The 57,671-nt window shown below is 65.5% G+C and carries 52 protein-coding genes (2 of these 52 cut by a window edge); 24 read left to right on the top strand and 28 right to left on the bottom strand.

The window, feature by feature from the left end; genetic code table 11:
* The 3 genes in view from IFU00_15395 to IFU00_15385 are tightly spaced (at most 56 nt apart) and all read left to right on the top strand, a layout consistent with a single transcriptional unit that may run on beyond the window.
* On the top strand, positions 1-490 hold the end of the coding sequence (locus IFU00_15395; protein ID MBD8543668.1) for a sugar nucleotide-binding protein. The gene continues 1,829 nt to the left of window position 1, outside the view; 490 of the gene's 2,319 nt are visible here — the last part of the coding sequence; its start codon lies off the left edge, out of view; its stop codon occupies positions 488-490.
* 56 nt (positions 491-546) lie between these two features.
* Entirely contained in the window at positions 547-2,316 is a 1,770-nt protein-coding gene (locus IFU00_15390) for a cation:proton antiporter (protein MBD8543667.1), read from the top strand.
* Positions 2,317-2,350: 34 nt separating this feature from the next.
* Positions 2,351-3,613, top strand: a complete 1,263-nt coding sequence (locus IFU00_15385; protein ID MBD8543666.1) for a CoA transferase — start codon at positions 2,351-2,353, stop codon at positions 3,611-3,613.
* A gap of 46 nt (positions 3,614-3,659) precedes the next feature.
* Here IFU00_15385 and IFU00_15380 read toward each other — a convergent pair whose 3' ends face one another.
* A complete protein-coding gene (locus IFU00_15380) occupies positions 3,660-3,863 on the bottom strand; it encodes a hypothetical protein (GenBank protein MBD8543665.1) in 204 nt (67 codons plus the stop codon).
* Positions 3,864-4,132: 269 nt separating this feature from the next.
* Between IFU00_15380 and IFU00_15375 the strand changes: the two genes are divergently transcribed.
* Positions 4,133-5,782 (top strand): DUF4394 domain-containing protein, encoded by a 1,650-nt coding sequence (locus IFU00_15375; GenBank protein ID MBD8543664.1) that lies wholly within the window; start codon positions 4,133-4,135, stop codon positions 5,780-5,782.
* Positions 5,783-5,868: 86 nt separating this feature from the next.
* Here the strand turns inward: IFU00_15375 and IFU00_15370 are convergent, their stop codons facing one another.
* The 4 genes from IFU00_15370 to IFU00_15355 all read right to left on the bottom strand — a co-directional run bounded on the left by IFU00_15370 (position 5,869) and on the right by IFU00_15355 (position 10,418).
* Positions 5,869-6,564 carry an anti-sigma factor gene (locus tag IFU00_15370; protein ID MBD8543663.1) on the bottom strand — a complete coding sequence of 232 codons (696 nt, stop codon included), beginning with the start codon at positions 6,562-6,564 and terminating at the stop codon, positions 5,869-5,871.
* Positions 6,561-7,118 (bottom strand): sigma-70 family RNA polymerase sigma factor, encoded by a 558-nt coding sequence (locus tag IFU00_15365; protein MBD8543662.1) that lies wholly within the window; start codon positions 7,116-7,118, stop codon positions 6,561-6,563. The genes IFU00_15370 and IFU00_15365 overlap by 4 nt, the downstream gene beginning before the upstream one ends.
* Before the next feature lie 74 nt (positions 7,119-7,192).
* Entirely contained in the window at positions 7,193-8,929 is a 1,737-nt protein-coding gene (locus tag IFU00_15360) for a response regulator (protein ID MBD8543661.1), read from the bottom strand.
* Complete coding sequence (locus IFU00_15355) at positions 8,916-10,418, bottom strand: circadian clock protein KaiC (protein MBD8543660.1); 1,503 nt, start codon at positions 10,416-10,418, stop codon at positions 8,916-8,918. Before IFU00_15355 ends, IFU00_15360 begins: the two co-directional genes overlap by 14 nt.
* Before the next feature lie 452 nt (positions 10,419-10,870).
* Between IFU00_15355 and infA the strand changes: the two genes are divergently transcribed.
* Complete coding sequence (gene infA, locus IFU00_15350) at positions 10,871-11,137, top strand: translation initiation factor IF-1 (protein MBD8543659.1); 267 nt, start codon at positions 10,871-10,873, stop codon at positions 11,135-11,137.
* 112 nt (positions 11,138-11,249) lie between these two features.
* Here the strand turns inward: infA and IFU00_15345 are convergent, their stop codons facing one another.
* From IFU00_15345 to IFU00_15325, 5 genes are read right to left on the bottom strand one after another with little or no spacing between them, the layout of a single operon-like run.
* Positions 11,250-12,458 carry an MFS transporter gene (locus IFU00_15345; protein ID MBD8543658.1) on the bottom strand — a complete coding sequence of 403 codons (1,209 nt, stop codon included), beginning with the start codon at positions 12,456-12,458 and terminating at the stop codon, positions 11,250-11,252.
* A 10-nt stretch (positions 12,459-12,468) separates the two neighbouring features.
* Positions 12,469-13,347: a hypothetical protein gene (locus tag IFU00_15340; protein MBD8543657.1), complete on the bottom strand. Its 879-nt coding sequence runs from the start codon at positions 13,345-13,347 to the stop codon at positions 12,469-12,471.
* A gap of 14 nt (positions 13,348-13,361) precedes the next feature.
* Complete coding sequence (locus IFU00_15335; protein MBD8543656.1) at positions 13,362-14,153, bottom strand: hypothetical protein; 792 nt, start codon at positions 14,151-14,153, stop codon at positions 13,362-13,364.
* The gene (locus IFU00_15330; GenBank protein ID MBD8543655.1) at positions 14,143-14,652 is read right to left on the bottom strand and encodes a hypothetical protein; all 510 of its coding nucleotides are present in this window, start codon (positions 14,650-14,652) and stop codon (positions 14,143-14,145) included. Before IFU00_15330 ends, IFU00_15335 begins: the two co-directional genes overlap by 11 nt.
* A gap of 48 nt (positions 14,653-14,700) precedes the next feature.
* Positions 14,701-14,994, bottom strand: coding sequence for a DnaJ domain-containing protein (locus IFU00_15325; GenBank protein ID MBD8543654.1), 294 nt, complete (start codon positions 14,992-14,994; stop codon positions 14,701-14,703).
* A 199-nt stretch (positions 14,995-15,193) separates the two neighbouring features.
* Between IFU00_15325 and IFU00_15320 the strand changes: the two genes are divergently transcribed.
* The 4 genes from IFU00_15320 to IFU00_15305 all read left to right on the top strand — a co-directional run bounded on the left by IFU00_15320 (position 15,194) and on the right by IFU00_15305 (position 22,108).
* Positions 15,194-16,948, top strand: coding sequence for a glutamine--tRNA ligase/YqeY domain fusion protein (locus IFU00_15320; GenBank protein MBD8543653.1), 1,755 nt, complete (start codon positions 15,194-15,196; stop codon positions 16,946-16,948).
* Positions 16,949-17,045: 97 nt separating this feature from the next.
* On the top strand, positions 17,046-19,214 hold the full coding sequence (locus IFU00_15315) for a metallophosphoesterase (protein MBD8543652.1): 2,169 nt from the start codon (positions 17,046-17,048) through the stop codon (positions 19,212-19,214).
* Between the two features lie 187 nt (positions 19,215-19,401).
* The gene (locus tag IFU00_15310; GenBank protein ID MBD8543651.1) at positions 19,402-21,270 is read left to right on the top strand and encodes a CHASE domain-containing protein; all 1,869 of its coding nucleotides are present in this window, start codon (positions 19,402-19,404) and stop codon (positions 21,268-21,270) included.
* Between the two features lie 235 nt (positions 21,271-21,505).
* Positions 21,506-22,108 carry a glycine-rich domain-containing protein-like gene (locus IFU00_15305; GenBank protein MBD8543650.1) on the top strand — a complete coding sequence of 201 codons (603 nt, stop codon included), beginning with the start codon at positions 21,506-21,508 and terminating at the stop codon, positions 22,106-22,108.
* 13 nt (positions 22,109-22,121) lie between these two features.
* Here IFU00_15305 and IFU00_15300 read toward each other — a convergent pair whose 3' ends face one another.
* Positions 22,122-23,003: an NAD(P)H-binding protein gene (locus IFU00_15300; GenBank protein MBD8543649.1), complete on the bottom strand. Its 882-nt coding sequence runs from the start codon at positions 23,001-23,003 to the stop codon at positions 22,122-22,124.
* Positions 23,004-23,154: 151 nt separating this feature from the next.
* On the opposite strand from IFU00_15300, the gene IFU00_15295 reads away from it, so the two are divergent.
* From IFU00_15295 to IFU00_15285, 3 genes are all read left to right on the top strand, one after another.
* Complete coding sequence (locus tag IFU00_15295; GenBank protein MBD8543648.1) at positions 23,155-24,183, top strand: CDP-6-deoxy-delta-3,4-glucoseen reductase; 1,029 nt, start codon at positions 23,155-23,157, stop codon at positions 24,181-24,183.
* A gap of 6 nt (positions 24,184-24,189) precedes the next feature.
* The gene (locus IFU00_15290) at positions 24,190-25,446 is read left to right on the top strand and encodes an MFS transporter (protein ID MBD8543647.1); all 1,257 of its coding nucleotides are present in this window, start codon (positions 24,190-24,192) and stop codon (positions 25,444-25,446) included.
* A gap of 95 nt (positions 25,447-25,541) precedes the next feature.
* Positions 25,542-25,943, top strand: a complete 402-nt coding sequence (locus IFU00_15285) for an HPF/RaiA family ribosome-associated protein (GenBank protein MBD8543646.1) — start codon at positions 25,542-25,544, stop codon at positions 25,941-25,943.
* A gap of 64 nt (positions 25,944-26,007) precedes the next feature.
* On the opposite strand, the gene IFU00_15280 is transcribed toward IFU00_15285, so the two are convergent.
* Positions 26,008-26,838 (bottom strand): ABC transporter substrate-binding protein, encoded by an 831-nt coding sequence (locus tag IFU00_15280; protein MBD8543645.1) that lies wholly within the window; start codon positions 26,836-26,838, stop codon positions 26,008-26,010.
* 129 nt (positions 26,839-26,967) lie between these two features.
* Here IFU00_15280 and IFU00_15275 point away from each other — a divergent pair, with 129 nt between their 5' ends.
* A complete protein-coding gene (locus IFU00_15275; protein ID MBD8543644.1) occupies positions 26,968-27,930 on the top strand; it encodes a GGDEF domain-containing protein in 963 nt (320 codons plus the stop codon).
* A 107-nt stretch (positions 27,931-28,037) separates the two neighbouring features.
* Positions 28,038-29,486, top strand: coding sequence for an exodeoxyribonuclease I (gene sbcB, locus IFU00_15270; GenBank protein MBD8543643.1), 1,449 nt, complete (start codon positions 28,038-28,040; stop codon positions 29,484-29,486).
* A 99-nt stretch (positions 29,487-29,585) separates the two neighbouring features.
* Here the strand turns inward: sbcB and pyrF are convergent, their stop codons facing one another.
* A complete protein-coding gene (gene pyrF / locus IFU00_15265; protein ID MBD8543642.1) occupies positions 29,586-30,413 on the bottom strand; it encodes an orotidine-5'-phosphate decarboxylase in 828 nt (275 codons plus the stop codon).
* Between the two features lie 149 nt (positions 30,414-30,562).
* On the opposite strand from pyrF, the gene IFU00_15260 reads away from it, so the two are divergent.
* From IFU00_15260 to IFU00_15230, 7 genes are all read left to right on the top strand, one after another.
* Positions 30,563-31,174 (top strand): LemA family protein, encoded by a 612-nt coding sequence (locus IFU00_15260; protein MBD8543641.1) that lies wholly within the window; start codon positions 30,563-30,565, stop codon positions 31,172-31,174.
* A 50-nt stretch (positions 31,175-31,224) separates the two neighbouring features.
* Complete coding sequence (locus IFU00_15255) at positions 31,225-32,031, top strand: TPM domain-containing protein (protein MBD8543640.1); 807 nt, start codon at positions 31,225-31,227, stop codon at positions 32,029-32,031.
* Complete coding sequence (locus IFU00_15250) at positions 32,031-32,543, top strand: TPM domain-containing protein (GenBank protein MBD8543639.1); 513 nt, start codon at positions 32,031-32,033, stop codon at positions 32,541-32,543. The genes IFU00_15255 and IFU00_15250 overlap by 1 nt, the downstream gene beginning before the upstream one ends.
* 44 nt (positions 32,544-32,587) lie before the next feature.
* A complete protein-coding gene (locus tag IFU00_15245) occupies positions 32,588-33,355 on the top strand; it encodes a 3-oxoacyl-ACP reductase FabG (GenBank protein MBD8543638.1) in 768 nt (255 codons plus the stop codon).
* A gap of 570 nt (positions 33,356-33,925) precedes the next feature.
* Positions 33,926-34,231: a hypothetical protein gene (locus IFU00_15240; protein ID MBD8543637.1), complete on the top strand. Its 306-nt coding sequence runs from the start codon at positions 33,926-33,928 to the stop codon at positions 34,229-34,231.
* Between the two features lie 118 nt (positions 34,232-34,349).
* Positions 34,350-34,775 (top strand): VanZ family protein, encoded by a 426-nt coding sequence (vanZ, locus tag IFU00_15235; protein MBD8543636.1) that lies wholly within the window; start codon positions 34,350-34,352, stop codon positions 34,773-34,775.
* Between the two features lie 219 nt (positions 34,776-34,994).
* Positions 34,995-35,564 (top strand): hypothetical protein, encoded by a 570-nt coding sequence (locus IFU00_15230; protein ID MBD8543635.1) that lies wholly within the window; start codon positions 34,995-34,997, stop codon positions 35,562-35,564.
* 195 nt (positions 35,565-35,759) lie between these two features.
* Here IFU00_15230 and IFU00_15225 read toward each other — a convergent pair whose 3' ends face one another.
* The 5 genes from IFU00_15225 to IFU00_15205 all read right to left on the bottom strand — a co-directional run bounded on the left by IFU00_15225 (position 35,760) and on the right by IFU00_15205 (position 42,793).
* Complete coding sequence (locus IFU00_15225; protein ID MBD8543634.1) at positions 35,760-37,571, bottom strand: glycoside hydrolase family 2; 1,812 nt, start codon at positions 37,569-37,571, stop codon at positions 35,760-35,762.
* Positions 37,558-38,673 (bottom strand): galactokinase, encoded by a 1,116-nt coding sequence (gene galK / locus IFU00_15220; GenBank protein MBD8543633.1) that lies wholly within the window; start codon positions 38,671-38,673, stop codon positions 37,558-37,560. Before galK ends, IFU00_15225 begins: the two co-directional genes overlap by 14 nt.
* Positions 38,670-39,773, bottom strand: coding sequence for a M24 family metallopeptidase (locus IFU00_15215; GenBank protein MBD8543632.1), 1,104 nt, complete (start codon positions 39,771-39,773; stop codon positions 38,670-38,672). The genes galK and IFU00_15215 overlap by 4 nt, the downstream gene beginning before the upstream one ends.
* Positions 39,770-40,864: a galactose-1-phosphate uridylyltransferase gene (gene galT / locus IFU00_15210; GenBank protein MBD8543631.1), complete on the bottom strand. Its 1,095-nt coding sequence runs from the start codon at positions 40,862-40,864 to the stop codon at positions 39,770-39,772. The genes IFU00_15215 and galT overlap by 4 nt, the downstream gene beginning before the upstream one ends.
* Before the next feature lie 366 nt (positions 40,865-41,230).
* On the bottom strand, positions 41,231-42,793 hold the full coding sequence (locus IFU00_15205) for a dipeptidase (GenBank protein ID MBD8543630.1): 1,563 nt from the start codon (positions 42,791-42,793) through the stop codon (positions 41,231-41,233).
* A 125-nt stretch (positions 42,794-42,918) separates the two neighbouring features.
* Here IFU00_15205 and IFU00_15200 point away from each other — a divergent pair, with 125 nt between their 5' ends.
* Positions 42,919-43,785, top strand: coding sequence for a pirin family protein (locus IFU00_15200; GenBank protein ID MBD8543629.1), 867 nt, complete (start codon positions 42,919-42,921; stop codon positions 43,783-43,785).
* On the opposite strand, the gene IFU00_15195 is transcribed toward IFU00_15200, so the two are convergent.
* Positions 43,771-44,154, bottom strand: coding sequence for a hypothetical protein (locus IFU00_15195; protein MBD8543628.1), 384 nt, complete (start codon positions 44,152-44,154; stop codon positions 43,771-43,773). The genes IFU00_15200 and IFU00_15195 overlap by 15 nt on opposite strands.
* A gap of 261 nt (positions 44,155-44,415) precedes the next feature.
* On the opposite strand from IFU00_15195, the gene IFU00_15190 reads away from it, so the two are divergent.
* Positions 44,416-45,441: an asparaginase gene (locus tag IFU00_15190; protein ID MBD8543627.1), complete on the top strand. Its 1,026-nt coding sequence runs from the start codon at positions 44,416-44,418 to the stop codon at positions 45,439-45,441.
* Between the two features lie 137 nt (positions 45,442-45,578).
* Positions 45,579-47,183 (top strand): MCP four helix bundle domain-containing protein, encoded by a 1,605-nt coding sequence (locus IFU00_15185; GenBank protein ID MBD8543626.1) that lies wholly within the window; start codon positions 45,579-45,581, stop codon positions 47,181-47,183.
* Positions 47,184-47,198: 15 nt separating this feature from the next.
* On the opposite strand, the gene IFU00_15180 is transcribed toward IFU00_15185, so the two are convergent.
* The 9 genes from IFU00_15180 to IFU00_15140 all read right to left on the bottom strand — a co-directional run.
* A complete protein-coding gene (locus IFU00_15180; GenBank protein ID MBD8543625.1) occupies positions 47,199-48,056 on the bottom strand; it encodes a hypothetical protein in 858 nt (285 codons plus the stop codon).
* 87 nt (positions 48,057-48,143) lie between these two features.
* Complete coding sequence (locus IFU00_15175; GenBank protein MBD8543624.1) at positions 48,144-48,839, bottom strand: fumarylacetoacetate hydrolase family protein; 696 nt, start codon at positions 48,837-48,839, stop codon at positions 48,144-48,146.
* A gap of 70 nt (positions 48,840-48,909) precedes the next feature.
* A complete protein-coding gene (locus tag IFU00_15170) occupies positions 48,910-51,753 on the bottom strand; it encodes a GAF domain-containing protein (GenBank protein MBD8543623.1) in 2,844 nt (947 codons plus the stop codon).
* Between the two features lie 206 nt (positions 51,754-51,959).
* The gene (locus IFU00_15165; GenBank protein MBD8543622.1) at positions 51,960-52,901 is read right to left on the bottom strand and encodes a LysR family transcriptional regulator; all 942 of its coding nucleotides are present in this window, start codon (positions 52,899-52,901) and stop codon (positions 51,960-51,962) included.
* A 4-nt stretch (positions 52,902-52,905) separates the two neighbouring features.
* Positions 52,906-53,853 carry a family 43 glycosylhydrolase gene (locus IFU00_15160; GenBank protein ID MBD8543621.1) on the bottom strand — a complete coding sequence of 316 codons (948 nt, stop codon included), beginning with the start codon at positions 53,851-53,853 and terminating at the stop codon, positions 52,906-52,908.
* A gap of 14 nt (positions 53,854-53,867) precedes the next feature.
* The gene (yjfF, locus tag IFU00_15155; GenBank protein ID MBD8543620.1) at positions 53,868-54,833 is read right to left on the bottom strand and encodes a sugar ABC transporter permease YjfF; all 966 of its coding nucleotides are present in this window, start codon (positions 54,831-54,833) and stop codon (positions 53,868-53,870) included.
* A complete protein-coding gene (locus IFU00_15150) occupies positions 54,830-55,897 on the bottom strand; it encodes an ABC transporter permease (GenBank protein MBD8543619.1) in 1,068 nt (355 codons plus the stop codon). Before IFU00_15150 ends, yjfF begins: the two co-directional genes overlap by 4 nt.
* A complete protein-coding gene (locus IFU00_15145; protein ID MBD8543618.1) occupies positions 55,897-57,429 on the bottom strand; it encodes a sugar ABC transporter ATP-binding protein in 1,533 nt (510 codons plus the stop codon). Before IFU00_15145 ends, IFU00_15150 begins: the two co-directional genes overlap by 1 nt.
* A gap of 7 nt (positions 57,430-57,436) precedes the next feature.
* A protein-coding gene (locus IFU00_15140; protein MBD8543617.1) for an ABC transporter substrate-binding protein crosses the window boundary here: on the bottom strand, positions 57,437-57,671 show its 3' portion. 728 nt of this gene lie beyond the right edge of the window; the window shows 235 of its 963 coding nt (coding positions 729-963); its start codon lies beyond the right edge, outside the window; the stop codon is at positions 57,437-57,439.

Below are 57,671 nucleotides of genomic sequence, written 5' to 3'. Positions count from 1 at the left end.
CTTCGGGCCGTGGGACGAGCACAACTTCGTCACCCAGGCCCTCGCTGCGCTGGAGCGGGGCGACCCGTTCGTCGCAGCCGGTGACCTGACCGTGTCGCCGACCTTCGTGCCCGACCTGGTGCATGCGTGCCTCGACCTCGCGGTCGATGGCGAAGCGGGCATCTGGCACCTGGCCAACCAGGGCGAGCTGACCTGGGCCGGGCTGGCGCGCCGCGCGGCCGAACTGGCCGGCATCGATGCCAGCAGTCTGGAATCAAAAGCGGCCGAGGAATTCGGCTTCACGGCGCCGCGGCCACGCTACTGCGCGCTCGCCAGCGAACGGGGCGCGCTGCTGCCGACACTCGACGATGCGCTGCGCCGCTACATCGACCTGCGCAATGCCGATCGTGACGAAAGGCGCGAGCTCGAGGCGCAGGCCGAACGACGCCAGGACGTCGCAGGCGGCGAGCGCCAGGCCGAACTGGATGAGGCCATCCACTCGGGGACCTGACCCGTCGGTGTGGTAGGGTTGGCAATTGCGCCAACCCTCCATGAACAGGTACTTCCGTGAACGACCACCACGCTTTTCCCTTTCTGCGTGAAATCCTGCTGTTCCTGATCCTGGCCGGCATCCTCATCCCCACCCTGCAGCGCCTGCGCATCAACCAGGTGCTCGGCTTTCTCGCCGTCGGCGCCCTGCTCGGCCCCTTCGGCCTGGGCGCGCTGGCCCTGCACACGCCGTGGCTGTCGTTCCTCACATTCCCCGCCGGCCCCGGCATCTCGATGCTCGCTGAAATCGGCGTGCTGTTCCTGATGTTCATGATTGGACTGGAACTGTCAGCCGCGCGCCTGTGGTCGATGCGGCGCTGGGTGTTCGGTGCCGGCACCGCGCAGGTCGCGGCCAGCGCCACGCTGATCGGCGCCGCGTTGTACCTGTATGGCTTGCCGGGCCAGACCGCGGTGATCCTCGGCCTCGTGCTCTCGCTCTCGTCCACCGCCGTCGTCATGCAGCTGATGAACCAGCAGCACAGCACCGGCACGCGCCTGGGCCAGGCCGCGTTTGCCGTATTGATGCTGCAGGATCTGGCCGTGGTGCCGATCCTGATCCTGATCGGCGCATTGGCCAAGGGCGCCGGCGACGGCAACGGCGCGCTGCTGCTGGCCGCGATCACGCTGGCCAAGGCCGCCGGCGCGATTGCCCTCATCTACCTCGTGGGCGGGCGCGTCGTGCATCCGCTGTTTCGCGCCTTTGCCCGCCAGCGCCAGCCCGACGTGTTCATGGCGCTGGTCCTGCTCGCGACCTTCGGCATCGCGGCGCTGTCGGCCGCCGCCGGCCTGTCGATGGCGCTGGGCGCCTTGATTGCCGGCCTGCTGCTGGCCGAGACCGAATTCAAGCACGAGGTCGAGCTGATGGTCGAGCCGTTCAAGGGGCTGCTCATGGGGCTGTTCTTCATGACGGTCGGGATGACCATCGACACCGGCCAGATCCTCGACGCACCGCTGTGGCTGGCAAGCTTCGTCCTTGGGCTGGTGCTGATCAAGGGCGTTGTCGTGGCCCTGCTGTTCCGGATTGGCGGCCTGCCGTGGGGCCGCGCCGTCGAAGGTGGCCTGCTGCTGGGCCAGGGCGGCGAGTTCGCCTTTATCGTCATCGGCTATGCGGCCACCAGCGGCGTGCTCGACCCGGCGCTGGGCGCGCGCGTGATGCTGGCGGTCGGCCTGTCGCTGTTCATCACACCGCTGCTGGCGCGCCTGGGCCGGGCCATCGGCGACCAGCTGGAAACGCGCGGGGACCAGCTGGCCGCGCAGCACGATCACGAAGCGTTGAGCGTTGCGCGCGGCCAGGTCATCATTGCCGGCTTCGGCCGCGTCGGCCAGCAACTGGGCAAGCTGCTCACTGCGCAAAAGATTCCATTCGTGGCATTCGAAACCGATGCGCGGCTGGTGGCGCAACTGCGCGCCGATGGCTGGCCGGTCTGGTTCGGCAACGCGGCGCGCCCCGAGCTGCTGCGCCGCGTGCATGCCGACGAGGCGCCCGCGATCGTGCTGACGATGGACCAGCCGCTCGCGGCGCTGCAGGCCGTGCACGGCATCCGGCGCGAATTCCCGCACGTGGCCTTGTTTGCCCGCTCGCGCGACGAGAAGCACGCGCGCGACCTGCGCCTGGCCGGCGCCTCGGTCGTGGTGCCGGAAACGCTGGAAGCGAGCCTGCAATTGTCCAGCTTCGTGCTCGGGGCAATGGGGCTCGAAGAACGCACGATCGACGCCATCGTCGACCGTGAACGCGCACTGTCCGCGGCTGCCCAGCTGGCGCCGCAGCCCACGGCCGGCCCGTTATAATCGGCGCTTCATGATTGCCTACCCTGCCTCCACCATGACGCCATCTTCCGCTTCCACTTCCGCTTCCACATCGCTGCCCAAGGCGCTCGGCCACATCCGCGTGCTCGACCTGTCGCGCGTGCTGGCTGGCCCGTGGTGCGCGCAGAACCTGGCCGACCTGGGCGCCGATGTGATCAAGATCGAGCGCCCCGGCAGCGGCGACGACACGCGCGCCTGGGGCCCGCCGTATGCGAAGGACGCCGCTGGCCGCGATACGCAGGAAGCGGCCTACTATCTGACGGCCAACCGTGGCAAGCGCTCGATGACGGTCGACATCGCCAGCAGCGAAGGCCAGGCGTTACTGCGCGAACTGGTGCTGTCATGCGACGTGGTGCTCGAGAACTTCAAGGTCGGGCACCTGGCGCGCTATGGCCTCGACTACGCGAGCCTGAAGGCGCTCAAACCCGACCTGGTCTACTGCTCGATCACCGGTTTTGGCCAGGATGGGCCGTACGCGCACCGCGCCGGCTACGATTTTCTGATCCAGGGCATGGGCGGCCTGATGTCGGTGACGGGCGAGCGCGACGATGTGCCCGGCGGCGGGCCGCAAAAGGCCGGCGTCGCACTGACCGACCTGATGACGGGCATGTATGCGACAGTGGCCGTGCTGGCTGCGCTGACGCATCGCGACCGCACCGGTGAAGGCCAGCAGATCGACATGGCGCTGCTCGACACGCAGGTGGCGATGCTGGCCAATGTCGGCAGCAACTACCTCAACAGCGGCAAGGCCCCGAAGCGCTGGGGCAATGCGCACGCCAATATCGTGCCTTACCAGACCTTTGCCTGCCTGGATGGCCACATCATCGTCGCCGCCGGCAACGATGGCCAGTACCAGAAGTTCGTCGAAGCGGGCGGCCGGCCCGAGCTGGCGCTCGATGCGCGCTTTGCCACCAACCCGCTGCGGGTGCAGCATCGCGATGTGCTCGTGCCGCTGCTGGCCCAGATGGTTGGTGAAAAGACGCGCGCCGACTGGATCGCGCTGCTGGAAGAGCACGGCGTGCCGTGCGGGCCGATCAACGACGTCGGGGAGGTGTTCGCCAACGAGCAGGTGCAGGCGCGCGCGATGGCGATCGCGCTGCCGCATCCGAGCGCCGGCGAAGTGACGCTGGTGCGCAATCCGATCCGCATGTCGGCCACGCCGGCCACCAGCACCGTGGCGCCGCCCACGCTGGGCCAGCATACGCTGGACGTGCTGCGCGATGTGCTGGGCAAGAGTGACGCCGAGATCGCGGCCCTGCAGAACCGCGGCGTCGTCTAGCGCCATCTCCCTCCATTCTGGCGGCCGCCCGGCCGTCAGGGCTGCCTCAGCGCACGCGGGTCCAGGCCCGCACCGACGCGAACGCCAGCAAAAAAAACGAACAGATCAGCAGACTGAAGATCGCGCCGGCAATGTAGAAGCCCGGCGTGAATGGGGTACCCGACAAGACCGACCAGGCCTTGATGCACGAGACCGACCCGGCCAGCGAAAAGGCGGCCACGGACACGACCTCACCCAGGGAAACACGCATGACGACACCGTTGAAACAGGGGTTGCTGGTGCAGGACGGCTGCACCAGAATTTCCCTACAGTAACATGCGACATTGTCATCAAAATGCGTGCATTCTCACATGCACGCAGGCTGCATGCATCCGCCGGGCTACGCAGAAAAATTTATTTTCATCCGGCTGCATCCAATCCTGCATCTGGTGCGTAGTACCCGTGTCGACATGGCAGCCTGCCCGCGGGCCATGCGCCCTGATCCACTTTGACGACCCATTCTACTAATAAGGACACATCATGAAAAAACCACAATTCGCCAAGCTCGTCCTCGTTTCTTCGATCGCCCTTGCGCTGACCGCCTGCGGCAGCGACGACGACGACAACAACGCCGCGCCGGCGCCGATCACCCCGCCGCCGGCGTCCGCGACTGTTGGCGATGTGGTTGCCCTGACTGTCAGCAACCGTCTGATCTCGTTCGACCGCGCCGCCCCTGCGACCATCCGCACCAATGTGCTGGTCACCGGCCTGCAGAGCGGCGAAAACCTGGTCGGCATCGACATGCGCCCGGCCGACGGCATGCTGTACGGCGTCGGCTCGACCGGCCGTCTGTACACGCTCGACCCGACGACTGGCGCTGCCACCAACAAGTCGCGCCTGGCCGCTGATGCCGCCGACACCACCGACGCGTTCACCGCGCTGGCCGGCACCAACTTCGGCGTCGACTTCAACCCGATGGCCGACCGCCTGCGCATCGTCAGCAACACGGGCCAGAGCCTGCGCATCAACGTCGACACCGGCGCGACGACCACCGACGGCAGCATCAACGGCGGCGCAGCGAACACGGCGATTTCCGCCTCGGCCTACACCAACTCGTTCGCCGGCACCGGTTCGACGACGCTGTTCGGCATCGATGCCGTCAACAACACGCTGTACACCCAGAATCCGCCAAATAACGGCACGCTGGCCAATCCGGTCCCGCTGGGCATCGTCGCCGGCGCCGTCAACGGCTTCGACATCGATGCACGCACGAACATGGGCTATATGGTGGCCACCGTCGGCGGCGCACGCAATCTGTATGGCGTGAACCTGGCCGCCACCACCGCACCGACCACACTTGTGGGCGCGCTGGGCGTGACCGAAGACATCCGCGGCATCGCGCTCCGCGCGGCGCAGACGCCGGTCGTGCTGGGCCTGACCGACGATAACCGCCTGGTCGGCTTCAAGGTCGGTACGCCGAACACGCTCGACACCAACGTCGCCATCAGTGGCCTGGCCGCGGGCGAAGTCGTGCTGGGCATCGACGTGCGTCCGCGTGACAATATGCTGTACGGCCTGACCTCGACCGCGCGCCTGATCACGATCGATCCGGCCACCGGCGTCGCCACCGTGAAAGCCACGCTGGCAGCTGACAGCACCGACACCACGCTGCCGTATACCGCGATTGCCGGCACCGCGTTTGCCGTCGACTTCAATCCGGTGGCCGACCGCCTGCGCGTGATCAGCAACAACGGCCAGAACCTGCGCATCAACGTCGACACCGGCGCGACCACCACCGATGGCGTCATCAACCGCGCCGGCGTGGCCCCAGTTGTGGCAGCTGGCGCCTACACCAACAGCATCCTGAACGCGACCACGACGCAGCTGTTCGACGTCGACAGCGCCAGCTCGGTGCTGGCCCTGCAGAACCCGCCGAATGACGGCACGCTGGTCAATGTCGGCCCGCTGGGCGTGACGATCGCCGGCGACGGCGGCATGGACATCGCCGGCGGCGCGAACGGCCTGGTGCTGGCAGCGCTGCGCACCACCGACGGTGGCCCGACGTCGCTGTACCGCGTCGACATCACCACCGGCGCCGGCGCGCTGATCGGCGGCGCCGCCAACCCGGCCGCATCGCGCATCGGCAGCGGCATGCCGGGCGTGAAGGACATCGCGATCTGGCTGCGTTGATCTGGCTGCGTTAATCAGCCCGTAGATTGAACAAAGGGCGTTCCCGCTTGCGCGGGAACGCCCTTTTCCATTGGTGTGCGCGATACCTAGATGACGACGGCGCGGCCGATGAACAGGATCGGGCCAGTCGGCTTGCCGATCGGGGAGCCGGCTTCGGGCTCCAGCGTGATCTCGAACAGCTGGTTCGGCACGATCTTCGGCAGCTTGTCGAGCTTGACCTCGACGGTCTCGCCCGGCTTGACGAGGCCCAGCGACACGGGACCGGACCAGTCGTCGGCCTTGGTCCACAACTGCAGCGCGCGCTGCGCCGGCACGGCGGTCGCCACCAGCGGTTCGAGGCGCAGCGTCGTCGCCCCCGTCATCTTGAGCACCCAACCAGGCGCCGCGTTCTGCGGCGCGGCCAGCACGACCATATAGTGCGGCTGCTGCAGGTCGTTGACGCGCAGGCCGACCACCACCGCCATGACGGCAGCGGCGGCAAACCCACCCGCGGCCAGGCCGCGCCACAGGCCCAGGCGCTCCCACCAGCCGGCGCGCGCAGTCGGCGCTGGTTTGGTGACAGGCCCCAGACTGCGCTCGATGCGGGCCCACAGCGACGCCGGTGGCGTGCTCGGTTCGACCAGCGTCGTCAGGGGCAGCAGCCGCGTTTCCCAGAAGGCGACGGCGGCGCGCAGCGACGCATTGTCGACCAGTGCAGCGTCAACCTCGAGCCGCTGGGCGCGCGGCAGCGTGCCGAGCACGTATTGGCCGGCGAGTTCGTCGTAATCGTGTGTTGCGTTCATACCATGCACTCCCGCAGCGCGCTCATGCCGCGCTTGATCCAGGCCTTGACCGTGCCCAGCGGCGACTTGAGCCGCTCGGCGATTTCACTGTGCGAGAAGCCATCCACATAGGCATGCAGGATGCTGTTGCGCTTGGCCGGATCGAGCTGGGTCAGGCACTCGTGCAGCCGGCCCATGTCCTGGCGCAGCTCGAAAGCGTCCTGCATATTGGGATCGAAGGCGTCGGCGTCGAGCGCATCGAGCGTGTCTTCGTCGACGCCGACTTCGTGGGCGCCATCGCGCACGGCGTCGAGCGCTGCGTGGCGCACGATCGTGTACATCCAGCCGCGGCCCGAACCACGCGTGGCATCAAACGTGCCGGCGCGGGTCCAGATGCTCACGAAAGCGTCGTGCACGACGTCTTCGGCGCTCTGGCGGTCGCGCACGATGCGCAGTGCCACGCCCAGGAGGCGCGGGCTTTCCTGGTCATACAGCCGGCGCAGGGCATGCCGGTCGCCGCGGGCGCAGGCGCCGATGGCGGCTTCGTAGTCGAATGGGTCGGGTGCGGTTGTCACGGTGGTCCGTTGGCAAGTGGCGTCTGTCGGATTATATAGGCGCAATCAGACTTGAATCGCGCACTGCGTGCGCGTTACGCCAGGACCGCGCTCTCGCGCTGGCGCTGGCGATCCAGGGCCTGGCCGACGCTCACGGCCAGTTCGGCCAGCTGGAACGGCTTGCGCAGCACGATATCGTCGCCGATCACCTGCTCGATCGCCTTCATGTCGGCGTAGCCGGTGGCGATGATCATCGGCAGGCCCGGGAACATCGCGCGCGTGCGCACCATCAGGTCGGCGCCCGTCATGCCGGGCATCAGGTAATCGGTGATCAACAGCTCCGGGCGCGCCCGTTGCAGCGCCGCCAGGCCCGCTTCGCCGTCGGCTGCCTGCGTCACCTGGTGGCCCAGCGCTTCGAGCGACGACACCATCGAGGCGCGCACGAAGTCGTCGTCCTCGACGATCAGGATGCGCGCCGGGTGGCTTGCGACCGGCATCTGCGCCAATGGCGCCGGCTCGGCCTCGTCGATATTGGTGGCGGCGCGCAGCCAGATTTCCACTGTGGTGCCCACGCCCTGTTCGCTGAGGATGCGCGCCGCGCCGCCCGATTGCTGCGCCATGCCGTACACCTGGCTCAGGCCCAGTCCCGTGCCCTTGACACCCTTGGTCGTGAAGAACGGCTCGAACACCTTGGCCACCAGATCCGGCGCCATGCCTTCGCCGCTGTCGGTCACCGCAATGCGCACATAGTCGCCCTCGGCCAGCAAGCCGGCCGGCGGCGCCGACAGGCCCGCTGCAAACACCAGCTCGCCGCCGGCCGGCATCGCGTCGCGCGCATTGATGGCCAGGTTCAGCAAGGCCATCTCCATCTGGTTGCCATCGGCCAGCACCGCGGCGCAGTCGTCGTCGACGGCAAAGCGCAGCCGGATGGCCGAGCCCACCGAGCTGGCCACCAGTTCGCGCACGCCGTCGAACAGCAGGCCGATATGGGTTTCGCGCAGGTCGAGGCTCTGGTTGCGCGCGAACGCCAGCAACTGGCTCGTGAGCTTGCCGCCGCGCTGGCAGGCGCGGCGCGCGATCTCGGCGCGGCCCTTGGCCACATCGTCCTTCGACATCAACAGGATCAGATCCATGCTGCCCTGGATCACATTGAGCAGGTTGTTGAAGTCGTGCGCGATGCCGCCGGTCAGACGCCCGACCGCTTCCATCTTCTGGTACTGCGCCATCGCCTGCTGCACGCGCTCGCGCTCGATGATTTCGTTCATCAGGCGGTCGTTGGCCTGGGCCAGCGCTCGGGTGCGCTCGTCGATGCGCGATTCGAGCGTTTCGTTCAGGGCAACGAGTTCCTGCCGGCTGTCGTGCAGGCTCTGCGCCGTGCGCTCGCGGTCGGCCAGCACGTCGCGTGCCTGGTACTGGCGGCGGCGCGCGCGCAGGGCCGAGATGCTGGCGCTGCGCAGCGTCTGCGCATTGAGCGGGCGTTCGAGCAGGATCACATTGCCGTAGTCGCCCAGGCGCTCGCGCGCCGCGCCCTGCTGCAGGCCGACGGTCTTGGCCAGCAACACGATGAACGGAAAGTCGGACCACGGCGCCTGCGCCTCGAGCCAGGCATGCAAGGCCCTGGCATCGACGTTCTGCAGCGCTTCTTCGGCCAGGATGGCCGCGCCGGCGCCCTCTTCGATCGCCGCGGCGAGCTGGGCGAAGTCGGTGAAGGCCTTGCACTCGAGGCCATCGCGCTGCAGCACCGACGCCATGACGTCGGCGTCGCGCCCGCGCGGCGCGAAGATCAGGATGCGCTCTTCGTGCGCGCTGCGCGGCTGGCTATTGCCCGGCATCTGGAACCGGAACCATCATGGGCGTGGCGCCGCGGTAATTGGGGATGCCGGTCAGCACGCCCTCGAAACCCACGAGCGGCGCGCCGATACGCACGCCGCCGTGGCCAAGCTGCAGCTCGTGGATCGTCTGCGCGTGCTGCGTGGTGCGGCTCTTGATCACGCTGATGGCGCGCCGCACATTGCCGCTCGTCTCAAAGAAACGCATCAGCACCGTGCTGTCGCTCAGGTAGCTCAGGTCGACGTCGGTGCGGCCTTCGGCCATCAGGCCATGCTGGCCCAGGATCATCATGGTCGTCACGCCCTGCTGGTTCAGGTACGACAGCAGTTCGTGCATCTGCAATGTCAGGAACTGTTCGCCCGGCATTGCCTGCAGGTAGGCGTTCAGGCTGTCGATCACCATGAAGCGTGTACTCTGCTGTTCGACGGCGTCGCGCAGCAGCTGCGCGAATTCGCCAGGCGAGAGTTCGGCCGGATCGAAGTGGCACATCGCGAGCTGGCCGGTGGCCAGGTAGGGCCGCAGGTCCAGTCCCAGCTGCGTGCTGCGGGCAAAGAAGGTGCCCAGGCCTTCGTCGAACAGGTAATAGGCCGCCTTTTCGCCACGCTCGAGCGCGGCCAGCAGGCAGCGCGTGGACAGCGTGGTCTTGCCGATGCCGGACGGGCCGACGATCAGCGTGTTGGTGCCGCGAATCAGGCCGCCGCCCAGCAGCGCGTCGAAGCCGTCGGAGCCGCTCGAACCGACCAGCGGCACGAAGTCGCGCACGTGTTCGGCGGCGACCAGGCGCGGGTACATCGTGATGCCGCCTGTGTCGAGCGCATAGTCATGGTAGCCGCCACGGAAGCGAATCCCGCGCATCTTGAGGATATTGACGCGGCGCCGTTCCTTGCCGTAGTCGCGCGCAATCTGCTCCAGGCTGATGACGCCGTGGGCAATGCTGTGCAGCTGCTGGTCGGACTGGTTGGTCTTGTCATCGAGCAGCAGGACGGTACAGCCGCGCGCGGAGAAGAATTGCTTGAGCGCAAGAATCTGGCGCCGGTAGCGCAGCGGATTCTGAGCCAGCAACCGCATTTCGGACAGGCTGTCGAACACCACCCGCACCGGTTGCAGTTGGTCGACCCGGTCCATGACCTTGCGCGTCGTTTCGCCCAGCTCGATTTCGGATGGATGGAACACGGACTGCTGCGAGTCAAGATCAAGGTCGTCTTCACCTGCCAGCTCGTAAATCGACAGCGGGGTCAGGTCCCAACCATGGCTTTGACCCACCGCAATCAGTTCGTCGGTGGTTTCGGACAGGGTGACATACAGGCCGGCTTCGCCCCGCGCCATTCCGTCGAGCAGGAATTGCAGGCCGAGCGTGGTCTTGCCGGCGCCGGGCGAGCCTTCGACGAGATACACGCGCTGGGGCGTCAAGCCACCACCCAGGATGTCGTCGAGGCCGGCGATACCGGTGGAAATGCGGCCCGTTATATTGGCGGAAGTGCGGTCGTTCATGAGAGCAGCCCAGGAAAGTCGGCCGATCGACACGTGGGGCAATTGCTGCACGCGAAAGACCTGGTGAAAAGCGTTGCTTTTTGCAACGGAAGTTAAGCAGATTATATCGTCATTATGCGTGCGCATGAGCCGCAGAGCGGCAACCGTGCTACACTATCGCTTGTATGGCATCGATTACTCCTCCACGATTACAAAGTTTCAGGAATGACAACACGAGATTGCCACTGGAAAATTCTACTACCGTCCCCATATCGTGTTCCTGTGGACAAATGATTCGCGCAAAGCGCGACGCCACGGCACGAGATGGCACACGGGCCGCAACACCCAGCGAAGTCAATATTATTCCCATCCTGACACCGCCTGCTTCACGCAGGCCGCATCATCCGCCAGCCCGTGCGCCGCGCGCCAGGCTGGTGTGATTACCCAATATTAAAATTTACAGGAGCTCCATCATGGCAAAAGAAGAACTCATCGAAATGAATGGCGTCGTGGCTGAAGTGCTGCCGGACTCGCGTTATCGTATCGACTGCGAAAACGGCCACAAGCTGATCGCTTACACCTCGGGCAAAATGCGCAAGAACCACATCCGCATCATTGCCGGCGACCAGGTCAGCCTCGAACTGTCGCCGTACGACCTGAGCAAGGGCCGGATCACTTTCCGTCACCTTGGCAAAACCGGCGGCGCACCGCGCCCGCAAAACCGCGCAGCTCGCCGCTGATCGGACAACGCCACGCTTCGCAGCGTGGCGTTTTTACTTGTGCGACCGGTTTTCAGCCGGCGCACGGTAACGGTATTGCCCGCGACCCGGTATTGCCCCCTGCTTACTCCAGCTAGTAGTTCACCGGCAACGGCGCCAGGCGCCGCAGATGCAACGCAATCCCCAGGCCCACCCCCAGCAATCCCGCCAGCAAGGTCACGACACCGGTCCAGTCCCAGTGCTCGTAGACATACCCGCCCGACCAGCCCACCACGCTCGATCCCAGGTAATAGAAGAACAGGTAGATGCCTGAGGCCAGCGCCTGCGGCGCCCGTGCGCGGCGCCCTACCCAGCTGCTGGCCACCGAGTGCGACGCGAAGAAGCCAAAGGTCGCCAGGCCCACGCCCAGCACGGTGGCCACCAGCGAATCGGCCAGCGTAATCAGCAACCCGGCGATCATCAGCCCCATCAGGAGCCACAACACGTTGCGCCGCCCGAGCCGGTCGGCCAGCTTGCCAGCCCACATCGAACTGACGATGCCCAAGAGGTACAGCAGCGACAGCAACCCGACGGCGCTTGGCCGCAGGTTGAACGGCGCGCCCAGCAGGCGGTAGCCGATGTAGTTGTACAGCGTGATGAACGCGCCCATCAGCAGGAACGACAGCGCGAACAGCCACGGCAGCCCCGGATCGCGCAAGTGAATGCGCACACCGGCGAGAAAGCCGGGGCCGCGGGCCGGCAGCGTGGCGCCATGGCGCGAGGCTGGCAGGCTGCGTGAGAATTCCCACGCAGCGTACAGCCCGGCCGCACCCAGCACGCCGAGCGCGATGCGCCAGGAGGCGAAATCGCTGATGAAGGCCGACAGCACCCGCCCAGTCATGCCGCCAAAGGCGCTGCCGCTGATGTACATGCCCATCGACAGGCCAAGGGATGTGGGTTCGATCTCGTCGCCCAGGTAGGCCATCGCCACGGCCGGCAAGCCGCCCAGCATCAGACCCATGCAGGCGCGCAGCGCCACCAGGTGGATGTAGTCGGAGGCAAAGGCGCAGCCCAGCGTGAGGACGGCGCCGCTGAGCATCGAGCCGACCATGACCTTCTTGCGCCCGAAGCGCTCGGCGACGTTGCTGGAGCCCAGTAGCGCGAGAGCCAGCGTGGCGGTCGCCACCGACAGCACCAGACTGCTCTGCGCGGGTGACAACCCGAAGTCGCGGCCCAGCAGCGGCATCAAGGGCTGCACGCAATACAGCAGTGCAAAAGTGGAAAAACCGCCAAACGCCATGGCGCGGTTGATGCGCCGGAACGCCGCGCTGCCGGCGGCAATGCGGGCGCCCGGCGCGCTCACCTGGCAGCCTTCACGGATACTCGGGATCGAGCTCCGACCCGGCGTAGTTTTCCATTTCGGCGAACAGCTGCTTCATCGTCGCCGTCGTGCCAATCAGTTGCAGCACCGTGCAACTGGCGCGGTAGGTGGCGATGCGCGCGGCGATCACGGGCTGGTGCGCCGGCGGCACGCGCGCCATCAGCTCGGCCCAGCCGGCTTCGAAGTCGGGATTGTGCTTGCGCACCGCCTTGACGAAGCGTTCGAACTCGCGCTGGCCAGTGCGCGCCGTGATGCGCGCGCCGCCCTCGGCCGCGAAGATGACCGCCATCGCGATCACGCCTTCGGCATTCAGGTCCGGATCGACGACCGCGCCCTCGTAGTGGTGCTTGCGCAGCCACTCGGCCGCCTTGACGACTGCCTGGACTTCCTGGCGCTGGCGCACCTGGCCCAGGTAGCGCTCGTAGCCCGACCACGTTTCGCCCGGATCGGCCGTGCAGATGTCGACGAACAGTTCTTTCAGGCGCCGCTGCGCATAGATCGGGTCGAGATCGTACTCGCTCACCAGGCTGTCCTCGGGCAGCGCGGCCAGCTCGCGGATCAGGCGAAAGCCCGCCTGGAATGCGTGCTCGGCGCCCTCCCCGATCAGGATGTCGAGCGCATCGAGGTCGCCCTCTTCCTCGGTCTGGATCAGATGTTCGAGGCCCAGCGAGATGCCGCCGACCGTCAACAGCAGCGCGCGCCCGATGCCTTCGGCGGTGCGGTCGTTGGTGAACTTTTCGGCCACCATGGCGGTGATTCCGGACAGTTCGTCGGCCAGGATCGCCGCTTCATCGGGCGTGGCGTCGACCGGCAGCAGCCGGATCGCGCGGATCAGCCGGGGCGGCTTTTCAATGACAATGGCAGGCAACATGCTGGGGCCTGCCGTCACGAAAAGATGTCCGAGCCCAGGCTGCGGCGCGGGCTGCGGCGCGGCATGCTGCGCACCGACGGCACCTGCTTGCGCAGGCGGAGCAGCAGGTCGCGGGTCGAGCGCTGCATGAATTCGGACTCTTCATCCGGATCGTCCGGCAGTTCGATTTCGGCCATCTCGGCGCTGTGCCTGAATTCCGGGAACAGCTCCAGCAGCGAACGCTCCCAGCCATCTTCGCTGGCCTTGGCCAGGTCGACCGCCAGCGGCACGATGTCGCTGTCGGCACTCGTCTGGCCGCTCACGTAACGCCCCTTGGACAGGATTTCGCCTGCCACTTCGAGGATTTCGCGCGGGGCCAGCGACCACATGATCGCGAAGATCGTCGCGCCATGGTCGGTGGCCGATGCCGCTTCGAGCAGCTCGTTGCGGCGCTCTTCGTCGTCCTGCGCATACACCACGCCATGGACGTGGTTGAACAGGTTTTCGGCGATGCGCTCGGGATCGTCCTCGATCAGGTTGTCGGGCCAGGTCGCGGCGATGTAGGCCAGACTGTCGGCCCAGGCCTTGGGCGGGACCAGCATCGTGGCCAGCGACGTCTTGCCGCCGTCAAAGCCGGCCAGGTGCAGCGCCGTCACTTGCGGTGGCAGGTCGCTGAGCACCTGCGCCACGGCGTAGTCGCCATGCTCGTCGGCCGCTTTCGAGAACACCTCTTCGGCGTGGTCGAGCGAGCCGGCCAGCACCAGGTCGCCCACCTGCTGCGTCAGGGCCGGCAGGTGTTCGTTCTTGCTGCCGGTGTCATCGCTCATCGCGGTCTCCTTCGTCGAACAGGCCGCTGAAGTCGTCGGTTGCTTCGCCGTCTTCATCGACATCGTCGCCATCGTCATTGCGGCCCAGCTGCTCGAGCGACTGGTCTTCATCGTCCCAGCGATTCTGGTTCTTGAACAGGAATGCGGTGATGATCGCCTGGCGCGCCAGCTCGGGGAAGTTGGTCGTCATCGCTTCGTACATCTTCGCGCCATCGTCGCCCGTGCATTCGGCCATCGCAAACACCTTGGAAGGGTCGCCGTCGGCGTAGTCCAGTGCTTCGCCCATCAGGCCCTTGGCGTCCAGGAAGCGGATCTTGTCGACCAGTGCGAAGGCCATCATGTTGACGTCGTCGATGCCGCCGCCGTCGGCGTATTCCGACACCAGGGCGTTCACCATCATGTCGTAGTTCTTGCGGTTCGGCGGGTCGCCCAGGGTGCCTTCGATCTGGCCTTCCAGTTCACGCGACTGGAAAGAGAATTCGGGATGTACGTTTTTCATAGTGTGTCCTGTAGATGGGTATGGCGGGCCGCATGCGCGGCCGAGGCGTCAGTGCGCGGGCAGGTTGACGCCGTTCAGGGCGAACAGCGAACGCCACAGCTCGAAGGCTTCGGCTTCGGCGTCGAGCACGATGCGGTGATTCAGGCTCTGGTTGTATTCGTCGCGCCTGGCGCGGTCGGAGAGGATCTCGTAGGCCTTGCTCACGGCCTTGAAGCGCGCCTCGGCGCCCGGCGCCTGATTGCGGTCCGGGTGATAGCGCATGGCCAGCGAGCGGTAGACCTTCTTGATCTCGTCGTCGGTGGCATTCGGGGCCACGCCGAGGATCGCATATAAATTTTCCAACAGAAACTCTCCCGGCGTCAGCCGTCTGGCAATGAATCACGGTTTAAAGAGAGATTATCCTATAGAAAAGGTTCGACGGGGCGCGGGTGCCTGCTTTTGCGGGATGGCGGTGGCAGCAGGCAGGGTAACGACGAGGGCATGCTACAGGGTCGCTGTCTACGGTAAAATGCCCGACACCTTACCCTCCCAGAACTATCTCATGAGCAACGACAAGAATTCCCCGGCGCCGGGCAACGCACCGTCGTCGAACTTTGTGCGTGCCATCGTCGAATCCGACCTGGCCGCCGGCACGCATGCCCGTGAGGGCCTGCCGCCCGTGATCACGCGCTTCCCGCCCGAGCCGAATGGCTACCTGCACATCGGCCACGCCAAATCGATCTGCCTGAACTTCGGCCTGGCGCGCGACTACGGCGGCCTGTGCCACCTGCGTTTCGACGACACCAATCCCGAGAAGGAAGACCAGGAATACGTCGACACGATCATCGACAGCGTCAAGTGGCTTGGTTTCTCGTGGCAGCAAGACGGCCAGGAACACCTGTACTACGCCAGCGACTACTTCGACCAGCTATACGCGATGGCCGAGTACCTGATCCAGAACGGGAAAGCCTACGTCGACAGCCAGAGCGCCGAAGAGATGGCGAAGAACCGCGGCAATTTCGGCACGCTGGGCACCAATTCGCGCTTCCGCGACCGCCCGACCGAAGAATCGCTGCAGCTGTTCCGCGACATGAAAGCCGGCAAGTACAAGGATGGCGAACACATCCTGCGCGCCAAGATGAGCGAAGACGCGATGTCGTCGCCGATCATGACGAACCGCGATCCGGCCCTGTACCGCATCCGCCATGCGCACCACCACCGCACGGGCGACGCCTGGTGCATCTACCCGATGTACGACTACACGCACCCGATCTCGGATGCGATCGAAAACATCACACACTCGCTGTGCACGCTGGAATTCCAGGATCACCGCCCGTTCTACGACTGGCTGGTCGAGACGCTGGCCGAGGGCGGCTTCTTCAACAAGCCGGTGCCGCGCCAGTACGAATTCGCGCGCCTGAACCTGACCTATGTCGTGACCTCCAAGCGCAAGCTGCGCGCGCTGGTCGACGATGGCACCGTCACCGGCTGGGACGACCCGCGCATGCCGACCATCGTTGGCCTGCGCCGCCGCGGCTACACGCCCGAATCGCTGCAGCTGTTCTGCGAGCGCATCGGCGTGTCGAAAGCTGACGGCTGGATCGACATGAGCACGCTCGAAGGCGCGCTGCGTGATGATCTCGACCCGAAAGCGCCGCGCGCGATTGCCGTGCTGCGTCCTTTGAAACTCATCGTCGACAACTTCCCTGAAGGCGAGTCGCACGAGTGCAGCTCGCCCGTGCACCCGCACCATCCCGAGATGGGCAAGCGCACCTTCCCGTTCACGCGCGAACTGTGGATCGAGCAGGAAGACTTCATGGAAACGCCGGTCAAGGGCTACTTCCGCTTCACGCCGCCGCAGGGCGACCTGCCGGGCAGCCGCGTGCGCCTGAAGTATGGCTACGTGGTCGAGTGCACGGGCTTTGACAAGGATGCCGACGGCAACGTCACCGCCGTGCACGTGAAGTACTTCGAGGATTCGAAGTCGGGCACGCCGGGCGCGGACAACTACAAGGTGAAGGGCAACATCACGTGGGTCAGCGCCGCCAGCGCGCTGGAAGCCGAAGTGCGCCTGTACGATCGCCTGTTCCTGGACCCGCAGCCGGACGCCGGCGGCAAGGACTTCAAGACGGTGCTCAATCCGAATGCGCTCGAGACCATCACCGCGTATCTGGAACCGGGCCTGAAGGACGCCGTGGGCGACCAGCGCTTCCAGTTCGAGCGTCATGGCTACTTCGTGGCCGACCGCGTCGATTCGACGCCGGGCAAGCCGGTCTTCAACCGGGTGACGACGCTCAAGGACAGCTGGGGCAAGTAAGCAGCGGGTTCTACAGCCGGTCATGTAACCATCCGGTCATGTAACGATGTCATCCTCCGGGCATCTTGATGACCGGAGTAATTGCATGACCCGTCCAATGCATCACCGCGCCGCCACCTGCGCGGCGCTTTCCCTGCTGGCCCTGCTGGCAGGCTGCAGTCCCGGCGACAGCGACGCCCCTGTCGTCACGCAGCCGGTGCAAACACCGGCACCGGCACCAGTGCCGGTGAGCACCGCCGTCGCCTTCATGAGCGACGTCCACTTCCAGAATGTCTACGGCGACTTCAAGAGCAGCCAGTTCGCCGGGATCCCGACGAAAGACGGCAGGAACGCGACCATCCGCACGATGTATGCGCAGCTGACGTCCACGCGCCTGTTCAACGAAAACTACTTCGCCTTCTACGCCGCACTCGACGACGCCTATGCCAAGGGCATCCGCGTCGTTGCGCTCCCGGGCGACTATACCGACGACGCCCAGCCGATGAACGTCGACGGCATCGCCGAGATCATGAAGCAGTACCAGGCCAAGGGCATGCGTTTTTTCATCGCACCCGGCAACCACGACCCGGTCGAGCCGTTTGACGACAACGAAGCGGGCAAGAACGACTTTCTGACCAAGGACGGCAAGGAACAGAAGATCTACGCCACCGGCAATCCAGCGTGCCTGGCCAAGGACCCGACGGTAATCTGCACCGACCAGGTCATGGAACAAGGCACCGAACGCCTGATGGTCAAGATGGGCGAATTTGGCTTCATGCCGAACAAGGCCGACCTGCTGTGGGAAACCCCGTTCAGCAAGTACGACGCCGGCAAATACACGTATGACGCAGCCCTGGCGCAGTCTGGCGGCAAGAGCCGCGAATTCGAGATCTGCGCCGAAGGCTCGGGCGGCTCTTATAAAGCTGCTGGCGAGGCCAAGCTCGGCAAAGCCTTCACCAAGTGCACGAAGCTGATCGACACGACGTACCTGGTCGAGCCGGTCAAGGGCCTGTGGCTGCTGTCGATCGACGCCAATGTGTTCGTGCCGAACGCGAAGTTCGATCCGGCCAACCCGACCAGCTTCAAGGGCTTCGACGGCGCTGGCAACGCCGGCTGGAACAAGGTGATCACCCACAAGATGTTCCTGATGGACTACATCAAGTCGGTGGCCGCGCGCGCCAAGGCCGAGGGCAAGCAGCTGATGGCCTTCTCGCACTATCCGACGATGGACTTCTACGCCAACCAGACGCAGGCCATGAAGGACGTGTTCAAGTCGGGCGCGTTCCAGACGGCGCGCGTGCCGGACGCGAGCGTCGCCAATGCCGTGGCGGCCACGGGCCTGCGCCTGCACGTGGGCGGCCACATGCACTTCAACGGCACCAACGACCACACCGACGGCAGTGGCAACTACCTCGTCAACGTGCAGTCGCCGTCGCTGGCCGTGTATGGCGCCGCCTACAAGGTCGTGACCTACAAGGACGCCGAGACGATCGACGTCCAGACCATGCCGCTGTCGACAGTGCCGCGCTTTGCCGAACTGTTCCCGCACTACGTGGTCGAAAACGATTACCTCAAGGGCAGCTCGGTTAACGCCGATGTCGCCAAGCGCTGGGACCGCAGCATCCTCGACACCCGCTCGTACGGCGAATTCACGCACCAGTACTTCGGCGAACTGTCGCGCCTGCGCTTCATGGACGAATACTGGCCATGCGAGATGAAAGAAGCCGCGATGGCCCTGAACGGCAAGCAGATGCTGATCCTGTCGCAACTGCAGACCAAGGTCACGCTGGCGCAACTGAAGGACGCGCCCGGCATCCTGCCCTTGAGCGCCGCATGCGCCGCCGCCGGCACGCCCCCGACCACCACGGTTGCCGCCTCGACGCTGGCCACCGACTGGCAGGACGCCACGGTGCGCGCCGAACGCCTGGCCACGGCCGCCGGTCTGCGCCTGGACGACTTTGCGAACCTCACCCCGTACGCGTTCTACGGCGACTTCCACCGCACCGTGTATGCGGGCGAACTGGCCCTGCGCGACATGGGCCAGGCACGCGTGAACCAGTACAAGGTGCTGATGGCGGCGTTCCCTGCCTCGCCAGCGCCGATCGTGCGCATCGGCGACAAGCCGTCCGACCAGAACCCGGTGCACGTGCCGTTCCAGCAGCAGTTCAAGGGCGTCTTCGCGATCCTCAAGGGTCTTGGCTCGGCCAAGCCGAGCGACCATTTCACGGTCGACCTGAAGGGCAAGAAAGTCAGTAACGCCAGCAACAACGGGCTGAGCTTCAACTAGGCCGGCCCACGCCAACTGTGTCACGGCGCCCCGCTCGCAACGAGCCGGGCGCCGTGTTCTCATCAAAGAGCCGGCAGATTGCAGAACCTAGTAAACCTGCTAGCTACGGTAGAGGCCGACAATGCTTAGCGTGGAAACATGCGACACGCGCACGTCCACAACCAGCCTCACGTTCGTGAGATCCGCCATGCATCCAGACCGCCAAGCCGGGACGTTCGTACCCGCCGCCATGATCGTCGGCGTGGTGCTGTCGCTGGCGTTCGGGGCCGGCGCCTACTGTGCGACGTCCGGTGCGATCGAAAGCGATGCGCAGACACGCTTTCGCGCCATGGCGCGCGCCGCCCAGAACAATATCGATGCCCGGATCAAGAGCTACAGCGACGTGCTGCGCGGGGTCGCCGGGCTGTTTCGCGCCGAACCAGATACCAGCGCCGCCCAGTTCCACCAGTATGTCGGTGAACTCGACATCAAGCGCCACTTCCCCGGCATCGTCAACATCAACTACGCGCGCGCGGTGCGCGCCGACGGCCTGCCGGCACTGAACGACGAGTTGCAAAAGCGCCTGGCGCGGCGCGGCGTCGTGCATACCCCGTTGCTGACGGCGCCCGATCGCGATACCTACACGGTGCTGGTGTACATGGAACCATTGCCACTGAATCTGCTCGACCGGCTGGGGCTGGACCTGGAAGCGCGCGGCACGACCCGGCGCTCGCTGGCCGTGGCGCGCGATACCGGCAGCTCGAGCGCCTCGGGCACCCGCATCGCCTTGCGGCCCGGCCCCAACCAGAGCGCGCTGGCGCTGCGCCTGCCGGTCTACCGCAGTGACCTGCCCAACGACAGCGTACAGGCACGGCGCCTGGCGTATATCGGTTCGGCCGGTCTCGGCTTCGGCCTTGCGCCGCTGGTCGCCGGTGTGCTCGATGAATTTCCCGTCAAGGGCGTGCGCCTGGTGCTGACCGAGCTGACCGCACTGGCGCCCGAACCGGGCGAAGCGCCGCCGCGCGCCGTGCTGTACGACAGCCTGGCCACGAGCGCCCGACCCAATCCGGCCACCCCGCAGACCGACGACGGGATCTTTGCGGCCAGCCTGCCCATTGAATTCAACCAGCGCGTCTGGCGCGCCGACTTCAGCATTCTCAGGTCCGACATGTACACCCGCTTCGACATGTATTACCCATGGCTGGCAGCGCTTGCGGCCGGCATGAGTACCGCCCTGCTCTACGCGCTGTTCCAGACGCTGGCTTCGTCGCGCCGCAACGCGCTGCGCATGGCCGAGGAAATGACGCGCGAACTGCGCGCCTCGCAGACCAAGCTTCAGGCCAGCCATGAAAAACTGCGCCTGCTTGCCGCCCACGCGGAGCAGATCAAGGAAGGCGAGCGCAAGCGCATTGCGCGCGAAATCCACGACGACCTGGCGCAGAACCTGCTGGCACTGAAAATCGAGGCCGAACTGCTGGCCAACCGTACCCGCGGGGCGCAGCAGCGCCTGCACGCGCGCGCCGCCGCCACGGTGCGCCAGATCGACGTCACCATCCGCAGCGTGCGCCAGATCATCAACGACCTGCGGCCGAACGTACTCGATCTGGGCCTGTCGGCCGCCGTCGACTGGCAGGTGGCCGACTTCGCGCGCCGCACCGGCATCACCTGCGAGCTGGTGGATGACAATGGCGAGCACCGCATCGATGACAACAGTGCGACCGCGTTCTTCCGCATCCTGCAGGAGTCGCTCAACAACGTGGCGCGCCACGCGCGTGCCAGCGAGGTCGGCATCACGCTGCACCAGCATGCCGGCATGCTCACCATGACGATCTGCGACAACGGCGTCGGCCTGCAGCCGGGCAGCCGCAACCGCCACGGCTCCTTCGGCCTGGTGGGCATCGAGGAACGCATCGCCATCCTGGGCGGCTCGTTCTCGATCAACAGCAGCGGCATGGGCAGCGGCACCACGATCGTGGTCAGTATTCCGGTGGATGGTGCTCCAGGGGCCGGTACCCCGGCGGCAGCTGGCCCTGGCCTGCGCACTGACAGCACCCCAATCTCGCCCGTCGCCGCCTGAGGCGTCCCCTTTCCCAGCAACGGTGACGACGTCGCCCGTCACCGCGCTCGTCCATGCTCCCAAGTTTGATCTAGCGCAACTGCTGAGCTGAGCCAGCGCATGACAATGGCTGTGTCTGTCACAGGTCAATACCACCGGAATTTCCCGATAATGCGCTACGGAAATACCGCCTCAGACACCGTGACAGCCGCCAGCATTGTCCGATTCATCCACAAACATACACGAGGTGATCATGATGTCGACCCATACCGAATACGCCGCTTTCGAGGCGCTTGACCTGAATCCGATCAAGATGAAGCTGATGCACGAAGCGTCCGGCGAAGGCTGGTCCGAAATGCGCACCAACGCCGTGGAAACCGAATACCGGCGCTTCCTGTTCCTCATGAAAAAGTACCCGGATGCCGGCGCCTCGCCAACGGTCGATGTCGACACCTTCTGGCACTACCACATCCTCGACACCATGAAGTACGCACGCGACTGCGAGGCCGCCTTCGGCTTCTTCCTGCACCACTATCCGTACGTCGGCATCGCCGCCGGCACCGAAGGCGAGCATGTCCAGGCGGGCGAGCGCATGCGCGCGCTGTACGAGGCCGAGTTCGGTGTCGTGGTCAGGGGCGACGCTGCGTTCTGCGCGTCGCCAGGCAAGCCGGCCGGCGCCACCGCGTTCTGTGCGTCCCCGGGCAAACCGGCAGCCGCAGCGAATGCCACCGCCTTCTGCGCCTCGCCTGGCAAGCAGGTCGCCAGGGGCACAGACAGCACCTTCTGCGCCTCACCGGGCATGCCGGCCCTCATGACGAGCAAGATCGCATTCTGCGCGTCGCCCGGCAAGCGGGCATAGGCGACGGCGTGGATTAGCGCCGCAGGCGCGCCAGCGCCGTGGCGACGTCCGGGTACTGCAGACGCACGCGCAGCTCGCGCCGCAGGCGCGTGTTGTCGAGCTGGCGCGACTCGGACATGTACGACAGCAGCACCGGCGAGACCAGCTGCGCCAGTTCGGCGCGCGGCAGGCGCGGTGAGCGCGGCATGCCGAAGGTGTCGGCCACGGCGTCGAAGTAGTCGGCCATCTTCATGCGCGTGTCGTCGACCGCGTGATAGACCCGCCCGGACCGGCCGCGCATCAAGGCCAGCAGCACGATGCGGGCCAGGTCGTCGGCGTGGATATGGTTGGTGTACACATCGTCCTCAAACCGCAGCGCGGGCGTGCCCTGCTCCAGCCGGCGCAGCGGCAGCCGGTCGGCGGCGTAGATGCCCGGCACGCGCAGGATCGACAGCGTCGCACCGGCCACCAGGGCCCACGCGCGCAGGATGCGCTCGGCGTCGACACGGCGCCGGGCACGCCCGTTCTTCGGTGCCACCGGCCGGTACTCCTTCACCAGCGCCCCGCCGCAATCGCCATACACCCCGCTGGTGCTCACATACACGATGCGGCGCACGTCGCCCAGCGCCGCCACCAGATGGCGCGTGCGGCGGTCGGTATCGCCGTCGGGCTGGGGCGGGGCCAGGTGCAGCACCCACGGCGCCAGATTGCGCAGGCGCGCCAGCGTTGCAGGCTGGTCGAGGTCGGCGACAACCGGCACCGCACCGGCCGCGCGGAGTTCGGCGCAGCGCTCCGGCTGGCTGGTCAGTGCAAACACGCGGAAGCGCCCGGCCAGCAGTGGCAGCAGGCGCATGCCGACGTCGCCGCAGCCGATGATCAACAGGCGCGGACGGGCAAAAGCGGGGCGGGATGGCATGGTCATGGAAGAATCGCGGGGTCGTGGAGGCGGCAACTGTAGCACAGGGCGCGCCCGGCAAAACAAGGGCGGGTGTAGAATGGCGGCCTCTCGCCGCACGCCGGCGCACCCCACCAACCACCCGCGTTCGCGCCCCAACTTCTTCATTCGCATGACCTTCCAGATCACCGTCCAGCCCAGCGGCAGCCAGTTCGGCTGCGAAGCCGATGAAACCGTCCTGGCCGCCGCCATCCGCGCCGGCGTCGGCCTGCCGTATGGCTGCAAGAATGGCGCCTGCGGCTCGTGCAAGGGCAAGGTGCTCGATGGCGCCATCGAGCACAAGCCCTACCAGCAGCGCGCCCTCTCCGACATCGAAAAGACTGCCGGCATGGCGCTGTTCTGCTGCGCGATGCCGTCGGCCGACCTGGTGATCGAAGCGCGCGAAGTGGGCGGCAGCTCGGATTACCCGCTGCGCAAGATGCCTACCCGCGTTGCCGGCATCCGCAAGGCCGCGCCGGACGTCGCCATCGTCAACCTGCAATTGCCGGCCAATGAATTGCTGGCCTACCGCGCCGGCCAGTACATCGAATTCCTGCTCAAGGACGGCAAGCGCCGCGCCTACTCGATCGCGAATGCGCCGTCGTTCGAAGGCCCGCTCGAACTGCATATCCGCCACCTGCCCGGCGGCCTGTTCACCGATCACGTGTTCGGCGCCATGAAAGAGCGCGACATCCTGCGCTTTGAAGGCCCGCTCGGCACGTTCTTCCTGCGCGAAGATTCCGACAAGCCGATCGTGCTGCTGGCATCCGGCACCGGCTTCGCACCGGTCAAGGCCCTCGTCGAGCACCTGATGCACTTGAAGTCCACGCGCAAGGTCACGCTGTACTGGGGTGGCCGCCGCCCGCAAGACCTGTACATGGACGAATTGTGCCGCGCCTGGGAAACCACGCTGCCCGACTTCACCTACGTGCCGGTGATTTCGGATGCGCTGCCCGAGGATAACTGGGCAGGCCGCACCGGCTACGTGCACGCCGCTGTCGTGCAGGACATCATCGACCTCTCCGGCCACCAGGTGTATGCCTGCGGCGCACCGCTCATGGTCGATGCGGCGCGCCGCGACTACGTGGCGCTGTGCGGCCTGCCCGAAGACGAATTCTTCGCCGACGCGTTCACGACCGCCGCCGATCTCGCCAGCCAGTAAGGGTCCATGCCGCTGATCTCACCGACCGGGCGCCTGGGTGTCCTGCGCAACCGCAACCTGGCGTTCTACCTGTCGGCGCGCTTTCTCGCCACCTTCGCCGTGCAGATGCAGAGCGTGGCGATCGGCTGGCAGGTGTACCAGATCACCGGCAGCCTGTTCGACCTGGGGCTGATCGGCCTGGCGCAGTTTGCGCCGTTCCTGGTGCTGATCCTGTGGGCCGGCCATGTGGCCGATCGCTACAACCGGCGCCTGATCGTGCTGTGCTGCATGGCCGTGCAGCTGCTGTGCAGCGCGATGCTGATTGCGTTCACGGCCAGCGGCAGCACGACCGTGTGGCCCGTGTTCGCAATCCTGGTGCTGTTTGGCAGCGCGCGCGCCTTCATGATGCCGGCCTCGCAGGCGGTGCTCAAGAACCTGGTGCCGGACCGTGACTTCAGCCAGGCCGTGGCGCTGGGTTCCTCGACGATGCACGTGGCGATGATCCTCGGCCCGATCGTGGGCGGCCTGCTCTACGTGCTGGGACCGCAGACGGTGCACATGACGGCCGCCTCGCTGCTGGCGCTGGCGGTGCTGCTCATGACGAACACGCGCACCATCGCGCAGGTGATCAACAAGGCGCCCGTCAGCTGGCACACGCTGCTCGAAGGCTTGCGCTTCGTGCGCTCGCGCCCGATCGTGCTGGGCGCGATTTCGCTCGACCTGTTCGCGGTGCTGTTCGGCGGGGCGACCGCCCTGCTGCCGGCCTACGCACATGACATCCTGGGCGCCGGGCCGTCCGGCCTGGGCTTCCTGCGCACCGCGCCGGGCATGGGCGCGGCGCTGTGCTCGGTCGCGCTGGTGATGTTCCCGATCACGCGCCGCGTCGGCGCCTGGATGTTCGGCGGCGTTGCCCTGTTTGGCGTGTGCGTGATCGTGCTGGGCCTGACCGACCACTTCGCGATTGCCTTCGGCGCGCTGTTCCTGCTGGGCGTGGGCGACATGGTCAGCGTGTATATCCGCCATCTGCTGGTGCAGTACGAAACGCCCGACGATATCCGCGGACGCGTGAGCGCCGTGAACTCGGTGTTCATCGGCGCCTCGAACGAGCTCGGTGAATTCGAGTCCGGCGTCACGGCTGGCTGGCTGGGATTGACCCGCGCGATCCTGCTCGGCGGCGTGGCGACGCTGGTCGTGACGGGCGTGTGGGCGATGCTGTTCCCGGTGCTGTCGCGGATGGACCGTTTTCCGCACCATGAGGCAGCGCGCGAAAAAGACGTGGTCTGATGGTCGTATGCCGGGTCGAGCACGGTTGGCGGAGCGGACGCGGTAAAAATCGCGGGGCGTGTAAGATAAAGCCATAACGATTACAGGAGCCATCCATGCAGATCAATGTCAATACCGATAACACCATCACCAAGCACCAGGGCCTGGACGAGCACGTGGATACCGTCGTGCGCGCTTCCATTGGTCGTTTCAGCGAGCAAGTGACCCGCGTCGACGTTCACCTGAGCGACGAGAACAAGGAAAAGAAAGCGGACGGCGGCAACCACTGCATGCTCGAAGCGCGTCTGGCCGGCGTGGCGCCGATCGTCGTGCACGATCACGCGAACGACCTGCACCAGGCCATCAACAACGCCAGCGGCAAACTGGCCCGCGCACTCGACAGCACCATCGGCCGCCTGCACGACAAGCATCGCCATACTGCCGTTCCGGTGGTCGGCGCTGACGGTGTCGACGGCGACATCGACCCGACTGCCGACAAGCACCTGACCGATAACTGATCAGTGCCCGTAGTACCCTGCGCCCGCCATGGGCGCAGGGGCAACAAGCATGCCGTGTTTCTAGTTACTCACCGCGTCGCACCTCGCCGGCCGCACCTTCCAACATTTCCCGCAACGTCTCCAGATAATTCACCCCGGCCAGCGCGCGGCTGCCATACCACGACAGCATTTCGCCATCGACCAGCAGCACGGGAATGCCGATCTGTTTTTCCAGTGCGTCCACATGCGCCTGCGTAAAGCGATAGGGTTCGGTCGACAGCAGCACGGCGTCAAGCCCGTCGACCAGGCTGTCCGACCACGTGAAGCGCGGGTAGCGGTCTTCGCCAAGGTGCGGCACGCGCCAACCGAGCTCGGCCAGCATCGCAGCGATATAGGTATCGGCCGAGATGCTCATCCACGGATCCTGCCAGATGCAGTACAGCACCGTGCGTGATGGACCGGCAGGCCGGGCACGCAGCGCGGCCAATGCCTGTGTGAATGCGGTGCACCAGGATTCGGCGGCATCCTGCACGCCGAAGATACCGCCCAGCAGGCGGGCCAGCGCCAGATTGTCCTGCGGCGCGACCGGATGCGTGACGATCACGTGTGGCACGAACTCCACCAGCGCGTCGTAGGTCGGTCGCGTGTTTTCATCGAGATTGACGACAACATGGGTCGGCGCCAGGGCACGAATCTTGTCGAGATTGACGTCCTTGGTGCCGCCGACCTTGGGAATGGCGGCAACGAGCGCCTGCGGATGAATGCAAAACCCTGTGCGGCCGGCAAGCTGCGGTGCCAGGCCCAGGTCGCACAGCAATTCGGTGATCGACGGCACGAGGGAAACGATGCGCGCGCCGGGCGCCGGCCGGTGCACCTGGCCCAGCGCGTCGGTCAGTTCAGTGGTGCTGGATGTCATGTGAAGATGTCGTCATGATGGTTTAAGTTTCGCCAAACGCGCAAGGGTGGCACAATCGGCTATGATCCCGCTGATGTAATAACACATGCAATCACGCATGCCAACGCGGCATACCGCTCGAGGACTCACTTGGAACAGATCGGCACCTTCGGCACCAGCCGTACCAATATCAACGACCTGCAACTGTTTCGCGACGAAACCGACCCTGACGTCGCCGCGATGCTGGCCGACTGCGCCATCGTGCGCGTGCCGCAGGGAGAGCGCATCGACGACAGTGGCCAGGCGCACCTGTATATCGTGCTCTCGGGCCAGCTCGAAATCGAATCGGATGCGCACGCAGGCGACGAAACCGGCACCACCCGCGTCTTGCCAGGCGAGAGCGTCGGCGACCAGGCCGTGCTGGACGATGCCGCCAACCTGGCGGCCATGACGGCGCTGGAAGACAGCGAGCTCCTGGTGATCGAATCGAGCGTCGTCTGGACGCTGATCGACCACTCGAGCGTGCTGGCGCGCAATCTGCTGCGCCTGCTGTCGTTCCGTATCCGCACCACCAATGCGCTGTTGCGCCGCCGCCAGAAGCTTGGCGAATTCTACCGCCAGCTGTCGCTCAACGACCCGCTCACGGGCCTGTACAACCGCGCCTGGCTCAATGACATGCTGCCGAAGCTGGCGGCGCGTGCAGCGCGCACTGGCAGCGGCCTGTCGATCGTCATGATCGACCTCGACCATTTCAAGCAATTCAACGATACCCACGGCCACATCATTGGCGACGTGGCGCTGTCGGCCGCAGCGAGCCTGATCCGCGATGCGCTGCGCCCATCCGACTTCGCCGTGCGCTTCGGCGGCGAGGAAATGCTGGCCGTGCTGCCCGACACCGGCATCGAACTGGCCACGATGGTGGCCGAGCGCCTGTGCCAGCGCCTGCGCGACACCGTCGTGTTTACCGACATGCGCGTGGAACTGCCGCACCTGACCGCGTCGTTCGGCGTGGCCAGCCTGGGCGAGAACGGCGACGAGTACGCACTGATGGCGGCGGCCGACGCCGCCCTGTACCGGGCCAAGGAAGCCGGACGCAACCGCGTCTGCAACTAGCGTCCAACGCCGTCCCGCACGGACCGTGACACCGGGCCGTGACGGGACGGCGCATCTGTGCCACCATGTCGCCGACGCTGTGATTGCAGCCAAGACAACAACAAGACATGAGCCCGCATACCTTCCTTTGGCACGACTACGAAACCTTTGGCGCGACCCCGCGCCGCGACCGCCCCGCCCAGTTCGCCGCGATCCGCACCGACGCTGAACTCAACGAGATCGGCGAGCCGATCATGCTGTACTGCCAGCCGGCCAATGATTTTTTGCCCGATCCGGAATCGTGCCTGATCACCGGCATCCTGCCGCAGCACTGTCTCGAACACGGCGTGCCCGAGCACGAGTTCGCGCGCCAGATCGAGGCCGCGTTCAGCCAGCCCGACACGATCGGCGTCGGCTACAACACGATCCGCTTTGACGACGAAGTCACGCGCTACCTGTTCTGGCGCAACCTGATCGATCCGTACGCGCGCGAGTGGCAGCACAACTGCGGCCGCTGGGACTTGCTCGACGTCGTGCGCATGGTGCATGCGCTGCGCCCGGACGGGATCGTGTGGCCGACCCGCGACGATGGCAAGCCGAGCTTCAAACTGGAACACCTGAGCGCAGCCAACGGCCTGGTGCACGAGGCCGCGCACGATGCGCTATCGGACGTGCGCGCGACCATTGCGCTGGCGCGCCTGATCCGCAGCAAGCAGCCGCGCCTGTTCGATTTTTGCCTGGAGCTGCGCCGCAAGGATCGCGTTGCCGCCGAGATCGGCCTGCACCAGGCCCCTGCCGAGCGCCAGCCCTTCCTGCATGTGTCCGGCATGTTCCCGGTCGAGCATGGCTGCCTGGCCCTCGTCTATCCGCTGGCGCAGCACCCGACCAACAAGAACGAAATCCTGGTCTGGGATTGCCGCTACGATCCGTCCGAACTGTTCGCGCTGGACGCCGAGACGATCCGCACGCGCATGTTCACGCGCACCGACGACTTGCCGGAAGGCGTCACGCGCCTGCCGATCAAGAGCGTGCACTTGAACAAGTCGCCGATGCTGGTGGCCAATCTCAAGACGCTGCAGCCTGAACTGGCCACGCGCTGGGATATCGATCTCGAACAGGGCCGCGCACACGCCGCACTGGCCGCTGCCGGCCCCGACCTGCGCGCCGTCTGGGCGCAGGTGCTGCAAAAGCCGGCATCCGGCACGCCCGTGGACGTGGATGAAGATCTGTATGGCGGCTTCGTCAGCAAGGACGACCGGCGCCAGCTGGAATCGATCCGCATGCAAAAACCCGCGGCCCTGACCGGCAAGCGCGTCAGCTTCGAGGACGAGCGCCTCAACGAACTGCTGCTGCGCTACCGGGCGCGCAACTTCCCCGAGACGTTGTCGGAAGAAGAAATGCAGACCTGGGAGGCGCACCGCGCAGCGCGCCTGTTCGAGGGCGCCGGCGGGGCCAGAACAATCGATCAATTGTTCCAGGAGATCGATGCTTTGTCGGAGACGGCCGACGAGCGGGCCGAGGCGATTCTGGGCGCGTTGTACGACTATGCAGAAATGATCGCGCCCGAACTGCACTGAAAGTCGACGAAACGTAGGGTGGACGGCTTGGCCGTCCACCCTACCGCCATTACGTCATTACGCCGTTACGCCGTTACACCAAACAGCGCGATGGTTTCATCAGGCCGCGTTACGCGCCGCATTGATCGCGTCACGCGTTTCCGTCGCCACGCGCCGCGCTGCCTGCGCGAAGTCTTCACCCGCCTGCGGCGTCGCATACAAAATCGCACGCGATGAATTGATCATCATGCCGGCGCCGCCCGCCGTGCGGCCGGCCTTGACCGTCGCCTCGACGTCGCCGCCCTGTGCGCCCACGCCCGGAATCAACAGCGGCATGTCGCCCACCAGTGCGCGCACCTGCGCGATCTCTTCCGGGAACGTCGCGCCCACCACCAGCGCGCACTGGCCGTTGCGGTTCCATTTGTCGGCCACCAGTTGCGCCACGTGCTGGTACAGCGGGCGCCCTCCCACGTCCAAAAATTGCAGGTCGGAGCCGCCCGCGTTCGATGTGCGGCACAGCACGATCACGCCGCGGTCCGGCCAGGCCATGTACGGCTCGACCGAATCGAAGCCCATGTACGGATTGACGGTCACCGCATCGGCGCCGTAACGGTCGAATGCTTCGCGCGCATACTGGTGTGCGGTCGCGCCGATGTCGCCGCGCTTGGCGTCGAGCACTAGCGGGATGTGTGGATACGTCTCGCGCAGATAGGTGCAGATTTCCTCGAGCTGGTCTTCGGCGCCCAGCGCGGCGAAATAGGCGATCTGCGGCTTGAAGGCGCAGGCCAGGTCGGCGGTGGCGTCGATGATCGCCTTGCAGAACTGCACGATCGCATCCGGCTGGCCGGTCAGGTGCGCCGGGAAGCGCGCCAGGTCCGGGTCGAGGCCGACGCACAGCAGCGAATCGTTGCGGGTCCATGCAGCCGCCAGTTTTTGAATGAAAGTCACTTCGAGCCCCTTGTATCCGAATAATTGCAAACCCATTATTGTACCCGCCGCCATGCCGTCCCCTGCCCCTCGGGGTTGCAGGAACACCAATTGCGGCGCGTTTCAGGTATATTTTGATTATTCGACAACTTGCACGGACCTTTACTGCCATGAATACGACCTTTATCTCCCGCTGGACCCGCCTGCTCGGCAGCGCCATTCTCGCCGGCGTCCTGCTCTCGGGCTGCGGCTACAACGATTTCCAGACCAAGGATGAAGCGACCAAGGCCGCCTGGAGCGAAGTGGTCAACCAGTACCAGCGCCGCGCCGACCTGATCCCGAACCTGGTCAACACGGTCAAGGGCTATGCCTCGCACGAACGTGAAACGCTCGAAGCCGTCACGCGCGCCCGCGCCTCGGCCACCAGCTTCCAGATCACCCCGGAAGTGCTGAACAACCCGGAAGCGTTCCAGAAGTTCCAGCAGGTGCAGGGTGAACTGTCGAGCGCGCTGTCGCGCCTGATGGTGGTGTCCGAAAAATACCCGGACCTGAAAGCCGACACCAGCTTCCGTGACCTGGCCTCGCAGCTCGAAGGCACCGAGAACCGCATCACGGTGGCCCGCCAGCGCTACATCGCCTCGGTCCAGGATTACAACGTGACCGTGCGCCAGTTCCCGAAGAACCTGACGGCCATGGTGTTCGGCTACGAGACCAAGCCATCGTTCACGGTGGAGAATGAAAAAGCGATCTCGACCGCACCAGCAGTCGACTTCGGCAAGTAAGGCTGGCGATGACGGCCTTCCTGCGCTTGTTTTCCACGCTCCTGTTCGCAATGGCGACGCTGCTCGCCGGTGCGGGGACGGCCCATGCCCAGCTCAAGGAGGTGCCGAAGCTCACCACGCGCGTGACTGACCAGGCCGGCATGCTCGACGCCACCCAGCGCCAGCGCCTGGAAGCCGTGCTGGCCGACTATGAGGCCAAGACGGGCAGCCAGATCGCCGTGCTGCTCGTCAAATCGACCGAACCCGAAGCCATCGAGGCCTACAGCATCCGCGTTACCGATGCCTGGAAACTGGGCCGCAAGGGCGTCGACGACGGCGTGCTGCTGGTTGTTGCACCTGGCAACCCATCGGCGCTGCGCCGCCTGCGGATCGAGGCTGGCCGTGGCGTACAGGGTGTGCTGACCGACGCCCAATCCAAGCGCATCCTGCAAGACGTGATCGCGCCGCACTTCCGGGAACAACATTATTACGAAGGCCTGGTGGCCGGCGTGGGCGCCATCGCCACGCTGCTGAACCAGGAAGCCTTCCCGGCACCTGCGCAGCAAGCACCACAACGACAGGAAGCTGCGGGCGGTGGCGGAATTCCGTTGATCGCCATCTTCGCGATCCTGATCGGTGCCTTCCTGCTGCGCTCGGTCTTCGGCGGCAAGCGCGGCCGTACTGTTACGAGCAGCCGTGGCCGTTCGAACTGGGGTGGCGCGACGACTGGCTTCATTCTCGGTAATATCATCGGCAATATGAGCAACGGTGGTGGCGGCGGCTTTGGCGGCGGTGGCGGCGGCGGTGGCTTCGGCGGCGGTGGTTTTTCTGGTGGTGGTGGCGGCTTTGACGGCGGCGGCGCCTCGGGAGACTGGTAATGGGATCGATCGCACAAAAAATGACACGCGCGTGGCGCCACGCTACCAGCAGCGCGGGCGAAGCGCGGCGCGCGTTTCCTGAAGCGACGCTGACGGCCATTGCCGAGGCCATCGATGCCGGTGAGCGCACTCACCGCGGCGAAGTGCGCCTGATCGTCGAGAAGGCCCTGCCCTTCGACGCGGCCTGGGACGGCATCACCAACCGCCAGCGCGCCCTCGCGCTGTTCGCCGACTATGGCGTGTGGGACACCGAAGACAATTGCGGCGTCCTGATCTACGTGAATCTGGCCGAGCACAAGATCGACATCGTGGCCGACCGGGGCATCGACCGCAAGATCGACGCCGCCACCTGGCAGGCGGTGTGCCGCACGATGACCGCAGGCTTCAAGGGCGGGCACTTCCATGACGCCACGCTGGCGGCAGTGGCGCAGGTCAATGACCTGCTGCACCAGCACTTCCCGGCCAGCGGCGAGCGCACCAACGAGTTGCCTGACCGGCCCATCATGCTCTAGCAGCAGTAGAATGGCGGCTTTTGCCACAGCGTCGAAAGCCCGCCATGAAACTACATCAGAAAATCGCCATCGTCACCGGCGCCAGCCAGGGCATCGGCCTGGCCTGCGCCGAGCGCCTCGTGCGCGAAGGTGCGCGCGTCATGCTCGTCGATATCCGGCCCGAAGTCGAGCAAGCCGCTGCCAGCCTGGGCGACGCAGCCCGCGCCTACCGTGCCGACGTCGGCATCAAGGTCGAGGTCGATGCGATGATCGCGGCCACGCTGGCCGCGTTTGGCCGCATCGATATCCTGATCAACAATGCCGGTGTGACCCACGCGGCCGAGTTCCTCGACCTGCACGAGGACGATTTCGACCGCGTGTTGCGCATCAACCTGAAATCGATGTTTTTGTGCAGCCAGGCGGCGGCGCGCGACATGGTGGCGCGCGGCGAAGGTGGCTGCATCATCAACATGTCGAGTGTGAATGCCGAACTGACGATCCCGAACCAGGTGCCGTACGTGATCTCGAAAGGCGGCGTCAACCAGTTCACGCGCGTGGCCGCCATCGCCCTGGCCCAGTACGACATTCGCGTGAATGCCATCGGTCCCGGCACGATCCTGACCGAACTGGCGAAAAAAGCGGTGCTCGGCAGCCCGGAAGCACGGCACACGATCCTGTCGCGCACACCGCTGGGCCGGTGCGGTGAACCGGAAGAAGTCGCGTCGATCGCTGCCTTCCTGGCCAGCGACGATGCCTCGTACATGACGGGCCAGACCCTGTACGCCGACGGTGGCCGCATGGCACTGAACTACACGGTGCCGGTGCGTGATTGATACGTCGCCGGCCACGTTCGAGAGATATTGACAGATCACATGTCTGGTATCCGAAAACGCAATTGGACGCTCGGTCACCAAATCCCTATAGTTACACCTGTCTCCACTATTCTCCTCCAAGAAAATAGTTTCAAGCCCGCACAGCGGGCTTTTTTTTTGCCTGGACGGTTTGTGCGGTTCGCCTTGTTTGTGGCCGTATTGTCATGAGTCCAATGTCCTCACTACATTTTCCACTGTCCCATCGGAACCTTGACGACGGTCACGGACCCGTCACAATCGCTGCCTATACTCGAACGCACCTGACACACACGTAACCGATATGCGTGGTGCCAGCAGGTGTGGAGCGCTCCGTGCGCTGCACACCAACCCGGTTTCCGCACTCTTGGCCCGATCCCGGGTTATGCCCGCCCTGAGCGGGCATTTTTTTTCGGCATTGTGGCAACTCGGGCCAGAAAATATTGTCTATGTGCTTGAAGCCGTCTTCAATAGGGCTATCATGAAGCTGCGACGTCCCACCTTGTCCAGCGGGTGGAGACCGCGTACAACGAAACGACCACGGGAGATTGTCCGATGAGTTTACGTGTACCAGAAACATCGCTTTCGCCAGACAGTTGCCGTCGCCATCAGGATTCAAGCGACCTCATTCTTAGCGAACTCAATCCGCGCGCCGTGGTCGACGATATCGACCGCGACAGCGTCCCCCTCAATCTGCTCACGTTCGGCAGCGTCCGCGAAGTGTGTCCCAAGTGCCGGCGGGCACACCTGAAACTCGTGTTACGACAGGCGAGCGTGCGCGTGGCGCACCTGTTCTGCGCCGACTGCGCCAGCTGTTTCGACGCCCATTACGCCGACGGCGCCCCGGCACTGACCATTTGACGCACGCCGTGGTGGGCGGCTGGCGCACGGGCCGGCGGCAACGGGCACACAAGGTGCGCCCGGCATGGTAACGTTGACGTTTGTCCCGTCACCGTTTCTGTACTGTCACCACGTCGCCATGCCAGCCCTGTCTCCCCTGTTGTACGCTGAACCCCGCCACCGCCGTGCCATGCACGCTGCGGCACTGCTCATGTTTACCTGCATCGTGATTGCCGGCTCCGTGCCCGGTGCGCGCGCTGAGGTGGGCGAATACGCGTCGGGCATCGTGCTGCACAGCCTGGCCTATGCCGGCCTCGCGACGCTCTGGTTCCTGGGCAGCACCGGCAGCACGCTGCAACGCGCACTCAAGGCAGTGCTGGCCATTGCGCTGATGGGCGCTTTTGACGAGGGTGTGCAACACTTCCTGCCCTACCGCTCGGGCACGGTGCACGACTGGCTGGTCGATGTCAGCGCCGCGACCGTCGCAGCGACGGCACTGGGCGCACTGCTTGCGCGCATCCCGATGCCGCAGGCGTCTGGCCGCAATCCCGCGCGTTCGCGCTGACAGCACTGTAATTTTCCGACATCGAAACGACGTTTGGACAGTACTGCGACTACCGGGCGTCAAGTAGCGCAATCGATCGCTTCTTGCCGAGTTACACTGACCGGGACGAACTTTCGCTTCCCGCCCAGAAGCGGACAGCAGAACCAGCGATAGGTGCGCCAAGATCACCACGTCCCAGCTGAGCCACCATCGTCTGTCCACGTCCCAGGGAGCGATTTGATGTTCGGTAAAGTTCTTTTAGCGCTTGTCGCGTTAACCACGGCTTCGGCACAATCCGCGCCGCTGGGTTTTCACGATGTCGCTCGCCTTGTCTACCCGAATAGCAAATCTGTATTCGCAGACATGCATATTGACGCCTACATCCCAAACGCGTCGTTAGTCCGGACGATTGATGAGTTTATCGGTATCCCTGGAGATGAAGAACCCGTCCAGTTCGCCTCCTACGCCATGATCGACGGGTGTCGCCGCCAGAGCTGCATGGAGAAGGCGGCAGTGATCGTCGACATGCGCTCACGCAATGTGGCTGCTGTTGCGTTACGAAATTACGAGTGCCGGCATGTTGTCCTCGACGATGGTGATATTGCAGCCATGGCGCGTGACTCTCGCACACGCCCACCGGTGCGTTGCAACGAAGAGCCCATACTGGACATCTATGTCGTGCGACGCTCTCTCAATCCCCTTAGTCTCCAGGACGAGCGCGAACAGCTTGCCCAGTTACGTAAGTGGGGCAGCAAAGTTGGGCACCAAGGTGAGCGAGTGAAGATCCTGGCACGCTACAAATCGCAATGATGCAAGGTGTCGTCAGGTCCCCTAGGGGTCTTGCATTCAACCGGTCGACAGCCGCACCTTGCGTCGCGTCAGATAAAACCGTCTGCACAGCTGTAAAAAGGCCACATGCGCTGATGCGACATGTGGCCTTTTGCTTGCAGCATTCCCTGACTGCCTCAGCGGGCAGGCCCTGGCGACCCTGCCCTGCCTGCGACGTTACGGCGTGCCGGGGTCCTTGCCCTCTTCCACCTCGCGGTGAAACAGCGGAATATTGCGCGTGGCAGCGCTGATGACCTCGAGCGGCAGTTTCGGCGAGCGGTCGGCGTTCAGCAAGCCATTGGCTTCCTGGAACGTGTCCGTGAACTGCGTGTAGCAGAAACCACTGAACATGAACGTCTCGTTGACCACCTGCAGCAGGCGCCGGTACTGCTTCAGATAGCTTTCGGCCGTGTGCGCACGGCTGTAGCCCCACGTGGTTTCGTCGGGATTGGGCGTCTGCTTCGGATCGTAGGCGATGCCGCCGAATTCCGTCAGCACGATCGGCTGGCCCCGATGCGGGAAGCCGTCGAGCGTCAGGATACGGCCACCGGGCCGGCGCTGGTCGAACAGCGTGCGCACCGGATCGGTGACGGCGTAGCGCGCCAGCACCTTCTCGGGATCGCTGTCGTAGTCGTGAATGCCCAGGATGTCCGTGGCCGACGCCTCCCAGCCATCGTTGCCGATCACGGGGCGGGTCGAGTCAAGCGTGCGCGTCAGGTGGTACAGCGCCTCGACGGCATTGCGATGCGCCTGCGTGAGCGTCAGGTTCGGCACACCCCACGACTCGTTGAAGGCCACCCACACGATGATGCACGGGTGACTGTAGTCGCGTTCGATTGCCTCGGTCCACTCCTTGACCATACGGGTGATCGCGCGCGGGCTGAAGCGGTAAGCCGATGGCATTTCTTCCCACACCATCAGGCCCAGCTTGTCGGCCCAGTACAAAAAGCGCGGGTCCTCGATCTTCTGGTGCTTGCGCACGCCATTGAAGCCCATCTGCTTGGCCAGCTCGACGTCGCGCTTCAGGTGGTTGTCGGACGGGGCCGTCATGAACGATTCCGGCCAGTAGCCCTGGTCCAGCACCAGACGCAGCTGGTACGGGCGGCCATTGAGCATGAAGCGGTCACGGTTGATCGACACCGAGCGCAGCGCCGTGTACGAGCGGATACGGTCGAGTACCACGTCGCCACAGCGCAGCGTCACTTCGGCATCGAGCAGGGTCGGGCGTTCCGGACTCCACAGGATCACATTGCGCGAATCGTCGATGCCCGGGTCGGACAGCGCGATCTTGCGGTTCGCTTCACCGCCCAGCAGCTTGTAGTAATCGTCGGCCAGCAGCTGGTCGCCGTGCCAGATCTTGACTTCGACAAACAGCTCATCCTGGATATCGCCGGTGGCGAACACTTCGCAGCCGATTTCGTAGGTCTCGAACACGGGCGTCCAGCGCAGTTTCTGGATATACGTCTGCGAGACCTGCTCGAGCCATACCGTCTGCCAGATGCCCGTCGTGCGCGGGTACCAGATCGAGTGCGCATCGAGCAGCCAGTCCTGCTTGCCACGCGGCTTGGCCAGATCGGCCGGATCGTCCTCGACCCAGACGGTAACGACCTGCTTGCCATCCGCGTTCAAGGTGCCGGAAATATCGGCCGAGAACGGCGTGTGACCACCCTCGTGCTCGACGACCAGCTGGCCATTGACCCAGACGCGCGCGCTGTAGTCGACTGCGCCGAAGTGCAGGATCGTGCGCCCATCCATGGGCATGACCTCGAATTCGCGCTGGTACCAGACGAAGCGGTGAAAGCCCGTGTCCTCGATACCGCTCATCGCGGTTTCCGGGGCAAACGGCACGGTGATCTCGTGCGTCCATTCCTTCACGTCCGACGGCAGCGTGTAATGCCCTTCGTCATCGAAGCAGAACTGCCATGTGCCGTTCAGGTTCTGCCACTGGTCGCGCACCAGTTGTGGACGCGGATATTCAAACTGATTCATTCTTGTCCTTTCTGTCAGTTGGCACCGGAATCAGGATGCGTCCCTGGACGTCATTGCCTGGTCCATGATGGTCGTGATACGCCGCCAGCGCGGTGGCGGCTGCTTCTTGCGCCTGACCCTTGCGGCACAGGGCGACGCAGGCGCCGCCAAAGCCGGCGCCGGTCAGGCGGGCGCCCAGCACGCCTGGGGCAGCGCGCAGCGCGTCGCACAGGACGTCGAGCGCGCGGATCGAGACTTCGTAATCGTCACGCAGGCTCGCATGCGATGCGTTCATCAGTTCGCCGAAGCGCTCGGCGTCGACGCCCTTGGCCGCTTCGAGCACGCGCAGGTTTTCCTGCACCACGTGGCGGGCCCGCTCGCGCAGTGGCGACGGCAGCGTCTCGACCGAGGCCGGGTCGACCACGTCGCGCAGCGCCGTCACGCCCAAAATGCGCGAGGCTTCTTCGCATTCGGCGCGGCGTTCGTTGTACTTGCTGGCCGCCAGCGTGCGCGCCACGCCCGAATCGATCACGATCAGTTCGGTATCCGGCGGCAGCGCGGCAAGGTGATGTTCGAGCGTGCGCGCATCGATGAACAGCATATTGGTTTCATCGGCCAGGCTCGAGGCCATCTGGTCCATGATTCCGCAGTTGACGTGCGCGTATTCGATTTCGGCGCGCTGGGCGATGCGCGCCAGCTTGACGTCGTCGAGCTCGAACCCCAGCAACGCGCGCATGGCGCGCAGCATGGCCACTTCGAGCGCGGCCGACGACGACAGGCCCGACCCCACCGGCAGATCGGTCTCGACATACACGCGCAGCGGCGGCACCTCGATGCCTTCGGCCTGCACGAGGCGGATGCAGCCCTCGATATAGCTGCCGAAGCCCTGCGGCGCGCTGCTGTCCTTCGCGAACGTCACGGTCGCGTCGAAGTTGGGCGAATAGAAGTGAAAGTGGTCGTCGCCGCTGCGGCTCATGGCCACCAGCGTACGCTGGGGCGTGGCCACCGGCAGCATGTACCCGTCGTTGTAGTCGGTGTGCTCGCCCAGCAGATTCACGCGTCCCGGGGCCGAGGCGTTTACCTCGGGGGCGCCGCCAAAGAAGGTATCGGTCGTGATGGTCATGCGTCCACCTCCAGCCAGAGCGGCCGCTGACGGCCCTGGATATCCACCGACGGCCAGGCCGGGTCGAAGGTCAGGTTTTCGAGTCCGTCGGGGCCGAGCAGGAATGTATCTTCGATCTTCATACCGTTATAACTTGGATTGAACGCAAATGCCATGCCCTGTTCGAGCTGCGTGGCCGTGCTGGGGGTGGCCACGATCTCGCGCGCCAGGTAGCCGGTGATGCCGCCCTGGTGGTGCTCGCGGATCGCGTCTTCGACATCGGCGTGGTGATAGGCCTGGGCCAGCGCGTGATACACGGACGACAGCGATTTGCCCGGCGCCACGGCCGCCAGGCCGGTGGCCTCGAGCGCCATCAGTGCGCGCTGCGCTGCCGGCGCGGCAGCGGCGCCGCCGAAGCCCACGAAGCGCGTCAGGTTGGCATACAGGCCATGGCGGCGCGCGCAGAACACGAGCATGGCACGCTCACCGATCGGCTCGTGCGACGGCGTCGCGTGGCGAAACAGCGGCAAGCGCCGCGCACCGGCCACCAGCACCAGCGCCGGATGGATGCCGCGGCGCCACAGCGCCTCGGCGCCGGCACCGGCCAGCTGCTGCTCGGTCCAGTCAGGCCGGGCGCGGTGCAGCACGTCGGTCATCGCTTCGGCCGCTTCGCGTCCCAGCAGCCGGTAGCGCGCCTGTTCGGCGTCGCCCAGCACCAGCTTGCGTTGACGGAGCGGCAGTGGCAGCGGCAGTTCGTCGGCCTGCGGACGGTCCGACAGGACCGGCCGGCCCTCGGCCGCAGCGAGCACGAAATGCTCGCGCAGCTCGGGTTCGGCCCATGGTTCGATATGAAAGCTGAACCCGGCCGGCACTTCTTCGAGGCGCAGGCGCTCGCCTTCGATCTGGTCGGTCAGCACGCAAGCGTCGCCCGGCGTGACCAGCACTTCGGCAATGCCCGTGTCGGTGGTGTGCAGCACGGCGCTCGAGCCGCCCGCCGTGACCCACGCGAACCAGTCGGTACCGCGCAGGCGCACGGCGCCGGCGCCGCTGGCGGCAAGGGTGGCGCGCAGCAGCGCGAGTTTGTCGGCGACCTCCTGGGCGCGCATATCGATGTCCGTCATGCGCCCTCCTCCAGGTCGATCTCGACCTGCTGCAATTCGTACGCCGTGGTCTCGGGCAGCACGTCCATCGCGAACATGCCGGCGGCCAGCTCGGTGCCGGCCAGGTATTTCAGACGGTCGCGCGTACGGTACGGCGGATAGAACTGGACGTGCAACTGCGTCTCGGGATGCTCGGCGCCGTCGGTCGGCGCCTGGTACCACGCCATCAGGTACGGGAACGGGCGGTTCCACAGCGTCTCGTACTTGAGCAGCACAGTCTTGAGCGCACGCGCCAGCGAGTCGCGCTGCGGCGGCGTGAGCGCCGCGAAATCCTTGCACGGCGTGGTCGGCATCACCCAGACCTCGTACGGATAACGGGCGCAGGCCGGCACGAAGGCGATGGCGAAATCGTCCTGGTACAGCACGCGCTTGCCATCGGCCGCTTCGTCGCGCGCCATGTCGCACAGCATGCTCGTGCCGTGCTGCTGGTAGTAGTCGCGCTCTTGCGCGAGCATGCGCGCCGGGACCGACGGCACGAACGGGTACGAATAGATCTGGCCGTGTGGATGGTGCAGCGTCACGCCCACTTCGGCGCCGCGGTTCTCGAACGGCAGCACGTACTGGATGTGCGGGTGGCTGCCCACGCGCGTGGTGCGATCGCCCCACACCTGCAGCAAGAGCGCAATGCGCGACAGCGGCAGGTGGGCCAGCGCCGTGTTCGGATCCTGCGTGAACACGACCACTTCGCACTGGCCATTGGCCGGCGCGGTCTGCACCGTCACCGATGGGGGATCGTGCGACTCGAGCGCAAGCGACGGAAAGCGGTTGTCGAACACGGCGATCTCGTAGTCGCCGGCCGGCATCTCGGTGGGATTGGCAGGATCGATCGTCGGCGCCAGCGGGTTGTACTGCGGTGGCGGCTGATAGGTGCGGTTCTGCCGGAACGCGGCGTAGGTCACCCACTCGCCGCGCAGCGGATGCCAGCGCAGGTGCGGGTTGGCGTGCTGTGGATCCGGAAACGGGCTGGGGGCAACAAGGCCATCGGGGATGGGCCGGTTGCTGTAGAGGGTAAGGTTGCGTCCGTCCGGTTTTTTGAGTTCTTTACTGTGCATGGCAATCAATAAGGTTCGGTCACATCCGGCGCGAACGCGCACGCCAACATCGACGCATTGGCGCGCTCGCGGCTGCAGGAGCTTGGCTCCAAGCCGATCCTATCATGCTGTATTTGCCACATTTTCTGCCCGGAACTTCGTACTTTTCCAGGCGACAATACTGTGGCTGTATCAAGACGATACCGCCCTTGGCATACAACGATGATTCACAAGGGAGAGCACCCTTGCGGGCACTCCACGGCAGGGATATTGTAGTCCGGCGCCTACGTAAAAATTAGAAGTTTTTACACTACCTGGCAAGAAGCAGCCCTACAGGTCAGCCGTGGCAAGTTTCGGCATTCCTGCAGGGCTGCAGAGCGCGCTTGCTCAGCGCGCCAGCTCGACCAGCACGGACGTGTACATCTGCAGGTTCAGCAGCAACTGCTTGGTCGTGATGAATTCGTGCTCCGAATGCCCGGAATATTTCTGGCCCGGCATCGATGGCCCGAAGCTGACGGCATTCGGGAAGAGGCGCGAGTTGGTCCCGCCGCCGATGGCGACCGGCTTCGCATCCTTCATGCCGGTGAAATAGGCAAAGGTCGCCAGCAGCGTCGGTACCTGCGGCGCGTCGTTCAGCACCCACGGGTCGCGCACGCCGACCTTGATGTTGGTGAGCGGGACCTGGCGCGCCTGCCACTGGCTCAGTGCGGCGTTGATTTCATCAGTCAGCTGCGCGCCCGTCTTGCCTTGCGGGCGGCGCACATTGATCGCCACTTCGATGCCGTCGTCCAGCTGGCGAATCACGGTCGGCTTGAACGTGAGCGGGCCCATGAACTTGTCGCGGTAGGCGATGTTGCCGGCGCCGCTGCCAAATTTCTCGCCGTAGTAGCCCGTCCCCACCATCTCGTTGAGGTAGTTGACGACGCCGCCGGCGGTCGTATTGGCCCACGGCCGCACGGCCAGTGCATCGGCCAGCATGCTCACCGCGTTCACGCCTTCCTGCGGCTTGGACGAGTGGGCCGACAATCCCTTGGCGCGCACCGCCAGATCCTTGCCCTGCCACGTGTAGGTATAGGTCATGCCCTCGTGCTGCGCGCCGCGCGCGCGGATCTGGCCTTCGATCTGTGGCGTCGCATTGGCCACCAGCGCTTCGGCGTCTTCGGGAATCTGCGTGTTGAACGAACCGCCCCCGAACGCGGCGATGTAGGCATCGCCCTCCACGGGCGCCTGCGCGCCGGCCTTCGGCACCGTCACGGCCACGAGGCCGCCGCCCTTCTCCGCCGTCACCACCGGATACTCGGCGTCGAGCGTGATGCTCATCTGCGGCGGCACGTGCGTCTTGAGAAATTCGGTCAGCGGGCCCCAGTCGGATTCCTCGCCCATGTACACGTACAGTTCAATGCGCTTGGTGAGCGGAATCTGGCGGTCGCGGATCGTCTTCATCGCATACAGCGCGGTGGCGATCGGGCCCTTGTCGTCCTCGGCGCCGCGCGCGATCAGTCTGCCCGGCTCGCTCGTGCGGTCCAGCACGAACGGCGACTTCTTCCACTTGGTCGGGTCCACCGGCTGCACATCGCCATGCGTGACGATGCCGACGCGCTCTGTTCCCTTGCCCAGGCCGATGACGACCGTCCAGCCGTAATCGGTGTAGTCGAGCCCCATGCGTTCGGCTTCTGCCTTGAGCGTGGCCTTGAACGCAGCATGCACCGGGTTCTGGTCCGACGGGTAGCGCGGATCGGCCACCGTATTGAAGCTCACCAGTTTGGCCAGCGTGTCGATGACGTCGTTGCGGTAGGTGGCCACCGCATACTTGGCGGCGCTGACGGCGGCCTCGCTGGGCGCTGCAGCCGAGGTTGCAGTAGATGCGGCAGTAGATGCGGCAGCAGGTGCGGCAGCCAGGACAGTGGATGAAGCCAGCAACAGGCTGGCAATACAGGCGTTCTTGTACATACGGGGCCGATCTCCAAGGGTTGCAGACACGCAAACGCCCAGCATAGCGTCTTCTGCCACCGCTGTGAACGCGACAGCCACTTTCAGCGTATCGTTACGCATCCTGACTAAACGGCATCCACACCATGACTGACAAGACCTTCCTGCGCACCCACGCCGCGCTGCGCGACGACATCGGCGACCTGCTCACGCAGCGCCCCGTGCCCTCGCCCCAGCTCGACCAGATCGATCCGTTCCTGTTCCTGAATCATCATGGTCCGCAGACCTACGGTCCGCACAACCGCGGCCTGCCATTTGGTCCGCATCCGCACCGGGGTTTTGAGACCGTCACCTTCATCGTCGAAGGCATGCTGGCCCACCGCGACAGCGCAGGCCATGAAAGCGTGATCCATGCCGGCGGCATCCAGTGGATGACGGCCGGCAGCGGCATCGTGCATGCCGAAGTCTCGCCGCACGCGTTCCTCGAAACAGGCGGCCCGCTCGAGATCCTGCAGTTGTGGGTCAACCTGCCGGCGCGCCTGAAGATGACGGCGCCTGCCTATACCGGCGTGCAGCAGGACCGGATTCCGGCACTATCGCTCGACGATGGCAAGGTCACGCTGAACCTGATCGCGGGCGCGTGGGACGGCAGCACGGGCCCGGTGCAATCGCTGACCGGCGTGTTCATGAGCACGGTCGCGATGCAGGCCGGCGGGCGACTGCGCATCACCGGCCTGCAAGGTCGCAACGTGCTGCTGTATGTGGTGCGTGGACGCATCGGCGTGGGTCACCACGGCGATCTCGCCAACGCTTACCAACTGGTGGAGCTGAGCACGGAGGGCGACGCGCTCGAGATCGTCGCCGAGTCCGGCTCGCTGCTGCTGTTCGGGCATGCCGATCCGATCGGCGAACCGGTCGTCTCGCACGGGCCGTTCGTCATGAACACCCGCGATGAAATCGCGCAGGCGATCACCGACTACCAGGCCGGGCGCTTCGGCTCAACGCTGGCTTGACGCCAGCACCCGGCCGGCATCGTCCTTCAGGTGCACCGTGTGCGGGAACGGTCCGCCGTCAAAGCGCACGCTCATGTCCTTGCCGACCGCCTCGAAGCGGTCGCGGCCCACGTGGACGATTTCCTGCGGCCCGTCACCCAGGTCGGCGTACAGCTTGCGGCTCTTGCCCGTCACGTGCAGCGTGCGCCCGTCCTCGAGTTTATAGGCGCCCTGCATGCGCTTGTACATCAGCGGATCGATATAGACTTTCTTTGGCTGCGCAGCGTGCACGTTGACGACGTCGGGATTGGCTGCAGTCACTGGCTGGGCGGCGCTGGTCAGTGAAACGGCAGCGGCGGCGGCGAAGAAGGCGAGGAAGGAGAGGCGCATGATGGAAATTCCTTTCAGGTCGGTGGCGAAGAAGTCCGTGTCGCCAGCGCTGCGTTGCCTGACGATGAAGCCAGTCTAGCGAGCCGCAAAACCTGTTCAAGCACCAGGGGCATCAAGCGCCGGAAATGCGCGACGAAGTGCGCAATCGGCGGGGTGAACGGGAGGTGCATATATGAAAGCGCGCCTTATTTCAACTGTGTGTCTGCATTGCGTAGGTATGTCGTACAGTAGGGTTCCTCCAACGCCAATGTACCCTCTCCCATGCCAGTCATTCCCCTCGCCGCGACCACGCGCGGCTACCCCGACAGCGGTAACGTGATCGAGAACGTGCACCTTGGATCGGTCGCCGTCGTCGACACGCACGGCCGCCTGTTGTGGTCCGCCGGCGACCCGGATTACCCGACCTTCACGCGCTCGGCGCTCAAGCCGTTCCAGGCCCTGCCCTTCATCCTGGCCGACGGCCCGGCGCGCTTTGGCCTCTCCGGCGACGAAGTCGCGCTGCTGTGCGCGAGCCATTCGGGTGAAGACAAGCATCTCGACGGCGTCAGCTCGATCCTGAACAAGATCGGACTCGACCCCGGCCACCTCGAATGCGGCTGCGCGGTGCCGCTGCACTACGAGTTCACCGGCCAGAAGCCTCCGCAGGACGCGCACTGGACGCCGCTGCACCACAACTGTTCTGGCAAGCACAGCGGCTTTCTGGCCTGGTGCCGCCTGCACGATGCACCCACGGCGAACTACGTCGATCGCGCACACCCGCTGCAGCAGGCCGTGCGCAGCACGCTGGCCGACGCCATCGGCATGGCGCCCGAAGCCATGCCGGTTGGCCTGGACGGCTGTTCGGCCCCCAACTACGCGATGCCGCTCAGTCGCCTGGCGCACCTGTACGCGCGCCTCGCGCATGGCCCACAAGACCCGCAGTTGGGCGGCGCAATGGGCACGCTGCGCGACGCAATGATCGCCCGCCCCGATCTGGTCTCGGGCGAGGAGCGCACCGATCTGCACTGGATGACGGCAGGCGGCGGCGACTGGGTCACGAAGATCGGCGCCGACGCCGTGCAGGCGATCGGCATCCGCTCGGCCGGGATCGGCATCGCGATCAAGATCACCGATGGCAATGTGCGCGCGCTGCACCCGACCGTGTACGCGGTGCTCGACCAGTTGGGCCTGCTGAACGCAGCGCGGCGCGAGCTGCTCGAACGCTATCGCCAGCCTGTCATCAAGAATGCGCGCGGCGCCGTGGCCGGTGACATCCGTACGCTGTTCAAGCTGGCGCGTCAGGCATAAGCCAGATAACGCCGCATCCGGCTTGTGCGGCGTCATTACAACATCCTGTCTTCTTGCTATTTCATTTGAAGTTTAAAGGGTTGATACTTGCCGCAAGGCATTTCCTCGGCGCTCAATCCTTTCTTCAAAGTGATGACATCGTGTTAAAAAATCTCCGTATCGGCTCCCGCCTCACCCTTGGCTTTGCCACGATGCTCGTCCTGTCGCTGGCCGGCACCTCGTTCGCCCTCTACACCACGCGTTCCAGCGCCGAGGCGACCCAGCAGATGATGCAAAAGCCGCTGACCAAGGAACGCCTGGTCTCGGACTGGTATGTGCTGACCTATTCGGCCATCGCGCGCACCTCGCTGATCGCGCGCAGCACCGACAGCACCCTGTCGGCCGTGTTCGCCAAGCCGATCAAGGATAGCGTTGCCGATACCACGGTCATCCTCAAGAAAGTCGAAGCCCTGCTCGACTCGCCCGAAGAGAAAGCCACGCTGCAGGACATCCTGGGCCTGCGCAAGACCTACCAGAAGGCCAAGGAAACCGTGATGAACGCGCGCACGTCGGGTGACTCGGCCGCGGCAGAACAGGCCTATGAACAGGTATTCGCGCCAGCTGCTGCCGCCTATGGCGCCCGGGTCCAGAGCCTGCTGCAGATCCAGCGCAAGAGCATCGACCAGACGGCGCTGGCCATCGAGGCGGCAAACGAACGCAGCACGCAACTGGTGCTGCTGCTGGCCCTGCTGTCGACGGCGATCGGCGCCGTGGCGGCCGTGCTCGTCACGCGCAGCATCACCCGACCGCTGGACGCCGCGCTCGACGTGGCCGAAACGGTCGCCTCGGGCGACCTTGGCCACACATTCGCCAGCTATCCGAAAGACCAGGTCGGCGACCTGATGCGCGCGCTGGAAACGATGAACGGCTCGCTGGTGCGGGTGGTCTCGCAGGTCCAGCAAGGCACCAATGCCATCTCGACGGCGTCGAGCGAGATCGCCGCCGGCAACCTCGACCTGTCGGCGCGCACCGAGCAGCAGGCCAGCTCGCTCGAAGAGACGGCTGCTTCGATGGAAGAACTGACCGCCACCGTGCGCCAGAATGCCGACAATGCGGTGCAGGCCAACGGCCTGGCAAAAACGGCCTCGGATGTTGCGGCGCGTGGCGGCGCCATCGTCGGCCAGGTGGTCGACACGATGGGCTCGATCGACGCCTCGGCGCGCAAGATCGTCGACATCATCGGCGTGATCGACGGCATCGCCTTCCAGACCAATATCCTGGCCCTGAATGCCGCAGTGGAAGCGGCGCGCGCCGGCGAACAGGGGCGCGGCTTTGCGGTCGTGGCATCCGAAGTGCGCAACCTGGCGCAGCGCTCGGCCGGCGCGGCGCGCGAAATCAAGGGCCTGATCGGCGACTCGATGACGCAGGTGAATGCCGGCACGGCGCTCGTGCAACAGGCCGGCACCACGATGGACGACGTGGTGGCCAGCGTGGCACGGGTGACCGACATGATGTCCGAGATCACCACCGCCACGCAGGAGCAGCGCGTGGGCATCAACCAGGTCAACGAGGCGATCACGCAGATGGACCACGTGACGCAGCAGAACGCGGCGCTGGTCGAGCAGGCTGCCGCGGCGGCAGCGAGCATGCAGGAGCAGGCAGCGCAACTGGCGCAGGTGGCCGCCGCGTTCAAACTGGGCAAGAGCGGCGGGCAGATGCGCCCGCAACTGGCAGCGCGCGCGGTGCCGGCGCTGGCGGCCTAGGCGCCGGGAAGCCCTCTACGCCGCCAGCCGGCGCAGCATCGCGGCGATGGCGTCCAGCACCGCGTCATCGTCCCAGTAGGTGTTGTGCGCCAGCGGATTCCAGCTGCGCAGCAACAAGTCCCCCACCCCGCCGCCGGCATTGATCGCGCGGTCCTCGACCAGCGTGCGGTAGCCGGTTGACAGCGGCTGCAGCGGCCAGCCCAGCACGTCGTCGGGATCATAGAAGTTGATCCACTTGAACAGCGACGTCGGCGGCGCAATCGGGATGATGTGCATTTCCTGGTGCGCAGCCACAAAAATCGGGATATTGCAGCCGGTGGTGACCAGCCCGACGCAGGTGCCGCCGCCGATGAACGCCAGTTCGCTTGCTGTCAGCAGCCGGCCGAGCGTTGCACCGGCCCAGGCACCGATATCACGCCAAATACCCGCGCCGACCGGCTTGCCGGCGGCCGCCTTCTGCGCATCGTACAGATAGCTCGACAGCACCTGGCAGCCCAGCGAATGCGCGACGAACACGACCGGCATGCCGGGCCGCGCGGCGTGGGCCGACAGCAGCGCGCTGGCGATCTCGCCCTGGGCCTGCTCATAGACGGAGCCCGGATCTTCCTTGCGGTTTTCCAGCCCGGCGGCGTCGCCCAGGCCGTACAGGACGAATTTGCGCAGCGCGGCGTAGCGCACCTGGCCGGTGGCTGCGGTGCGATCCCAGACCAGGCGCTGGTTATCGTGCAGGATGCCCTGGTAGTAGACCGAGCGCATGACGACCTGGCTGGCGAGCGCATCGAGGCGGGTGCGCAGCCCCGCCATCAGGCCGTCGGCATAGTCGGGCAAGGTCTCGCCCATGCCATGCACGGCTATCAATGCAACTTGTGTCATTGCCACCTCCCCACGCGCGCCGATATCCCTAGCGTATCAAATTCCGCACGTGTTGAGGCAGAACAAAGATTCTGGAGAAGCTGACCCTCAGCGTGGCGCGATGGTCAGCTCGAACGTGTCGACGCCGTCGACGCCGCCGCGCACCTGGTCACCCGGCTGCAGGGCGCCGACACCGGACGGCGTGCCCGAATAAATCAGGTCGCCGGGCGCCAGCGTCACAAGGCGCGACAGCGACGCGATCACGTCCGCGATGGGCCAGATCATTTCATCGAGGTTGCCTTCCTGGCGCAGCGTGCCGTTCACTTCCAGCCAGATGCGCGCCTGGGCCGGATGCCCCACATCGCTGACCGGATGCAGTGGGCTGCACGGGGCCGACGCATCGAAGCCCTTGGCCATGTCCCATGGCCGGCCCGCGTCCTTCGCCACGGCCTGCAGGTCGCGCCGGGTCAGGTCCAGGCCCACGCCATAGCCCCACACCAGATCGAGCGCCTGCGCCGCGTCGATGTCCTTGCCGCCGGCTTTCAGCGCCACGACCAGTTCGATCTCGTGGTGCAGGTCATTCGTCGATGGCGGATACGGCACCGCGCCGCTGGCCGGTACGATGGCATCGGCCGGCTTGGTGAAGAAGAACGGTGGTTCGCGATTTGGGTCGCTGCCCATTTCGCGCGCGTGCGCTGCGTAGTTGCGGCCCACGCAGAACACGCGGCGCACCGGGAAGCGGGCGCTGGAACCGGCGACGGCCACGGACGCCGTGTCGGGTGCGGTGATGACGAATTCGGTCATGCTCATCCTTTCATTGACAGGAGCATCATCATACTCCCGCCATGAAAGGCGGCAAGACTACGGCGCAGACTCAGACCGATGCGGCCGTTGCCTCGGCCTGCGCCGCCTGCGCCGCGCTCGCATCCAGGATGCGCACGAGCGCCGTCATGTCGACCGGCTTGACCAGATGATGGACGAAGCCGGCCTCGAGCGCCCGTTCGCGGTCCTTCGCCTGGCCATAGCCGGTCACTGCCACCGGCACGGTGGCCGCCATGTCAGGCAGCGCGCGCAGGCTCGATGCCAGCTGGTAGCCGTCGATGTCGGGCAGGCCGATATCGATCAGCATCACGTCGGGATGCTCGACGCGCGCGCGGCGCAGGGCCGAGGCGGCGTCGTACTCGACGGCAGTGGCGTGGCCCTGCACCTGCAGCAGCGTGGCCAGGCTGTCGGCAGCGTCGGTGTTGTCGTCGACGATCAGCACGCGCAGCTGGCGGCCGAGCGCAGCGCGTACCGGGTCGGGCTCGGACGGCGGCGCAGCGTCGTCGTTACTGCCGGCGCCCGCGCTCACGCAGGGCAGGCAGAGCGTGAACGTGCTGCCGCAGCCGACGCCATCGCTGTGCGCGGTGACCTCGCCATCGTGCAGGTCGACCAGGCGCTTGACGAGCGTGAGGCCCAGTCCCAGCCCGCCCTGCGAGCGGGCCAGCGTGCGTGCGCCCTGCGTGAACAGGTCGAACACATTGGGCACCAGGTCGGGCGGCATGCCGGAACCGTTGTCGCGCACTTCGAGCATCATGCGTCCGTCGCCGGCCACCAGGCGCAGCGCCAGCGTGCCGGCCCTGGGTGTGTACTTGGCGGCATTGCCGACGATGTTGGCCACGCTCTGCACGAGGCGCGTCTGGTCGCCCCGCACATACACGGGCGTCTCGGGCAGCTGCACCGTCACGTGGTGCGCTTTTTCGAGCACCAGCGGGCGGGTCTGGTCGAGTGCCCCGTTCACGACATCGCGAAAATCGACCGTCGCCAGCTTGAGCTTGACCAGCCCGCGCGTAACGCGCGACACGTCGAGCAGGTCGTCGATCAGGCGGCTCATGTGCTTGACCTGGCGACTGATGATGGAGCTGGTCTGGCAGATGCGCGGTTCGTTCGCGAACTGCATGCTGAGCAAGCTGGCCGAGCTGCTGATCGGCGCGAGCGGATTGCGCAGCTCGTGCGCCAGCATGGCCAGGAACTCGTCCTTGGTATGGCTCAGGCGCTCGGCCTGCACGCGCGCCAGGCGTTCGCTCTGCAGCAGCGCATCGCGTTCGAGCGCCGACGTTTGCGCGATCTCGTACAGGTGCGCATTGTCCATCGCGACGGCAGCTTGCGCGGCGAGATTGGCAACCATGCGCTCGGTGCGTTCGGTGAACATGGCCGGCGCCGGGTGGCCGAGGAACAGGCCACCGAGCACCTTGCCCGATTGCGACACGACCGGCACCGCAAGATAGCTGCGTACGCGCAGCTGCGCCAGCGGCGTGCCGTCGGCCACCAGCGCAGCGTGCTGCGGATCGCAGGTGATGTCGTCGCTGCGCACCGGCGCCCCGCCTTCGATCAGCGGGCGGAAGATGGCCGCCGTCGGAGGCGCGAGCCGGTCGAACTGCTCGCGCGACGCGCCCGACAGCGCGTACAGACGCATCTGCTCATGCGCCGTGGTGGAGATCGGCGCGTTCACCGGATCGTGCAGCGGGTCGCCCCGGCCCGCCGGATTGCAGAAGAACGCGCCGAAGCGCGCGCCACTCAGTTCGGCGCCGGCATCGGTGATCGATTGGGCCAGCGTATCGAGGTCGAGCGTCGAGGCCAGCGCGCGCCCGGCGCGGTTGACCGTTTCGAGGATGCGGCTCTCGTCGCGCAGGCTTTCTTCGACGCGCGAGCGGCGCGCCACTTCACGCGTGTGGCGCGCCACGTCTTCGGCCAGGGCCACTTCTTGTTCGGTCCAGTGGCGCGCCATCGGTTCGTGCAGGTAGAACACGGCGCACAGGCGCCCTTCCTCGATAATCGGCACCATCACGAGCGCGCGCGCGCCAATGGCGTCGTAGGCTGCGGCATGCGGCGCACTGCGTTCATCGGCATCGACGTCGTCGATGCGCACGCTGCGCCCCTGGCGCAGCTTGGCATTGACCACCGGACCGAACGCGTCAAGGGGATACGACCTGCCGGCCAGGCTGGCCATCCGGCCATCGGTCCAGTCACGGTCGATGCTGACGGTGCGGCCAAGGACGTCGACTTCGCCGTAGCCCACGCGCGCCACGCCCAGCGTCTGCCCGGTCATGGCGCTCGTCGCGCGCATGATGTGGGCGGCGTCATCGAGGCCGTCGAGCGCTTCGCCGAGCTTCTGATGGAAGGCATGACGGTAATCGGACAGCACGTCGGATGTCGTTTCGGTGAGTACGCAATAGACACCGGCCACCTGCCCTGCATGGCGCACGGGCGACAGGGACACGCAGAAAAAGCGCCGTTCGCGCTTGCCGTTGCGCTCGAATTCCATCAGCGCGTGCTGGAGCTGGGCCGATTCGCCAGCCAGGACTTCGTCGAAATACGGCCTCATGCGCTCCCACAACTCGGGACGCACACTGGCATACGGCGCGCCGCGCGCCCCCGGGTGCTTGTCGCCCAGCAGGTCGGAATAAGCGTCGTTGTAGAACAGGCGCAGCTCGCGCCCGATTGCCAGAAACATGGGAAAACGCGACGCCTGGATGAGGTCGGCGATGGCGCGCAGGCCTTCGGGCCAGGCATCCGGATGCAAGTATGCGAGCCCGGCCAGCGCACGCTCGGTGGATGCGGGTGGAGGGGCAAATGCTGCAGGAGAAGACGCAAACAGCGCCGACGGCGCAGCCAGAACTGGTGCAGGCGCATCCAGTACGGTGGGGTCGCCGGACAGCGTGGAACTGCCGCCGACCATCGGCATGAAGCCGCTCAGATTACTCATCAGGAATACCCAGTGTGGTTCTTGCAAGGCTGGCGAGCTCGATACCCTGAAACATCTGATCCTGCCCTGCTGCAGCGCCGCCAATATATTCTTGTTGGAGCGATTATAGCGAGCAAGCAAACGGGACCGCGCCCGTTACACCGGAGGTGTCGAGCGAGCGTGGCGGGGATGCCACAAGCCTAGTAAATCTCTGCAGCAGCCGCCCGCACGGCGCCCAGCAGCAACTCGGCGCCCGGAGACAGCAGGTGATCCTGCTGCCGGATGATGCCAAACGCATCCATCTTGCAGGGCAAATCGATCGGCAAGATCCGCATCACGTTCAGCGACGCATAATATTGCGCGACTTCCTGCGGCATCACGTGCAATGCGTCGGTTTGCTGCAACAGCGCGGTGACCAGCAACAGCGCTGTCGTATCGACGACGTTCACCGGCGGCTGCAGACCGGCGCGCAGGAACATCATGTCGAAGCGATGGCGCAGGATGCTGCCCGGTGGCGGCAGAATCCAGGGCCGACCGACCAGTTCCTCGAGCGTCAGGTTCTTACTCTCCAACAAAGGATGATCGGGTCGCACGACCGCGCAGGCCGGCTCTTCGGTCAGTTCTTCGTAGATCAGCCCGGTGGAATCTTCTTTCTCGAGGATGCGCCCGATCATGAAGTCGAGCGTGCCATGCTTGAGCTTATCGAGCAGCACATTGCTCGACTCGAGCTGCACACCGATGCGCAGCAGCGGCGCCTGCTCCTTGATGCGGGCAATGGCGCGCGGCAGCAGCGCCATTGCCGGCGTCATGATCACGCCCACCTCGACCTGCCCCGCCAGGCCGGCCTTGAGCGCGACGATGTCATCGTGCGCCAGCGCCAGGCTGGTCAGGGCCATGCGGGCGTGGCGGATCATCGTTTCGCCGTAGATCGTCGGCTCCATCCCGCGCGGCAGCCGTTCGAACAGGCGCACGTCGAGCATCTCTTCCAGATCCTTGACCTGTTTCGATGCCGCCGGCTGCGTCATGTGCAGTTCTTCGGCCGCCCGGTGAATGTTGCGGTAATCATCCAGCGCAATCAGCAGCAGCAACTGGCGCGTTTTCAGGCGCGCCTTCAAAAACCAGTTGGGGTTGGTCGTCTCCATCAGATCACGTGCAGCCCGGCGATGGATTGGCGGCAGGGCCGGCGGTCGTTTGCGCGACCGGCAGGATCTTGCCGTCCGGCGCGTAGTGCAACTCCTCGACCGCGACCGAGCGGCGGAATTCGCCCCCCGTGGGCAGCTTGCCGTTATGGTAAAAAATGTACGACTTGCCGTTGAAGTCGACGATCGCCTGGTGGATGGTCTTCACATTCGTGTTCTTTTCCATGATGACGCCATCCATCGACCACGGCCCATGCACGCCCGGGCCGCGCATGGCCACGGTTTCTTCAGGAAAGTGGCGCGAGTAAGTCAGATAATACGTGCCCTTGTACTTGTGGACATAGGCCGCCTCGACGAAATTGTCCAGGCCGGTGGTCTGGATCGGGCCGTCAAACTCGATCATGTTCGGCTTGAGCTTCACGTACTTCATGACCGTATTGCCCCAGTACAGGTAAGCCTGGCCATCGTCGTCGATGAACACGGCCGGGTCAATATCATCCCACAGGATCTGCGTCTGCTTCGTCATGTCGTTCGTCACGAGGGCCCGGCCCAGTGCATCGACGAACGGGCCGGTCGGGCTGTCCGACACCGCCACGCCGATCGCCTTGCCGGGAATCGTCGCATGGTCGACCGTCGAATAGAAATAATACTTGTCGCCGCGCCGGACGATGTCCGAGGCCCAGGCATCGCGCCCGGCCCATTTGAAGGTGGAATAACGCAGCGGCGAGCCGTGGTCCGTCCAGCGCTGCATGTCGCAGCTCGAGTAGACGCGCCATTCGTTCATGACGTAATCCTTGCCGCCCGCCGGTGCGTCATCCTTGCCGACGTACAGGTACACGCGGCCCTTGTCGACCAGCGCGGCCGGGTCGGCCGTGAAGATGTCCCGGACGATCGGGTTGGCGGCTTGCGCGCAGGCGCTCGCGCACAGCAGCGCGGCGAACATGGTGTGCTTCATGGTGTCTCCTTCTTTTATTTTCTTCCAAATGCCATCACGCGCTGGACGACGCAGAACACGAACAGCAGGCCGCCGATCACGATCCTCGTCCACCACGAACTGAGCGTACCGTCGAAGGCGATCAGCGTCTGGATCGTGCCCAGCACCAGCACGCCCGACAGCGCGCCGGCCACGTAGCCGTAGCCGCCCGTGAGCAGCGTGCCGCCGATGACGACGGCGGCGATGGCATCGAGTTCGGTACCCTGCGCATGCAGTCCGTAGCCGGACAGCATGTAGAACGCGAACAGCACGCCGGCCAGTGCGGCGCAGAAGCTGCTCAGCGCATACACGAGCACCTTGGTGCGTCCGACCGCCAGTCCCATCATCGCGGCCGAGGTTTCATTGCCGCCGATCGCATACACGGCGCGGCCAAAGCCGCTGTAGTGCGCGAGCCAGATGGCCAGGCCCAGCATGCCCAGCGCAATCAGCGCGCCGGGCGACAGGAAGCCGCCGAAAAACGGCAGCTGGGTTTGCGACATCGCCACGAACAGCGGATCGTCGATCGTGATCGACTCGATGCTGATCAGGTAGCACAGGCCGCGCGCGAGGAACATGCCGGCCAGCGTGACGATGAACGGCTGCAGCCGGAAGTAATGGATGATCGCCCCCATGCCCGCGCCAAAGCCGGCGCCGAGCAGCAGCACAAACGCGATCACCGCCAGCGGTGGCCAGTGCGCCACCTGCAGCAGCCAGGCCGCGATCATCGTCGCCAGCGCCAGCACGGCGCCTACCGACAGGTCGATCCCGCCGGACAGGATCACGAAGCCCATGCCGATCGCGATCACGAGCAAAAACGCATTGTCGATCAGGAGATTAAGCAGCACTTGCAGCGACAGGAAGCCGTCGTACAGCGCGCCGCCGACCAGCAGCATCGCCACCAGCAGCGCCACCGTGACCAGGGAGGTGAAGGACGGGGCCTTCGCAAGCAGGCGGACATTCATGCGCGCCCCCGCTGCCACAACTGCCTGAACTGGTCGGACTGCGAGATACAGACCAGGAACACGACAACCGACTTGACGACCATATTGACCTCGGGCGGCACGCCCAGCGAATAGATGGTGTAGGTGAGCGTCTGGATGATCAACGCCCCGACGAGCGAACCGGCCAGGCTGAACTTGCCGCCCGCGAGCGACGTGCCGCCCAGCGTGACGGCCAGGATGGCATCGAGTTCGAGCATCAGGCCGGCGTTGTTGGCGTCCGCGCTCTTCACGTTGGAACTGATCAAGAGGCCCGCCATGCCGGCGCAGGTGGCCGCGAACACGTAGACGAACACGATCAGCGCCGCCGTGCGGATGCCGGCCAGGCGCGCCGCCACCGGGTTGATGCCCACCGCCTGGATGAACAGCCCCAGCGCCGTGTGGCGCAGCAGCAGCGCCGTGACGCCGAACACCACGGCCACGACAAACAGCGCGAACGGCAAGCCGAACAGATATCCGCTGCCCAGGAAAAAGTACGGCTGGTAATAGACCGTGACGATCTGGCCATCGGTGAGCAACTGGGCCAGGCCGCGCCCCGCCACCATCAGGATCAGCGTGGCGACGATCGGCTGCAGGCCCAGGCCGGCGACGAGCGCGCCGTTCCACAGGCCGCACAGCAGCGCCGCGCCGAGGGCGGCGGCAATCGCCACCAGCATCGGCGTGTCGGCCAGGTACACGGGCACGCCATCCTGCATCACCATCGTGCCGCCAATCAGCATCGAGGCGACGGTGCCGGACAGCGCGACCACGGCGCCGACCGAGATGTCGATGCCGCGCGTGGCAATCACCAGCGTCATGCCGATCGCCGCCAGCATCAGGGGCGCCGCGCGGTTGACGATGTCGACCAGCGCGCCATACAGGTGGCCGTCGCGGACCTCCAGGTGAAAGAAGCCGGGAATCAGCAGGAAGTCGATCAGCAGCAGCACGGCCAGCGCGGCCAGGGGCCGGAACAGGCGGTGCGCCAGCATGCGCGGCACCAGGGGTGTTCGCGCGGGCGGCTGCAGCGCCGGGATGTCGTTGACGGCCATCAGGCGCCCTCCCCGGCAATCACGTGCAGCACCGTGCTGTCGTCGAGTTCACCGCGCCCGTACTCGCCGCAGGCCTTGCGGTCGCGCATGACGACAATGCGGTCACTCACGCGCAGCACTTCCGGCAGTTCGGACGAGATAAACAGGATCGACATGCCCTTGCGGCACAGGCTCGTGACGTAATCCATGATCTCCTGCTTGGCGCGCACGTCGATGCCGCGCGTCGGTTCGTCGAGGATCATCAGGCTTGGCTCGGTGGCCAGCCAGCGCGCCAGCAGCACCTTTTGCTGGTTGCCGCCCGAGAGCGTGCCGATGGGCGTCTCGATGCTGGCCGTCTTGATCCCCAGTTGCTGCACATAGTGATCGGCCAGCGCCTGCTGGCGGCGCAGCGGAATCGCGCGCAGCAGGCCCTGGCGCGCCTGCAGGGCCAGGATCAGGTTTTCGCGCACCGACAGGTCGAGGATCGCGCCTTCGTGCTTGCGGTCTTCGGAGCAGAACCCGATGCCGTGCGCAATGGCGTCGCGTGGCGTGGCAAGGGCGCGCGCGCGGCCCTTGATCTCGATCGCGCCGCTGTCGATCCGGTCGGCGCCGAACAGCATGCGCGCGGTTTCAGTGCGGCCGGACCCCAGCAGGCCGGCAAGGCCCAGCATTTCGCCTTTGCGCAGCACCAGGTCCAGCGGCGCGAGCACGCCGCGCCGGGCGGCGCCGCGCGTGCGCAGGACAATCTCGCCCGCCGCAGCGCTGGCCGCCTGCGCCGCTTGCTGACCGGTGGCAGGCAGCTCCTGGGCATCGGGCGCCGCACCGATCATCTTGTTGACCAGCGCCAGGCGCGACAAGTCGCTGCACAGGTATTCGCCTTCCCGCTCGCCGTTGCGCATCACGGTGATGCGGTCCGAGATCGCGTAGGTCTGCTCCAGGAAGTGCGTCACGAACAGGATCGCCATGCCCTGCTCGCGCAGCGCGCGCAGGTTGGAAAACAGCAGCTGGACTTCGGCTTCGTCGAGACTCGATGTGGGTTCGTCCAGGATCAGCACCCGCGCTGAAATGCTCAGCGCGCGCGCAATGGCCACCATCTGCTGGACCGCCAGCGGAAAGCTGGCCAACGGCTGGCGCACGTCGATGTGCACCTGCAGGCGCGTCAACAGTGCCTGCGCCTGCTGCCGCATCCGGCGCCAGTCGATCATGCCCCAGCGCCGCGGATAGCGGCCAATGAAGATGTTCTCGGCGACCGACAGATTCGGGCACAGGTTCACTTCCTGGTACACGGTGCTGATGCCCAGGCCCTGCGCGTCCTGCGTCGAGCGCGGCGCGATCGCCTCGCCAGCGAACACGATGCTGCCGCGATCGGGCTGGTAGACCCCCGTGAGCACCTTGATCAGCGTGGACTTGCCCGCGCCGTTCTGGCCCATCAGCGTGTGGACTTCGCCCGGATACAGGCGCAGGCCCGCATCCGACAGCGCGCGCACGCCGGGAAACTGCTTGTGGATGCCGGTCACTTCCAGGACCGGCACCTGCGTTGTCGTGGGAAGCATGGCCGCCTCAATAGCGACGGTTCGGGAATTCCTTCGCGGCCACTTCAGCCGGGAACACGCCCTCGTTCACCACGATGCGTTTGGGGACTGGTTTGCCCGCCTTGACCGCCAGCGCGGCCTGCATCAGCTGGGGACCGAGCAGCGGGTTGCATTCGACCGTCACGTTCAGCTTGCCCTGCAACATGGCCTCGAATGCGCCGCGCACGCCGTCGATCGAGATCACGAGGATGTCCTTGCCGGGC

Source organism: Oxalobacteraceae sp. CFBP 8761 (assembly GCA_014841595.1).
GTDB lineage: Bacteria > Pseudomonadota > Gammaproteobacteria > Burkholderiales > Burkholderiaceae_D > Telluria.
The sequence above is the reverse complement of the archived record's forward strand: the minus strand, read 5'-3'. Positions and strand labels throughout refer to the sequence as shown.

What these genes read in the sequence shown, in the direction of transcription:
- IFU00_15385 (MBD8543666.1), top strand. Translation starts at nt 2,351, where the DNA reads ATGACGCCATCTTCCGCTTCCACTTCCGCTTCCACATCGCTGCCCAAG.
- IFU00_15380 (MBD8543665.1), bottom strand. Translation starts at nt 3,863, where the DNA reads ATGCGTGTTTCCCTGGGTGAGGTCGTGTCCGTGGCCGCCTTTTCGCTG.
- IFU00_15375 (MBD8543664.1), top strand. Translation starts at nt 4,133, where the DNA reads ATGAAAAAACCACAATTCGCCAAGCTCGTCCTCGTTTCTTCGATCGCC.
- IFU00_15370 (MBD8543663.1), bottom strand. Translation starts at nt 6,564, where the DNA reads ATGAACGCAACACACGATTACGACGAACTCGCCGGCCAATACGTGCTC.
- IFU00_15360 (MBD8543661.1), bottom strand. Translation starts at nt 8,929, where the DNA reads ATGCCGGGCAATAGCCAGCCGCGCAGCGCGCACGAAGAGCGCATCCTG.
- IFU00_15355 (MBD8543660.1), bottom strand. Translation starts at nt 10,418, where the DNA reads ATGAACGACCGCACTTCCGCCAATATAACGGGCCGCATTTCCACCGGT.
- infA (MBD8543659.1), top strand. Translation starts at nt 10,871, where the DNA reads ATGGCAAAAGAAGAACTCATCGAAATGAATGGCGTCGTGGCTGAAGTG.
- IFU00_15340 (MBD8543657.1), bottom strand. Translation starts at nt 13,347, where the DNA reads ATGTTGCCTGCCATTGTCATTGAAAAGCCGCCCCGGCTGATCCGCGCG.
- IFU00_15335 (MBD8543656.1), bottom strand. Translation starts at nt 14,153, where the DNA reads ATGAGCGATGACACCGGCAGCAAGAACGAACACCTGCCGGCCCTGACG.
- IFU00_15330 (MBD8543655.1), bottom strand. Translation starts at nt 14,652, where the DNA reads ATGAAAAACGTACATCCCGAATTCTCTTTCCAGTCGCGTGAACTGGAA.
- IFU00_15320 (MBD8543653.1), top strand. Translation starts at nt 15,194, where the DNA reads ATGAGCAACGACAAGAATTCCCCGGCGCCGGGCAACGCACCGTCGTCG.
- IFU00_15315 (MBD8543652.1), top strand. Translation starts at nt 17,046, where the DNA reads ATGCATCACCGCGCCGCCACCTGCGCGGCGCTTTCCCTGCTGGCCCTG.
- IFU00_15310 (MBD8543651.1), top strand. Translation starts at nt 19,402, where the DNA reads ATGCATCCAGACCGCCAAGCCGGGACGTTCGTACCCGCCGCCATGATC.
- IFU00_15305 (MBD8543650.1), top strand. Translation starts at nt 21,506, where the DNA reads ATGTCGACCCATACCGAATACGCCGCTTTCGAGGCGCTTGACCTGAAT.
- IFU00_15300 (MBD8543649.1), bottom strand. Translation starts at nt 23,003, where the DNA reads ATGCCATCCCGCCCCGCTTTTGCCCGTCCGCGCCTGTTGATCATCGGC.
- IFU00_15295 (MBD8543648.1), top strand. Translation starts at nt 23,155, where the DNA reads ATGACCTTCCAGATCACCGTCCAGCCCAGCGGCAGCCAGTTCGGCTGC.
- IFU00_15290 (MBD8543647.1), top strand. Translation starts at nt 24,190, where the DNA reads ATGCCGCTGATCTCACCGACCGGGCGCCTGGGTGTCCTGCGCAACCGC.
- IFU00_15285 (MBD8543646.1), top strand. Translation starts at nt 25,542, where the DNA reads ATGCAGATCAATGTCAATACCGATAACACCATCACCAAGCACCAGGGC.
- IFU00_15280 (MBD8543645.1), bottom strand. Translation starts at nt 26,838, where the DNA reads ATGACATCCAGCACCACTGAACTGACCGACGCGCTGGGCCAGGTGCAC.
- sbcB (MBD8543643.1), top strand. Translation starts at nt 28,038, where the DNA reads ATGAGCCCGCATACCTTCCTTTGGCACGACTACGAAACCTTTGGCGCG.
- IFU00_15260 (MBD8543641.1), top strand. Translation starts at nt 30,563, where the DNA reads ATGAATACGACCTTTATCTCCCGCTGGACCCGCCTGCTCGGCAGCGCC.
- IFU00_15255 (MBD8543640.1), top strand. Translation starts at nt 31,225, where the DNA reads ATGGCGACGCTGCTCGCCGGTGCGGGGACGGCCCATGCCCAGCTCAAG.
- IFU00_15250 (MBD8543639.1), top strand. Translation starts at nt 32,031, where the DNA reads ATGGGATCGATCGCACAAAAAATGACACGCGCGTGGCGCCACGCTACC.
- IFU00_15245 (MBD8543638.1), top strand. Translation starts at nt 32,588, where the DNA reads ATGAAACTACATCAGAAAATCGCCATCGTCACCGGCGCCAGCCAGGGC.
- IFU00_15240 (MBD8543637.1), top strand. Translation starts at nt 33,926, where the DNA reads ATGAGTTTACGTGTACCAGAAACATCGCTTTCGCCAGACAGTTGCCGT.
- vanZ (MBD8543636.1), top strand. Translation starts at nt 34,350, where the DNA reads ATGCCAGCCCTGTCTCCCCTGTTGTACGCTGAACCCCGCCACCGCCGT.
- IFU00_15230 (MBD8543635.1), top strand. Translation starts at nt 34,995, where the DNA reads ATGTTCGGTAAAGTTCTTTTAGCGCTTGTCGCGTTAACCACGGCTTCG.
- IFU00_15225 (MBD8543634.1), bottom strand. Translation starts at nt 37,571, where the DNA reads ATGAATCAGTTTGAATATCCGCGTCCACAACTGGTGCGCGACCAGTGG.
- galK (MBD8543633.1), bottom strand. Translation starts at nt 38,673, where the DNA reads ATGACCATCACGACCGATACCTTCTTTGGCGGCGCCCCCGAGGTAAAC.
- IFU00_15215 (MBD8543632.1), bottom strand. Translation starts at nt 39,773, where the DNA reads ATGACGGACATCGATATGCGCGCCCAGGAGGTCGCCGACAAACTCGCG.
- galT (MBD8543631.1), bottom strand. Translation starts at nt 40,864, where the DNA reads ATGCACAGTAAAGAACTCAAAAAACCGGACGGACGCAACCTTACCCTC.
- IFU00_15205 (MBD8543630.1), bottom strand. Translation starts at nt 42,793, where the DNA reads ATGTACAAGAACGCCTGTATTGCCAGCCTGTTGCTGGCTTCATCCACT.
- IFU00_15200 (MBD8543629.1), top strand. Translation starts at nt 42,919, where the DNA reads ATGACTGACAAGACCTTCCTGCGCACCCACGCCGCGCTGCGCGACGAC.
- IFU00_15195 (MBD8543628.1), bottom strand. Translation starts at nt 44,154, where the DNA reads ATGCGCCTCTCCTTCCTCGCCTTCTTCGCCGCCGCCGCTGCCGTTTCA.
- IFU00_15190 (MBD8543627.1), top strand. Translation starts at nt 44,416, where the DNA reads ATGCCAGTCATTCCCCTCGCCGCGACCACGCGCGGCTACCCCGACAGC.
- IFU00_15180 (MBD8543625.1), bottom strand. Translation starts at nt 48,056, where the DNA reads ATGACACAAGTTGCATTGATAGCCGTGCATGGCATGGGCGAGACCTTG.
- IFU00_15175 (MBD8543624.1), bottom strand. Translation starts at nt 48,839, where the DNA reads ATGACCGAATTCGTCATCACCGCACCCGACACGGCGTCCGTGGCCGTC.
- IFU00_15170 (MBD8543623.1), bottom strand. Translation starts at nt 51,753, where the DNA reads ATGGTCGGCGGCAGTTCCACGCTGTCCGGCGACCCCACCGTACTGGAT.
- IFU00_15165 (MBD8543622.1), bottom strand. Translation starts at nt 52,901, where the DNA reads ATGGAGACGACCAACCCCAACTGGTTTTTGAAGGCGCGCCTGAAAACG.
- IFU00_15160 (MBD8543621.1), bottom strand. Translation starts at nt 53,853, where the DNA reads ATGAAGCACACCATGTTCGCCGCGCTGCTGTGCGCGAGCGCCTGCGCG.
- yjfF (MBD8543620.1), bottom strand. Translation starts at nt 54,833, where the DNA reads ATGAATGTCCGCCTGCTTGCGAAGGCCCCGTCCTTCACCTCCCTGGTC.
- IFU00_15150 (MBD8543619.1), bottom strand. Translation starts at nt 55,897, where the DNA reads ATGGCCGTCAACGACATCCCGGCGCTGCAGCCGCCCGCGCGAACACCC.
- IFU00_15145 (MBD8543618.1), bottom strand. Translation starts at nt 57,429, where the DNA reads ATGCTTCCCACGACAACGCAGGTGCCGGTCCTGGAAGTGACCGGCATC.